We start from the raw sequence: 51,736 nt of genomic DNA on the forward strand, positions 1-51,736 counted from the left end.
ATCGGTCAATTCTGATCAGCAGATCAAACCGGGTTGCTGCCGCAATCGGGTTGTCACCACATTAGATTGCAAGAACATTGCATAAAACCCCATTTGTCCGATTGCCAACCGGAACTTTCGTCCCGTGGCGGCGTTGCCTTGGCGCTGCCCTCCAGCACGAGGGCCTGACCGGGATACCTGCTCTCCATGCTGGTTGCCCGGTCGGGCCTACCCTATCTGGGTCGCCGGATGCCTCAGCTCAAGGCCTTGGCAAGAAAAGGCAGGCTGACATCCATGCGATAATCGACAGCCGAATGATTATCGTCGAACTCGTCATAGCGGTGAACGACGCCAAGCCGGTCAAGCGTCCGATGCACCCGGCGCGACCCGTAGAGAATGTTGTACTGGTCCTTCGTCCCGCAATCGAAATAAACCGCTTTCAGTTTCGCCAGATTGTGCCCATGCGTTTCCGCCAGCCGCGCCGGATCCCAGGCCAGCCAGTTCGCCCAGCGCTCCTCGATCAGTTCGCAGGTTTCCAGATCGACGGGCAGCCGCAGCCCCAGGAAGGCCTGCGGGTCCGGATCGAATGTTGCCGCCTGGGCCAAAATCATGATGACCAGCGTATCGCTGTCGCTCTTTTTCGGTTTCGCCTCGAAAGCTTTCATCCATGCTTCAATCGAGAGGTCATGTTCGGCGAGCGCCCGCAGCACGCCGGGAAATTCCGGCAGATAAAGCTGTTCAAAGCCCGCATCGCCGGAATGGCTTGCCGCCGCAGACCAGATATCGGGCCGCCGCATGGCGTGCACATGCGTGCCATAGCCGCCGGAACTCTTGCCGAAAACCCCGCGCTTGCCGTTACCGCCGCAGCGGAACCGCCCTTCGACCGCCGGCAGCATCTCGTCGATGAGAAAATCCTCCCAATTGCCCATTGCCGCGCTGTTGATGTACTGGTTGCCGCCGAGCCGGGTAAAGCAATCCGGGAAGGCAACGACGACCGGAGGCATGGCGCCCGAACCGATCAGCCGGTCCAGCCGTTCCGGAACGTTCTCGCCAAAACCCTTCCAGTTGGTGTGAGCGGGACCGCCGGCGGTGAACCCCACGAGATCGACAAGCAGCGGCAGACCGGTGCCGTCATGCCCGGCGGGCACATAAACATCGACCACGCGAGCGGTCGGATCGCCCAGCAGGTTGTTGCGAAGGGAAACTCCGTTGATGATCAGTCGATGCACGGTTCCGGCGGGATGATGGGTGGCACGCATGGGGAAAACCTCTGGAATGGTGACCGGCGACCTCGATTGCACGAAACGGATTCGCCGGGCCAAACCTGATCCCGCTGCGGCGCGAAGGCAAGTCTCTTTCTCGCCGGGATACACCCTGGCGCCGGCTCGGCCCCGTGCCGTCCCTGTTCGCGCGGCGGCAGGCAGCGTTTAAGAAACAATAAATTGTCACATCAAATTTGATCGAATGTGATCGGCCCCCGAGGCCATTTGGTAAGATTCCATTAGGAATTGAGGACTAGTTGGTTGGGCAAGACAAAGGACTTGCCCATGCGCCGCATCATGATGATACCCTTGTTGTTGCTGGCAGGCTGCGCCTCGGCGCCCACCCAGACCAGCAATGTTTGCGCCGTATTCGATCAAAAGGACGGCTTCTTCAACAATTGGTATTCCTACGCCAAGGGCGCGGAAGCGCAGTATGGCGTGCCGGTTCCCATTCTCATGGCCACGATCAACACCGAATCCGGCTTTCAGGCCCGGGCAAGGCCGCCACGCACCAAATTGCTCGGCTTCATTCCCTGGACGCGCCCCTCCACCGCCTACGGCTACTCGCAGGCACTCGACGGCACCTGGGCGGAATTCCAGCGCAGCACCGGACGTTATGGCAGCGGCCGCACCAGTTTTGCCGATGCGGTGTATTTCGTCGGCTGGTATCACGCGCAAAGCAACAAGAAGAACGGCATCCCGCTCAACGACGCCTACAATCTCTACGCCGCCTATTACGCCGGTCCCAAGGAATATGCGCGCGGAACCTGGCGCAACAGGCCGGGCGTCGACCGGGCGGCGCGGCGCACGGCCGCCATGGCAAGCCGGTACGCCGCACAGATGCAGAGCTGCGGACTGTAGAACACGTCTTGTGAGCCAAGAAAAACGGGCGCCCGAGGCGCCCGTTTTCATTTCGGTCGGTACAGGTGGACAAAACGGCCGCCTGCCCCTTGCTGTCTTACGGCTTCATCGCCGAGTAAGCACCATTGTGCCAGATATTGATGTCATATTTGGCATCCTTGATATCGCCCTTCTCATCGAAAACCACAGGGCCAATGACTGTATTGACCGGCTTTCCATCCTTGAGCGCCGCGGCAACCTTGGCCGGATCATCGCTGCCGGCACGATCGATGCCCTGTGCGAAAGCTTCAACAACCGCGTAGGAGAACAGCGTGAAACCATCCGGCGTGAAGCCGCTGGCCTTGATCTTCTCAACAGCCGCCTTCGCCTCCGGCCGGGCCTGCGGATTAGCCGGGAATGTGAACATGACACCCTCGCCTGCCGGACCTGCCACCGCCCAGAATTCCGGCGAGGCAATCGCATCGCCCATCATCAGCTGGAACTTGAAGTTCTGGTCGGCCGCCTGACGCAGGATGAGGCCCGCTTCGGGATGATAACCGCCGAAATAGACGAAATCAGCCTTTGCTTCCTTCAGCTTGGTGATGAGCGCAGAATAGTCCTTGTCGCCGGCGTTGATGCCGTCATACAGCACTTCCTTCAGCCCGCTCTCGTTCATCTTGGCTTTCACCGCGTCGGCGAGGCCCTTACCATAGGCGCCCTTGTCATGCAGGATCACGACGCGTTTGCCCTTGTATGTCTTGGCGATCCACGGACCGACAAATTCACCCTGGCCATCGTCGCGCGTATAGAGGCGCATGATCGTCGACCAGCCCTTTTTCGCTGCGGCATCGGTCAGGTCGGGGTTGGACGACGCCGGTGTCATCATCAGCACGCCAGCTTCGGCATAAACCGCCGACGCAGGGATGCTGGAACCCGAGCATGCATGACCATCGACGAACTTGATCCCTTCGCCGACAATACGGTTGGCAATCGAAACGGCCTGCTTCGGATCGCAGACGTCATCTTCGAACACCAGTTTGATCTGCCGTCCCTTGATGCCGCCCTTTTCGTTGATCGCGGCGGCTGCGGCCTGTGCGCCCTGCTTGAACTGGTCACCGATATTGGCAAGCTGGCCGGTCATCGGGCCTGCGACCGCGATCTTCAGATCATCGGCCAAGGCGACTGGAGCGCCCAAAGCAACGCTCAGTAACGCTGCCTGCATTATTCTCTTCAAAGACATGGTTTTTCCCCTCATTTTTCTTCAATGGTCCGCAAGGACGAGCGAACCGTACTATAAGTAAAAATGAAATGCCACGTCCCGCCAATGCTCATTTAGTATGAAAAATCTGGCCCGGTTTATCGGAACAATATAGCGGCTTTCCCGGCGCATGCCGACTGCGGATTTCACGCGTTTTTCCGGAAATCCCCATCATCTGCAAGTACTTCTGCAGGAACCTGCTTTGCGTTCTCTTCTTCCCGCAGTCGGGAAGCCCGTCTACACGTTCCGCGCTTTCCAAATACGGACTTTGTCCGTCATGCCGTCGTGGTCGCCCAGCGGGCGCTCGGGCGGATTGTCCCACCAGTCCGAACGCAATGCCTTCCGCTCGGGATGGCGCGGATAATAGATCAGATTCTCCGGTTTCGGTGTTTCACCAACCACGAGAAGACGGACTTCCTCCTCGGTATTGTTGAGAAAACTATGGGCAATTCCGGTGCCCGCCGGAAAGCCGACCGCATCGCCCGCCTTCAACCGGCAGAGTTCGCCGTCCAGCCAGACATCGGGCGTGCCCTCGATAACGTAGACGAACTCCTCTTCCGCGCTCTCGGCATGCGGGAAAGATGTCCGCCGCCCCGGCAAGAGGCGCTGGTGATGAATGCCGATCCTGCCGAGCCCGAAATGCCGACCGAAAGCCGCGTTGATGGCGAGCAGTTCGTCATCACCCTTGTAGTGGTTTTCATCAGTCCCTTCGATCTCGGACCAATGCGCAATATAGGACGGCCGGTCTTTCGTTGTCATGTCAAACTCCCGATGGAACAAACGGCGCAAACGGTCGTGTGTTCACGAATCCAACCGGAATGGTATGGGACCGGTGATCCGGTTTCAAGCCGTCCGACGATGGGAGGACGCGCATGCACCTCGCCGGGAAACCACAGTCCGGAACCTTACGAATCGTTAAGAAAAAAACCGTTGCCGCCGCGCCGCGTTTCACGCCAATGTGCAAATATTAGAATGATTATAAAGTGGAGTGCCTTCCATGGCGGTCAATGGATATTCACCGATGCAGAAGACCCTGCACTGGTCGCTGTTCGTTCTGGTCCTGCTGATTTATGCGCTGACCTATGGCAACGATCTCTTTCCAAGAGGTGATCCAAACAGGGCCCTGGCGTGGTGGCTGCATATCTCATTCGGCTTGCTGCTCGCCGCACTCGTGTTCTGGCGGTTGGCTTTGCGCGTTGCGCGCGGCGCCCCGGACCTTCCGCCTTCGATGACCGGCCTTGAGCGTCCGTTGGCAAAGGTCGGGCATCTTTTGCTCTATGCCTTGCTGATCGCCATTCCCGTCCTTGGCATATTGCTCACCTGGTTCAGAGGCGACGCCTTGAGCTTCTTCGGCCTCTTCACCATTCCCGCGCCATTTGTCCCCAACAGGGAAACCGCGCGATCGATCAGGGAACTGCACAGCCTTTGCGCCAACGGAATACTCATCCTGGCCGGCATTCATGCCCTGGCCGCACTTTGGCACCACTTCATCCGCGGGGATGAGGTGATGCAGAGAATGCTGCCGTGATCCGCCAGGGCGGATCACGCGAACCTTGCTATTTCAGGGATCATAAAATACCTGTTGCCTATCAGAACGACGGGGTTTGACATGTCACTTTGGCCATTGTTCCTGAATAATCAGGGCCGCATCATTCATAAATGGAAACACTATTTCCCCAGCTATGAACGGCACTTTTCCAGATACATCAATCGTCCCGTAATATTTCTTGAAATCGGTTGCGGCGAAGGCGGGTCACTGCAGATGTGGAAGCAGTATCTGGGCCCTCTTGCGACGATTGTCGGCATCGATGTCAGGGCCGAATGTGCAAACTTCGAGGAAGACCAGATCCACATCAGGATCGGGGATCAGTCGGACACCGGTTTCCTGGCTTCCGTTCTGGCGGAGTTTGGCGCACCTGATGTGGTGCTCGATGACGGAAGCCATGTCATGGAGCACCTGTCGGCAACATTTCAATTCCTCTATCCGCGTATGGCGAGGGACGGCGTCTATTTCGTCGAGGATCTGCACACCGCCTATTGGGAAGAATATTCCGGCGGATACAAGCGGCCCGGATCGTTCATTGAGCATTGCAAGGACATGATCGACGAATTGAACGCCGAACATACACGCGGAGCGATTCCGGAAAGCGACTTTTCAAAGGGGACGCTTTCGATGCATTTTTATGATAGCTGCGCGGTCTTTGAGAAGGGTCATACCGGAGAAAAATTTGCTCCGCAGATCGGCACCCCGATCTAGCTCAACCGGAATCAACGGTGTTTGCCGGCACCCCGACCCAGAAAGATAAAAGCCCTCGCGTCTGGAGACACACGAGGGCCCTAGTTTATTCCAGCATGCGCTTTTCCAGCACTTTGCTTCATCGTCAGATCAATGCACCACATTCGCGACAGTGGACCGGGGCATGATCCCTTATTCTTCAGTTCTTGAGACAATCATGTCTGTCCACTCCAGGACTGACAAAAGCAAATCCGGCGTGACGCGCCAGTGACGAAAAGCTGCGGCAAATGCTGGGTATCGATCCGCTAGGCCCGTGCAACAACGATATGCGCCTGAATTTTTCCGGAAACCGGGCCATCGCCGTACTGCTTCGCAATCGCTTCGGCGGCACGGTCGGTAACGGTTTGCAGCGCCTTCGGGTCGCGGGCTTCGATTTCGTTGCACAATGGCGTGCCTTGGCAGTAGGCAATCGCCGCGCTGCGCGCGCTTGGCGCATCGCTTCGGTGTTGGAGCGTCATGATCTCGATGGCCGTGAAGCCCGCCATGCGTAGTTCTGCTTTGATCAGCTCCACATCGTGATAGCCGTGCGGCGTTCGGGCGAGGAACCGGGGCGGATCGCTGGGGAAAACGGCGGATGCAGCATCCGTGACGATGCGGGCAAAATCGTTTTTCTCGATGCGATCCCACACATTGAAGAGAAAGCGGCCGCCAGGTTTGAGGACGCGAAGCGCCTCCCGATAGCCGGAGACCCTGTCGGGGAAGAACATCGCACCAAACTGACAGACAACCGCATCGAAACTGTCCTGCTCGAAGGGCAGGCTAAGCGCGTCCGCCTGTCGCCAGGTGATGCGCCCGTCCGCTCCCTGCCGGATGGCAGCTCTGTCGAGCATAGGCTGGTTGAGATCGCTGACGACGTAACTGGCTCTCGGATCGAGCAGCGGGGCCAGCGCACGCGTGACAACGCCGGTTCCCGCCGCCGTTTCCAGAACGTGGGCAGGCGCCGCTCCTGCGGCCCGCCGCGCCAGGTCAGTTGCATAGGCCTGAAAGATCAGAGGCACCAGACAGGTGTCGTAAATCTCGGGGATGGATCCCGCGAACAGCTTGTCCATGGCAGGCATAGGTGATGATCCCGTCGCGCCTCAGGCTCCGATGGCCAACAATCAGAACTATACATCGGTTGAGCCGCTGATGCCATCAGCGGCCATGCGTCGTTCCCGTCAAGGAACCAATACCTGTTCTGCCCGTTGCTGTGTGCCGTTGAAGCGGCCATTTCGGGAGAATATCGCGTTGAAGAAAACCAGGGATCCGGCAAAGGATCCAGCCGTGGGAACATCGAAGTCAAAGCTTCTGAGCGTATTGGGACCGGGCCTTATTACCGGTGCGGCGGATGACGATCCCAGCGGTATCGCCACTTATTCTCAGGCCGGCGCGCAATTCGGATTTGCGATAACATGGACCATGCTGTTCAGCTATCCGCTGATGGCAGCCATTCAGGAAATCAGCGCCCGGATAGGACGCACGACGGGCCATGGCATCGCGACAAATCTGCGGACATATTATCCTCCCTGGATTTTGCCGGCGATCGTCGCCCTGCTCTTCATCGCCAATACGATCAACATCGGCGCCGATCTCGGGGCTATGGGCGACGCGGTCGGATTGCTCATCGGCGGCAAGGTCGCACTTTATGTGGTTCTGTTTGCGATTTTTAGCGCCTGCCTGCAGATATTCCTGCAGTACACCCGCTATGTCTCCGTGTTGAAATGGCTGACATTTTCGTTGTTCGCCTATTTCGGGACGGTCATGGTCGTGAAAATTCCCTACGCAGAGCTGGCGCGCGGGTTCTTTATTCCCACCTTTTCTGCAGATACGGCATTTTGGACGACGGTCGTGGCCATTCTGGGCACAACCATCAGCCCCTATCTTTTCTTCTGGCAGGCCTCGCAGGAGGTGGAAGACGAAAGGGAGAGCGCGTCCCGCCAGCCGCTCGTTGATGCACCGGAACAGTCGAAGGCTGCCATCCAACGCATTCGCTGGGATACCTATGTCGGCATGGGCTTCTCGAGCCTGGTCGCCCTGGCCATCATGGTGACGACCGCAGCAACGCTGCACGTGACCGGAAAAACAGACATACAGACATCGGCTGAGGCCGCAGAGGCACTCAAACCGATTGCCGGCCAGTTTGCCTTCATAATCTTTGCGCTGGGTATCATCGGAACCGGCCTGCTTGCCATTCCTGTCCTGGCGGGATCGGCGGCCTATGCCCTGGGTGAAGCCCGCAAATGGCCGATCGGCCTTGCGCGCAAGCCGAAGGAAGCAAAGGCGTTTTACGCAACCATTGCCGCGGCGACACTCATTGGCATTCTCGTTGATTTTTCACCCATCGACCCCATCAAGGCATTGTTCTGGAGTGCCGTCATCAATGGCATCGTATCCGTCCCGGTCATGGTGATGATGATGTTGATGACCGCCAGAACCGACATCATGAAGAAGAACACCGTAAAGGGTCCGCTGTGCTGGATCGGCTGGCTCGCCACGGCCGTTATGGCTGCTGCCGTGATTGGCATGATCGTGACATCATTGCGGTAAGCACGGATCAACGACCGCAGACGTGCTGTTCGATCCATCCCGGCGATCTATGCTGCGCCAGCACGCCGCGGCAGTCTTTCAGATATCCCCGGAAGGAACCAAGGACACAAGGGGCTCTTCAGACGTCATTTTCCACTTAGGCGCCAGACTGGATCCGGCATTGTCCGGCAGTGCCTGAACGATGTAGGTCTTCACCTCATCGGATAGGTTTGCTTTTGCCAGAGTTGTGTCAAAATCCGTCCAAAGACGGGAAGAACGAATGACGAGCGGGAAATGCCCAAAGTGCGCGCGCGAACTGACATCCATCACTGTTCAACAGGTTGATCTGGTGGATGGCACGAAGCATTTGCGCGGCGGGATGTTTGTCTGCCCGCATTGCGATACGGTGATCAACGTTTCACTTGATCCCAGTTTGGTCGCTGCCGCATTGCATCGCAGCGCGAAGCGTCGAACCACCATCCGATGATCTGCGCTTCGGCTCGAACCATGCCGCGAATGGCCCGAATGGACTAGCCATGGGCTGAAATTCGTTGCTAATTGCTCTGATGGCTTGGACAACAGATATCAAACAATGGGCGCGGCGGATAAAGCGCGATGTCGTGGCGCTTTGGATCGCGGCGCGCGATCCGCGAACACCAACGCTGGCAAAGGTCATTGCAGGGTTCGTGGCGGCCTATGCCCTATCGCCGATTGATCTCATACCCGACTTCATCCCCGTTGTGGGATATCTGGATGATCTCTTGATTGTCCCTGCCGGTATCCTGCTGGCGATAAAGCTCATACCGGCGCCGTTGATGCAGGAATTCCGCCACGCGGCCGACGAGCGATCCGATCGCCCCACGAGCAAGGCGGGTCTCGCATTCATTCTGCTGTTTTGGGCTCTGGCTGCGCTGGCTCTTGGAGCGTTCGCATACAGCCATTGGTGGGGATAAGGCTTATGGCGCGGATCGGAAGGTGGCTGGAATGCCGTCTTTGACCCGTGCTTCACATCCCGGCCCCGCACCTTGAAAAAGATGCTGGACAAACAACCACTTGAAAATGAAGGGAAAACAGGTGGTGCCCCCAGAGAGACTCGAACTCCCGACCCTCTGATTACAAATCAGATGCTCTACCAACTGAGCTATAAGGGCAGCGGCGTCCGATTAGCACAAACGATCCTGATGTAAAATGAAAAAACAGCACTTGGCGCATTTTTTCCGGTTTTTTTGCCTGCACCGCATTTTGCCAGATCAAGCGCGCCGTGCTAGGCGATACATCCTCGACATGCTCGGACACGCAGGCAGCCATGACCCGGAATATTGAAACCTTTGCTTTTCTTTCCTCCGGAACACCGGAATCCGACGAGGCCATGGCGTCTCTCGTCCAGGTCTACGGGCAGACGGCCCCCAAGGATGCCGACGTCATCATTGCGCTCGGCGGCGATGGCTTCATGCTCCAGACGCTGCAGAACCACATGAACCAGGGCAAGATGACCTATGGCATGAATCGCGGCTCCGTCGGGTTTCTCATGAACGAGTACAGCGAGACCGGCCTGAAGGAACGTGTGGAGGCGGCGCAGGCCGAAACCATCCGCCCGCTCAAGATGGTGGCGGAATCGCTGGAGGAAGGCACAGTCACCTCCTTTGCGCTCAACGATGTCTATCTGCTGCGCCAGTCCTATCAGGCCGCGAAGATCAGGATCACCGTCGACGACCAGGTTCGCCTGGAGGAACTGATCTGCGATGGCGTGATGGTGGCAACACCCGCTGGTTCAACCGCCTACAATCTCTCGGCGCAGGGGCCGATCCTGCCGCTCGATGCCCGTTTGCTGGCCCTCACCCCGGTCTCACCCTTCCGCCCGCGCCGCTGGCGCGGTGCGCTGCTGTCGAACAAGGTCACGGTGCGGCTTGATATCCTCGAGCCGGAGAAGCGGCCGGTCAATGCGGTCGCCGATCACACGGAAGTGAAGTCGGTTCTTTCGGTCACCATCGAAGAAGCCTCGCAACTGCGCGCAACCATCCTGTTCGACAAGAACCATTCGTGGAATGAACGAATTCTCAAAGAACAGTTCCTTTATTGACAACATTAGATTAAAGTGATGCACAATTGTAACAGACTCTTAAATCTCACGGGACGCGAGAGTTGACTTTTGCTGGCATGAGCCCTAACGCCATTCCTGCAAGACAATGTGCAATACAAAGCACCCATTCCATTGGCAAAAATGACGGACATGTGCGGCATCGACTGCAGATAGAAAGTTAAACCTCCATTGACCACGTTCGCTGATCTGGGCCTTTCGCCGAAAGTGCTCGACGCTGTCGAAGCAGCAGGATACACAATCCCCACTCCGATCCAGGCAGGCGCCATCCCGCATGCGCTGCAGCGCAAGGACGTGCTCGGCATTGCCCAGACCGGGACCGGCAAGACCGCCTCCTTCGTGCTGCCGATGCTGACGCTGCTGGAACAGGGCCGCGCCCGCGCCCGCATGCCGCGCACGCTCATTCTGGAGCCGACGCGCGAACTCGCGGCACAGGTCGAAGAAAACTTCGTCAAATACGGCAAGAACCATCGCCTCAACGTTGCGCTGCTGATCGGCGGCGTGTCGTTTGACGACCAGCTGCGCAAGCTCGAACGCGGTGCCGACGTTCTGATCGCCACGCCCGGCCGCCTGCTCGATCATTTCGAGCGCGGCAAACTGCTTTTGACCGGCGTCGACATTCTGGTCATCGACGAAGCCGACCGCATGCTCGACATGGGCTTCATCCCCGATATCGAGCGCATCTGCAAACTCATTCCGTTCACGCGCCAGACACTGTTCTTCTCGGCCACCATGCCGCCTGAGATCACCAAGCTGACTGAACAGTTCCTGCACGCGCCGGTGCGTGTCGAAGTCGCCAAGGCGGCGACGACCGCCAAGACAGTCGAGCAGCAGCTGGTCAAATCGGGCAAGAAGGATTGGGAAAAGCGCGCCAAGCTGCGCGATCTGATCCGCGCCGAAGAGGATGGCCTGAAGAACGCGATCATCTTCTGCAACCGCAAGAAGGATGTTTCGGAACTGTTCCGTTCGCTGGTCAAGCATGAATTCGACGCCGGTGCCCTGCACGGCGATATGGATCAGCGCGCCCGCACGACGATGCTGGCCAATTTCAAGGACGGCAAGCTCAAGATCCTCGTTGCCTCCGATGTGGCTGCCCGCGGTCTCGATATTCCCGACGTCAGCCATGTCTTCAATTTCGACGTGCCGATCCATTCGGAAGATTACGTCCACCGCATTGGCCGCACGGGCCGCGCCGGACGCTCGGGCAAGGCTTTCACGCTGGTTACGCCATCCGATGTCAAACATCTCGCCTCCATCGAAAAACTGATCGGCGAAGACATCAACTGGTATGACGGCGATCTCACCACCCTGCCCGTTTCGGAAGAAACCGACGAAGCGCCGCGCCGTGGCCGCAATGCCCGCGGCAAGAGCGAAAGCAAGCGCAAGCCGCGCAATGAGGGCCGCGAGCGCGAACGCCCGCAGTCGGAAATCGACATCATTGCCGCCGCCGAGCGCGCCAAGGAAACCGGCGAACAGCCGGTTGTAGCCGAAGCGCCCGTCAAGAAGACGGCCGAGAAGCCGCAAAAGGCAGCAATCAAGGCTGACAATGAACAGCGCCGCGCCCGCCCTGCCGCTCAGCAGGAACAACCACGGCGCGAACGTGAGCGCGAATACCGCCGCGACCGGGGCGACAATGAACCGTCGCCGGTCGGCTTTGGCGATGACATTCCTGCCTTCATGCTGATCGATACAAAGATTTAAGGGCTCCAACCGTGAATGCGCCGGGCGTCGGATGCGGAATCGTTTTCATAAGAGACGGCCACATCCTCTTGCTGCAGCGCAAGAAAAGCCCGGAGACCGGTGCCTGGGGCATTCCCGGCGGCAAGATCGATTTCCTGGAAACCGCTGAGCAGGCGATCCGGCGCGAGGCGCTTGAGGAAACCGGGCTGGAAGCCGGCGAAATCAAATTGCTGGGCCTCAGCGAACAGCTTTTTCATGATGAAAAGCAGCATTGGTTCGGCGTTCTGTTTCAAGCGGAAAGCTTTTCCGGCGAAATGCAGCTGCTTGAACCGGACAAGCACGGCGGTATCGACTGGTTTCCACTCGATAAGCTGCCGGACAGACTGACACTCCCCACCGTTCACGCCCTGGACCTGATCCGTCAGATGGCCTGACAGGCCCGTGGAGGCCCGCCAGCGCGGTTCTCGACGTCTATGCCTGCCGTGCCACGCGCAGCGAGGCCTCATAGGCCCTGCGCGCCCATTCGGTCATAACGTCGGGATCATCGAACGCATCGGCGGGAATGGACCAGTACGGCATGTTGACGATCTTAGACTTGCCTTCATAATTCCAGCGCCGGCAGCCCGCCGCTTCGAAGTCGGGCGCGGAAATCGCATCGGCCTTGAGCAGGATTTCGTCGGCCACCTCAAGCGCAATGATCAGGCCATTGTGATAGATGCCCTTGCCGCCAAACATGCGTTTGATGGTGACAGGCCCCAGCCCGGAAAACAGATCGTGAATCGCGTCATTGTCCATGCCCGATTATTGCAGGCGCACAGGAAGACGTCACGCCCAAAAAGCGTTCCGTCCGTCCCGGATAGCGAATTCTGAAAAATCAGGAAGCGGCAGGTGCCAGGGCTTCCGGCTTGGCCGGTGTCAGTTCAACCGACTCACCGCAGCCGCAGGCGGACGTCTGGTTGGGATTGTTGAAGACAAAGCCCGTGCGCAGGGTCGTGACTTCGAAGTCCATCTGCGTTCCCAGGAGATACAGCACCGCCTCCGGCGCAACGAAGACCTTGGAGCCGTCCTTTTCAACGATATCGTCGCCTGGCTTGGCCTCGGTGACGAGGTCGATGGTATATTCCATACCGGCGCAGCCGCCCTTCTTGATGCCGACGCGAATGCCGAGCGCATTCTCGCGCGCCGCCACGATCTCGCTTACGCGGGCAGCGGCAGTGTCAGTCAACGTCATGACAGAAAAACGACCCATTTCTCATCTCTCTTGGTTCGGATCGTGTAATGATCCGTCTGTACCATAGTTAGTGTTACACAACCGTCACCGCAAGTGTTCAAACTCGTCCCGTCCCAAAAACCCGCACGCAGAAGGCAGAAATCATGAATTACCGCCATCTCATTCTCACCAGCCTTGCCGGTATGGCGCTGAACCTGACGCCTGCACTTGCTCAGGAGACCAAGAAGCCCGAGCCGAAGCAGGAAACTGGTACGAAGCCCGCAGCGGCGGCGCCCGCCGAGGCCGCCCCGGAAGCACCTGCCCCCAAGGAATCGGCTGAAGCGCCCAATCAGTCCGTACCGGACTATCTCGACGACCGCAGCACACCGGAGCAACTGGTCAAATCCTATTACAACGCCATCAACCGCCAGGAATATGCGCGCGCCTACAGCTACTATGCCGAGGAAGGCCATAGCCAGCCGTTTCCGCAGTTCCAGGCCGGGTACGAGAACACCGTCTCGGTGGAATTGCGCCTTGGCAAATCCGAAAGCGAGGGCGCGGCTGGTTCCACCTATTGGAGCCTGCCTCTGGCGATCGAATCGACGCAGAAGGACGGGAAACACACCGTCTACAACGGTTGCTACCGCCTCCGGCTGGCAAATGCCGCCATCCAGGGCGTTCCCTTTGTTCCCTTGTCCATTCTCGACGGCACGTTGCAGAAATTCGAAAAGCCGCTGGATCAAAGCGTTCCGGAAGGCTGCGAAGCGCCCTGAGGGCGCTTCAAAACCAGCTGGCGATGCCGACAATGGCGGCCAGCACGCACGCCCAGGCGGCGGCCCTGGAACCCCGCGCGTTCTGCCGCGCCTGTTCCAGCGCAGACTCGGCAACGACACCCATGGCCGACCGGGCGTCAAGCAGCCCGGCAATATCCGCGCGCGTCAAAACGACAGTCGATGCCTGCCAATGCCACGCGGCTTTGAGCGCAAAGAAGATCACACCTGCCATACCGAGGCGCACGATCCAGAAAGCACTCATCGCGGACCTCCTGAGGGGCTGTTCCGTTAATCGGCGGCCCACGCACTACGGCATGGGACACCCCACAGTGACGAGCCGCGACGTACCTGACAATTAGACATTAGGAGAAGATATCAGCCGAAAGCGCAATGTAGCCGGAACGGATCAGTACCAGCCGACGGCGACCTGCGCTTCTTCCGACATGCGGTCGGGCGTCCAGGGCGGATCGAATGTCATCGTCACGTCGACAAAGCTGACGCCCTCGACCGAGCTGACCGCATCCTGCACCCAGCCCGGCATTTCACCGGCAACCGGGCAGCCGGGTGCCGTCAGGGTCATCTCGATCTTCACGGAGCGGTCGTCTTCGATGTCGATCTTGTAGACGAGGCCAAGCTCATAGATATCTGCCGGAATTTCCGGATCATAGACCGTCTTCAGCGCGCCGATGATATCATCGGTCATGCGGGCGAGTTCATCGGCTGGAATGGCAGAAGCGGAAACCGCGCCGCTCACGGCGGAAGCATCCGGCTTCAGCGTCTCGTCTTTTTCCAGCGTTTCGACTTTGTCGGTCATCGGCATCACCCAAAGAATTTCCGCGCCTTTTCCAGCGCATCGGCGAGAACATCGATCTCGTCTCTCGTATTATACATCGCAAACGATGCACGGCATGTGGACGTTACGCCGAACCGTTTCAAGAGCGGCTGGGCACAATGTGTGCCGGCGCGCACGGCAACACCGGCCCGGTCGATCACCATGGACACATCGTGGGCATGGATACCTTCGAGCTCGAAGGAGATGATGGCGCCCTTGCCCTTGGCATCGCCAAAAATGCGCAGCGAATTGATCTCACGCAGCCGTTCATGCGCGTAATCGCGCAAATCTTCCTCATGCGCGAGAATGGCGGCGCGGCCGATCTTCTCGACATATTCTATGGCAGCGCCAAGACCGATGGCCTGGGCGATCGGCGGCGTGCCCGCCTCGAAGCGGTGCGGCGGGTGATTATAGGTAACGATATCCTCCGTCACCTCTTCGATCATCTCGCCGCCGCCCTGGAATGGGCGCATGGCTTCCAGCTTTTCCTTGCGGCCGTAGAGAACACCGATACCGGATGGACCATAGATCTTGTGCCCGGTGAAAATGTACCAGTCACAGCCGAGATCCTGCACGTCAACCGGCAGATGCACGGCGCCCTGGCTGCCGTCGACAAGCACCGGGATGCCGCGCGCATGGGCAATGCGGACGATGTCCTTGATCGGCGTCACAGTGCCGAGCACATTCGACATATGCGTAATGGCCACCAGCTTGGTGCGTTCCGTCAGCCGTGCCTCGAATTCCTCGATATGGAACGCGCCCTGCTCGTCGACCGGGACCCAGACCAGCTTCGCGCCCTGCCGTTCCCGGATGAAATGCCAGGGAACGATGTTGGAATGGTGCTCCATGATCGACAGGACGATCTCGTCGCCCTCGCCGATATGCGGCATGCCATAGCCATAGGCAACCGTATTGATCGCCTCGGTCGCCGATTTGGTGAAGACGATCTCGTCGACCGAACCGGCGTTCAGAAAGCGGCGAACGTTTTCGCGGGCCTTTTCATAGGCATCGGTGGCCGCGTTCGACAGGAAATGCAGGCCGCGATGCACATTGGCATATTCGTTCGCATAGGTATGGGTGATCGCGTCGATCACCGCCTGCGGTTTCTGCGCGGAGGCACCGTTGTCGAGATAAACCAGCGGTTTGCCGTAGACTTCGCGCGACAGGATGGGGAAATCGCGGCGGATCGCCTCGACATCATAACCGCTTCGAATGATCTTCGTATCCATGTTGCCCGCGCTTTCCTGCGTTTCAGTCGGGTGTTTCACCTGAAATAGTGCCCGCCGGACCAGCCGGCAGGCAAACGATCAGACATGCACCGCCAGCCACTTGTCGAGAATGGCTTCCAGAGCCTCGACCAGTGGTTCGCTTTCCAGTTCTTCGACGATCTCAGCTACGAATGCCTTGATCAGCAGGCCGCGTGCATCGCTTTCCGGGATACCGCGCGCCTGCAGATAGAACAGGTGGTTTCCGTCGATCTCGGTCACCGTCGCCCCATGGCCGCAGGCCACGTCGTCGGCAAAGATTTCCAGCTCCGGCTTGGCATCGAATTCGCCGTCATCCGACAACAACAGCGTGTTGCAGGCCATGCGCGCATCGGTCTTCTGGGCGATCTTGTTGACCTTGATCTGTCCCTGGAAAACACCGCGCGCACGGTCCGTCACCACATTGCGGATGATCTGCACCGATGTGGTATTCTCGACGAGGTGGCCGAGCGTCATCGTCACGTCCGTGTGGCTGTCACCGCCGAGCAGGTTGACGCCGCGCAACTGGAAGTCGGAGCCCTCGCCCTTCGACAGCACATGCACTTCCTGGCGCACCAGCTTGCCACCCGCATTGACGATATAGAGCGTCAGCTTGGCATTGGTGCCTATGGTCGCGGTGAACTGGGCAAGCTGCGTTGCGTCGACACCCTGCTCGCGCAGGATGATCCAGACGATCTCCGCATCATCGGCAACGGTGACATTGCTGACGCTGGTCGAAAAACCCTCGCCCGCGCCGCCTGTCTGACGTTCGATCACGGTTGCCTTGCTGCCCTTGCCGAATTTGACGGCAAAGCGCACATGGCCCTGTCCGCGGGCCTGCGCATTCTGCAGTTCCAGCGGCGCGTCCAGTTCGAGGCCATCGGCAATGGAGACGGCCCAGCCGTCGGTCACGTAGGCTGCGTTGATCTGGCCGATCGCATCGTCACCGCCACGAATGGCGAGATCGCGGATCACCGATCCGTCAGCCAGTCTGTCGCTGTACTTGGCGAATTCGACACCGGCGACCCGCGGCGATGTCAGCGCCACACCATTGGAAACTGTTGCAACCGCCGATCCCGGAATGACTGCCGGCAAGGCATTGGTGCCCGCCGTGCCATCATAGGCGGCGACACTGCGCAAAAGGGTGCGCAGATCGGTATAGTGCCAGGCCTCGACGCGGCGTGACGGCAGGCCCTGCGTCTTCAATGCCTCGATGGCATTGTCACGCGCGCTGACGATTTCCGCATCGCCGGGCAGTTCGCCCATCCGGTCGATGAAGGAGTCGACCAGCGCCGCTTCTGCGGTTGTCGGCTGGCGTCCTGTATGAACATTCATGACGTCGCTCCTCAGGCTGCCTCGCCGATGATATCGGCGTAGCCGTTCTCTTCGAGATGGAGGGCAAGATTCTTGTCGCCTGACTTGATGACCTGTCCCTTGTAGAGAACGTGCACACTGTCCGGAACGATATAGTCGAGCAGACGCTGATAGTGGGTGATGACGATCACCGCACGATCAGGCGAGCGCAGTGCATTCACGCCATCGGAAACGATCTTCAGCGCATCGATGTCGAGGCCCGAATCTGTTTCATCCAGCACGCAGAGCTTCGGCTCCAGCAGCTTCATCTGCAGGATTTCCGCGCGCTTCTTCTCGCCGCCGGAGAAACCGACATTGAGCGGACGCTTCAGCATGGCGATATCCATGTCCAGCGAAGCGGCAGCCGTCTTCACCCGGGCGATGAACTCCGGGATTTTCAGCGGTTCTTCGCCGCGCGCCTTGCGCTGCGAGTTCATCGCCACTTTCAAAAATTCCATCGTGGCAACGCCGGGTATTTCCATCGGATACTGGAATGCCAGGAAGATGCCCTTGGCGGCGCGCTCGGACGGGTCGAGTTCCAGAATGGATTCGCCGTTGTAAAGGATGTCACCCGACGTGACTTCGTAATCTTCGCGGCCCGCAAGAATATAGGACAGTGTCGACTTGCCCGAACCGTTCGGTCCCATGATGGCTGCCACTTCGCCCGCCTTGACCGTGAGGTTCAGGCCGCGAATGATTTCGGTGTCCGTATCTGCGATCTTCGCATGAAGGTTTCTGATTTCCAGCATTCTATTACCCTTTGAATTCCTCGGGATCAGCCTCGGCGATCCCAACAATAATCTTGTTTGGCGAGTGACGGGCCGATGATGGCCGTCCCATGGCTATCCGACTGAGCCTTCGAGGCTGATGCCGATCAGTTTCTGCGCTTCGACCGCAAATTCCATCGGCAGTTCCTGAATGACTTCCTTGACGAAGCCGTTGACGATCAGCGCAATCGCCTCCTCTTCCGGAATGCCGCGCTGCATCACGTAGAACAGCGCATCTTCGGAAATCTTGGAGGTGGTGGCTTCGTGCTCGAACTGCGCCGTGGCGTTCTTCGCCTCGATGTAAGGCACCGTATGCGCACCACAATCATTGCCGATCAACAGCGAGTCGCACTGGGTGAAGTTGCGCGCATTCTCCGCCTTGCGGTGCGCCGAAACCTGGCCGCGATAGGTGTTGTTCGACTTGCCCGCCGAAATACCCTTGGAGATGATGCGGCTCGACGTGTTCTTGCCGAGGTGCAGCATCTTGGTGCCGCTGTCGATCTGCTGATGACCATTCGAAACGGCGATGGAATAGAATTCGCCGCGTGAATTGTCACCGCGCAGGATCACCGACGGGTACTTCCACGTGATCGCCGAACCGGTCTCGACCTGGGTCCAGGAGATCTTGGAATTGACACCGCGGCAATCGCCACGCTTGGTGACGAAATTGTAGATGCCGCCCTTGCCTTCCGCATCGCCGGGGAACCAGTTCTGCACGGTCGAGTACTTGATCTCGGCATCGTCGAGGGCAATCAGTTCCACGACAGCCGCGTGCAGCTGGTTTTCATCGCGCTGCGGCGCGGTGCAGCCTTCGAGGTACGACACATAGGCGCCCTCTTCGGCAATGATCAGCGTGCGTTCGAACTGGCCCGTATCCCGCTCGTTGATGCGGAAATAGGTCGACAGTTCCATCGGGCAGCGGACGCCCTTCGGCACGTAGACGAAGGAGCCGTCCGTGAAGACAGCCGAATTCAGCGTCGCATAGAAATTGTCGGAAACCGGCACCACGGATGCGAGGTACTTCTTGACCAGTTCCGGATGTTCGCGGATCGCTTCGGAGATCGAGCAGAAAATGACGCCGGCCTTGGCCAGTTCCGCTTTGAAGGTCGTAACCACGGACACGCTGTCGAACACCGCATCCACCGCCACGCGGCCGGACTTGTAGACATTGTCGCTGGCTTCTTCGTCTTCGTCCGAAGGGCTCGGTTCGCCCATCTTGCGCACGCCCGCAAGGATTTCCTGCTCTTTCAGCGGAATTCCCAGCTTCTCATAGGTGCGCAGCAACTCGGGATCGACCTCGGCAAGCGATGTCGGTCCGGTCTGATTCTTCGGCCCGGCATAATAGACCATGTCCTGGAAATCGATTTTCGGGTAGTTCACCCGCGCCCATGTGGGCTCTTCCATCGTCAGCCAGCGTTCATAGGCTTTCAGACGCCATTCCAGCATCCATTCCGGCTCGTTCTTCTTGGCCGAAATAAAGCGGATAATGTCTTCGCTGAGGCCCTTTGGCGCCTTATCCATTTCGATAAGGGTCTCAAAGCCATACTTGTACTGGTCCACGTCCAGGGTGCGGACCTGATCAATAGTTTCCTGCACGGCAGGCATTGGCGTTCTCCATCCTCGCGGGATTCAAGGTCCCGCAGTTGCAAACGTCAAGGCGTGTGTCGTCTTGAATATTTGCCTCAATGTAGTGTGCAATCGCACGATTTAACACCGGTATTCACCGGATTCTTTTGCATTTATCGACTATTTATTGTCGATATCTGCGATATTTTACGCCGCATCGGCAGAAACCGGCTTCGTCCGGTCCCGCCGCGCGACAATTTTTGTCAGCGCCTCAAGGAAAAGCGCAATTTCGTCCTGCGTGGTTTCCGGCGTTGTGGAGACCCGCAGGCCCCCGGTTCCATCGCCAAATCCCATGGCCGCAAGCACATGGCTTGGCCCGACTTTTCCCGAAGAACAGGCAGAGCCTGCCGATAGCGCAATTCCGGCCAGATCGAAAGCGATTTGCACGGTTTCCGCCTTCATATCTGTCAGGCTGAAGAAGGTCGTATTGGCGAGCCGCCCGGCTGCATCGCCATAAATCACCGCATCGGGTGCAATCGCCAGGATGCCGTCCTCGATCCGCTGCCGGTTGGCAAGCCCCCAGCCGCCGGCCACAAGCTGCTCGCGGGCAACCCGCGCCGCCGCGCCGAAACCCGCAATGACCGGCAAGGCTTCCGTCCCGGCGCGGTGGCCCTTTTCCTGTCCGCCGCCGCGCACCAGCGCCTTCGGCATGACCAGATCGGACACCGCAATGATGGCGCCTACGCCCTTCGGACCGCCGATCTTGTGCGACGAGAGAATGAGGTAATCAGCGCAAGATGTTGCAATATCAAGAGGAATTCGCCCAGCCGCCTGCACCGCATCGACGACAAAAAAGCCGCCGAACGCTTTGACAAGCCTACCGATTTCATCGATGGGCTGCAAGACGCCGGTCTCATTGTTGGCGGCCTGCACGGCGACCAGCGGCAGACCTTCGCCCTTGTCATGGGCCGCCAGCAGCGCACGCAACCGCTCAAGGTCGAGCAGTCCGTTGCGATCCACCGGGACCGTATCGATCTGGTCGGCGGCAAACTGCCCGCCCGCCAGCACGCAAGGGTGCTCGCTGGCGCTGACATAAAGCCGCGACAGGCGTACAGGCGCCCGTCCCATCATATAATGTGGCGTCAGCAGGGTTGACGCAGCCTCGGTGGCACCCGATGTAAAGAACACATGATCAGGTTTGGCATTCACAAGAGCAGCCACGTCGCGGCGGGCGCGTTCGAGAATGGCTTTTGCAGCACGGCCTTCCTGATGAACAGACGATGGATTGCCCGTTTGCGCCAAAGCATCGACGACAGCATCGCGCGCTGCCGCAAGAAGCGGCGCACTGGCGTTGTAGTCGAGATAGGCGCGTTTTTGGGCCATACCTGTCGTGATTCCTGTTCTTTTGAACTCAGCGCCAGCAAAAAGCGCAATTTTCTTGAAATTCAACCTCGGACCGGCCTATGAAGCCGCTTCGAGACAAAATCCTACACCAGTTTTGAACGGTTCTAAACTGGTTTTATGGGTGCTGTTGATCGCCGTCAAGTCCGGCTGATCGACAGACGCCCTGTGGCGAAGAGTGGAGTACACATGCCTGAAGTAATTTTCAATGGACCTGCGGGGCGTCTTGAGGGCCGTTATCAGCCTTCGATGGAAAAAAATGCACCGATAGCGATTGTCCTGCACCCGCATCCGCAGTTTGGCGGCACCATGAACAACAAGATCGTCTACGATCTGTTCTACATGTTCCAGCAGCGCGGCTTCACGACATTGCGGTTCAACTTCCGTGGCATTGGCCGCAGCCAGGGCGAATTCGACCATGGCTCGGGTGAATTGTCCGACGCGGCCGGCGCGCTTGACTGGGTGCAGTCGCTGCATCCGGATTCCAAGACCTGCTGGGTCGCCGGCTATTCCTTCGGCGCCTGGATCGGCATGCAGCTCCTGATGCGCCGTCCGGAAATCGAAGGGTTCATCTCGGTCGCGCCACAGCCGAATACCTATGATTTCTCGTTTCTCGCACCCTGCCCCTCGTCCGGCCTGATCATTCACGGCGATCAGGACAAGGTTGCACCGGCCAAGGATGTACAGGGACTGGTCGACAAGCTGAAGACCCAGAAGGGCATCACCATCACGCAGAAGACGATGGTCGGCGCCAATCACTTCTTCACCGGCATGACCGATGAAGTCATCGGCGAATGCTCCGAATATCTCGACCGCCGCCTGAACGGCGAACTGGTCGAAGCCAAGCCGAAGCGCCTGCGCTAAAAAACGCGCTGCACTGGAATTGTGCGTGGTTCGACAAGCTCACCATGAGGAGAGGCATGTTCTGCAATGATAGTCTCAGAGGTTGCAGAAATCGCTTTCTGCAACTCTCCATATCCCTCATGGTGAGCTTGTCGAACCACGCACAATGTTCCTGCCAGCCGCCTGCGGGTTAGGCTTCACCACCGCGCCGCCCGAAACAGCCGCATCGCAACCCGTTGTGGTTGGAAATGTCAGCGGCAGGCCATCGAGGGCCCGCACGGCGAGATAGGCCCAGGCCTCCGCCTCCATTGAATCGCCGTTCAAGCCCAATTCCTCGGCAGCAATCACAGCAGCACCCGATTTGGCCGCGCCCTCCGCAAGATCGGCCATGACGGTCGCATTCTTGCGCCCGCCGCCGCAGATCACCCAGAGTGCCGGTTGTTCCGGCGCATAGGCGCCGGCTTGGAGAATGGCATCGGCGGTCACCCTGGCGAGCGTCCGGGCGCCATCGGCCAGTTCCGGATTGCCAAGTTCCTCAAGCGTGAAATCATTGCGGTCGAGCGATTTCGGCGGCTTCAGCGCGAAAAACGGTTTGGCCATGTAGCGCGCCACGGCGCCGGCCAGCACCTGACCCTCGCTGGCAATCATACCGCCCGCATCATAGGCGATTCCCGCCTTGTCGGCGACCCACTGGTCGATCAGCGTGTTGCCGGGCCCGGTATCGAAGGCGACGGGATCCCCTGTTGCAGAAACGATCGTGACATTGGAAATACCGCCAATATTGACGAAGACGACCGGCTTACCCCTGCCAAGCTCGACCGGAACCCTTGCCGCGAGTGCCCGATGATAGACCGGCACCAACGGTGCCCCTTGCCCGCCATGAACCATGTCATTGGCGCGCATGTCATGGACAACGGGAATGCCCGTCATATCAGCCAGCAATTGCCCGCCACCCAGCTGGACGGTCAGCTGTTCCTGCGGGCGATGCAGAACGGTCTGACCATGAAAACCAATGATATCAATGGTATCGGCGCTTAACTTATAATCCGAGAGGAAGCCGAGCACCGCCTCGCCGTGCCGCCGCGTCAGTTCCTGTTCGATGGCGGCGAGACCGCCGGGGCGCTGATCGCGCTTGCGGATGGATTTGGCATCCTCGAGCCCTGCCTCGATCTGCCGCCGGAATGCCGGGTCATAGGCGACGAAGCCCGAAGGTCCCCGCTGCACCGCGTTTCTGCCGTCGGTTTCGATGAGCGCGATGTCGATTCCATCCATGGATGTTCCGCTCATCAGGCCAATTGCCCGCCTTGTCGCTATCACGTCACACCCTTTCTTGTGATTCGGCCCCGAATGATGTTAAACGGCCACGTCTTGTTCGGCACGTTCTTCATGCCGGACGCTTCCCTACGTAAAGTTTCAGGAAAAACTCATGTCTGCCTTCAAATCCGACTTTCTGCACACGCTTTCCACGCGCGGCTTCATCCATCAGGTCTCCGACGAGGCCGGTCTGGATGCGCTTTTCGCCAAGGAGACAGTGACAGCCTATGTCGGCTATGATGCGACAGCGACGAGCCTGCACATCGGCAACCTCATATCAGCGACCATGCTGTACTGGCTGCAGGAAACCGGCCACCGGCCGATTGCGCTGATGGGCGGCGGCACCTCGATGGTGGGCGACCCCTCTTTCCGCGACGAACAGCGCAAGCTGCTGACACCCGAAGCCATCAACACGAACATCGAAGGCATCAAGCGGATTTTCGCCCGCATCCTGCGCTTTGGTGACGGTCCGACCGATGCTTTCCTCGTCAACAATGCCGATTGGCTGATGGGACTGGGCTACGTCGAGTTCCTGCGCGAGGTCGGCCGCCACTTCTCCGTCAACCGCATGCTGTCATTTGACAGCGTCAAGCTGCGGCTGGACCGGGAGCAGTCCCTCTCCTTCCTCGAATTCAACTACATGATCATGCAGGGTTACGATTTCGTCGAGCTCAACCGCCGCCATGGCTGCGTTCTGCAGATGGGTGGTTCGGACCAGTGGGGCAACATCATCAACGGCGTCGATCTCGGTCACCGCATGGGAACGCCGCAGCTCTATGCCCTGACGACGCCGCTTTTGACCACCAGTTCCGGCGCCAAGATGGGCAAATCCGCCACCGGCGCGGTCTGGCTGAACGAAGATGTCTTCAGCCCCTATGATTTCTGGCAGTACTGGCGCAACACGGAAGATGCCGATGTCGGCCGCTTCCTGAAAATCTTCACGCGCCTGCCGCTCGATGAAATTGCCCGGCTGGAAGCACTTGGCGGTTCGGAAATCAACGAGGCGAAGAAAATCCTCGCGACCGAAGCCACCGCCATCGTTCATGGCCGTGAAGCCGCCACCATGGCCGCAGAAACCGCGCGCACGACCTTCGAGGAAGGCGGGCTGGCTACCAACCTGCCATCCATCGACATCGCCACAGGCGAGCTCGAGGGCGGCATCGGCATTCTGACGCTGCTGGTCAAGGCCGGCCTGGCCGCTTCGAATGGCGAGGCCCGCCGTCACATTCAGGGCGGCGCGGTCCGGGTGAACGACGCCAGCGTTTCCGATGAAAAGGCGCAGGTTTCGACCGCTGACGTGACAGGCGACGGCATCGTCAAGCTGTCGCTGGGCAAGAAGAAGCACATTCTCGTTCGCCCGATGTAAGCCTTTCGGCTTCAGCGTTGTGCGTGGTTCGACAAGCTCACCATGAGGGAGGTGGTTTGGTGCAAGATCACCACAAACGTTGCAGAACTTAGCTCCCTGCAGCCGACTCCATCCCTCATGGTGAGCTTGTCGAACCACGCACAATGGTATTGCTTAGCACTTCTCACTGAAACTCGAAGATCGAGCGGAAAATGCCCGGTGCGATCACCGAAATCGGATTGACGATGATCTGCGGTTGCTTGATCGGCCCCTGCAACTTGTAGGTGATGCCGATCAGGCCGCGATCCCGTCCATTGCCAAGCAGAAGGCCGAGGACGGGCAATTCGCCAAAGATGCGGTTGATGCCATAGGCAGGCATGAAGGTGCCCGTCAGCGCCATGTTGCCCTGGGGATCGCTGAGCACGCCCTGGAAGGTGGTGCCGATGGTCGAACCGCGGACCACGCCATTGGCAAGATTGATGTAGTTCTTGCCTTTCTCGATTTGCGAAAAACCGCGCTCGAAGGTCACCACCGACACATCGATGTCCTTTTTCACCGCATCGTTGAGGCTCGTGCCATTCGGCGAGGATGACACGAGACTGGCCAGCCTGGGCTCGTTGACAAGGGTGAAGTCGCGCGCATCGATCTGCCCGCGCAAGGGACCGTCCCCCTTCGAATCCAGTGCGACTAGAATGCTGCCGCCCTGCATCTTGTCATAAAAGCCGGTGAAACGCAGGACCGCACCCGCATCCTTCGACTGCAGGCTGACGGAACGGGCACCGCTTTCCGAACTGTCCGTGGCAATCACCTTCTGGCCGGATTTGGTCACGGCGTTGAAGGCAAGGCCCGAGACATGCGAACCGACGCCTTCATAGGACAGCGAGACATTGCCGAAACTTTCGGAATAGAAACCCTGGACATCATCGATATCGGCATTGACCAGAATACGCTTCTTGTCATTGCTGTCGCCCGCCTGCTTCTTGTCGGTCACCTGGTTCAGCAGCGAACGCGCATCGAAGGATTTCCCCTTCACGTCGGCCCGGTAGCCATAGCCGGTGCGCGATATTTTGACGGCGATGTCATCCGTCCGGTTGAGACTGACCTGGCTGAAATCCGCAGATACCAGATCGCCCTTGACCACGGAGATATCCCCGCGCAGCCGGAACGTGTCTCCGGCGATATCGAGATTGCGCACGCTGATATTGTCCGCATCCTGCTGCAGGCTGAACTTGGCGGTGGCTTTCACCCCTGCGCCCTTGGTCCAGCCGAGTTGCGCCAGTTTGACCTCGGCCTTGGACAAATCCGCGACAGCGACCTGCGAACCATCCGCCGACTTGTCGATGTTGATGCTGATCGGGCCGGATATGAACGGATCGAGACTTGGGAACAGCGTGTTGCGCGTCTTGTCGTCCAGCTGCAGGGAAACCGATTGTTTGCGCTTGGCCGGATTGCTGCCGAGCGGTTCGAACATGGTGATATCGGCCGGCACGCCATTCAGCTGCGCTTTGACATCGATATTCGCCTCGGTGTCGTTGACGTTCAGCGTCCCGTTGGCATTGGTTATGGTCTGGCCATCGACCTTTTTGGCAAGGTTCACGCCGTTCAGAGCGATCTCCGCCGACCATTGCAGGCTTCCCTCCGGCGCATGGCGAGTGACGGGGAACGTCACGAGGACATGGGTTTTCACATCGCCGCTGATATCAGCGGGTGCAAAGGGCACGCCTTTCACCGCATTGATCGGCTTGAAACCGGCGATTTCGGCGATGGCCGAAGCGTCGCCGGCAATATTCAGATCAAGCTCCGACAGCACCGGACGCTGCGGGCCCCACGGGATGATCAGCGTGCCGTCCACAATATGCGCTTCCCGGTTGCCGGGCGTAAACGCCGAGCCCTTCAGCAGCTTGATCGTGGTATAGGCGCCGCGCACGCTGATTGCACCATCGGCATCGCGAATGGGCGGCAGATCGCCGACAATATCGAAACGCGTGTTCTGCACGTTGAAATCGACCTGCACTTCGTCCGCCGTCAGCGGTGGTGGCTTGCCCGGACCGTCGAAACGGCCGGCGGCAAACATCACGTCCACCCGGCTGTCCTTGACATCGCCGCCGAACAGATTGTCGAGCACCCAGCGGCGCGCGCCGGTCGCCACCCAGATCGGCCAGAGCTGTTTGACCTGTGCGGTGGGCATTTTCGGTATGCGCAGCGCCAATGTCATGGCTGGCGACCCCTTGCCGAACACCACACTGCCCTGCCCGTAAAGTTCGCTTTCGCCATCGGCGCGCACGGCAATCTCGGAAATGTCCAGCTTGGCCTCATCAGGCGCAAACCGGCCGGCAATGCGGGCATTGAAGGCGAGCGGCGGCTCGCTCGAATCCGCCGGAGCGGAAACGGCTTCCTGCGTGATCAGTTCAAAACGATAGCCGGGATTGGCAACGGCAGCGACAGCCGTCGCGTCCTCCGGCAGCGGTTCGGGTCCGACCGCCCCCTCGACAACCCCTTTGAAACCGCCGAAATGGATGGCTGACGGCGTAATCTCGACCTTTTCAGTACCGAAAACATGCTCGAAATTGATCTGGGCACCGGCACCCATATCCTCCACATTGCCGATGCTCACCGGTCCTTCGCTGACATTGAGCGACCCCGAGATCCGCATGGGTATGGTGTCCGCCCCCGCAACGCCGTCCAGCCGGATTTCAGCTTCATTGTTATAGGCGAGATAGGACGTATCCGGCTTGATGCCATCGGCATCGGGAACAGGTGCTTCGCCCTGTTTGCCGATCAGCGGAATCCTGCTGATCGCCAACGAGAATGAATCGATCCTGGCGCCAAGGGCCGCGCGCTTGACCTGTGCCGCAACGTCGATGACCTTTCCGCGCCATTCCACCGTGCCCTTGATGGCAACGGGGCCGCCGGTTTCCGTCAGTTCCAGATGGATGATGCGCAGGTTTTCCGGCCGGCCCGCAACGGTGAAATCAAAGCGTGTATCGGCAACCGTGATGTCACGGGTTTCCCGCTGATCCAGCAGCGAAACGGCATTTTGCAATCCGGTGAAAATGAGTTGGGACACACCGTCGAGGTTGACCAGGCCGCGATCATCCTGCGGCACGATCGACATGAAGTCGAACGGCTCCTGGCTGGCACCAACCGTGATCTGCGCGCCGGTGAGTTCGAGGCTCTGCACTTTGACGTCGCCTTGCAGCAGCGGCAGGGTGGCGAGGCCAATACGCACGGAACGGATGTTCTTGATCTCCACCCCGCGCTTGACATCCGAAATATTGACGTTGCGCGCCTCAAGCGCGACGTGCTTGCGCTGGTCAAGGGAAATTTGCGCCGACTGGATCGTCGCATCGGTATCGGGGCCGACAACGGATTTGAGCGCGGTCTGGGCACGCTGCGTCAGGGCCTCGCCGCCGATACCCACCCGCAGGACGACAAAAGCTATTCCGGCCAGAACCACAAGGAGAATCAGGAATGACGCGAGAGCCCCGCAGGCGAAACGAAACCGCGAGCGGCGCGCGGGCATGGCCACGGGCACCTCGCCTTGCTCGACCGCAGAGGGGTAATGATGAAATTTTAGAAAGTCCCGCTTTGTAAAACGGACTCTTTTCGGTTTCTCTGTCAAATTCCCAAGCCAATTGAGGAATCATGTGGGAAACCGTAGACGATTCCCGTGCCTCTCTTATAGTTGCCTAACTGAGGCGCGCATTCAATGATGAAAGAAAGGCTTTCCTATGACAACGCTCGATATCGGCAGTTCTGCCCCGGATTTCACCCTTCCCCGCGATGGCGGCGGAACGCTCTCCCTGGCTGAATTGCGCGGGAAACCTGTCGTTCTCTATTTCTATCCCAAGGACGATACGAGCGGCTGCACCCAGGAAGCCATCGAGTTTTCCGGGCTGAAGCCGGAATTCGACAAGCTTGGAGCCAAGGTCATCGGCATGTCGCCCGATCCGACCAAGAAGCACGACAAGTTCAAGACGAAGTACGATCTCAAGGTGGATCTGGTCGCCGATGAAGAAAAAACGATTCTGGAAGCCTATGGCGTGTGGGCCGAAAAAAGCATGTATGGCCGCAAATATATGGGCGTTGAACGCACCACCTTCCTGATCGATTCGAACGGCAGGATCGCAAAAATATGGAACAAGGTGAAGGTTCCCAATCACGCGGCCGAAGTTCTCGAAGCAACCAGGGCTCTCTAGACCGAACTCAACCGCTTTCTACCTGAAATTGATGGAAAATCGGCGCTCCGTCAGGATTTGTTAACCATAACGGGGTGTAATGCCTTCTATAAATTGAAGCTGCAAAATGACGAGCGAAGCGGCCATGAAGAAGGCAAAACACTCACCCATCTTCAGCAACCAGCAGGAACCCCACACGATCATCATCGCGCGGGGCGAAACGATCCGTCATTTCACCCTGCGCCCCTGGGCCGCCATCCTTGGCGGCACACTGGCCTTTGCACTGGCGGGCACCTACCTGATCGCCACCTCCTATCTGGTTTTCCGCGATGACCTGATCAATGGCAGCGTCGCGCGTCAGGCGCGGCTGCAGCAGGCCTACGAAGACCGTATCGCCAGCCTGCGCACCCAGCTCGATCAGGTCACCAGCCGCCAGCTGCTCGACCAGCAGGCGATGGAAGGCAAGGTCGCCGAACTCATCCAGCGGCAGAAATCCCTGAGCGAGCGCCATGCCAAGCTTGCCCCCATGCTGCAGCGGGCTGAACATGCCGGCGCCGCCATTCCGCCCGAGGCGGACAGCAATGCGCCGATGGACAGCAACGGCCAGGATATCGTCAAATCGAACGATGATGACGCTTTCTATGGCATCGATCCGATCATCACCGGTCCGACCAGCGCGACACGCAAACCGGCACCGCGCGATGACAAGCCACGCAAGAGTGTCGACAAGGCCGAACTGCTGCTGAAATCGGTCAATACATCGCTGACGGATATCGAGACCAAACAGATCGCCCAGATGCAGGCGCTGTCCAATACAGCCTACGAGAATGCCGACAAGATCATGGAAGCGCTTGCCGCAACCGGAGTGAAACCCGTTCTGGATGAAAAGTCGGATACGGGCGGCCCGTTCATTCCCGCCGGCAGCATTGCCCCGTTTGACGCCAAGCTGAACGACCTTGATCAGGCGCTCGAACGGCTGGAAGGCGCCAAGGCTCTTGCCAAATCCATCCCGATCTCCAATCCCGTTCCCGGCATGCCGGTTTCCAGCACGTTCGGCGTGCGCAAGGACCCGATCATCGGCTCGATGGCGTTTCACTCCGGCATCGACTTTCGCGCCATGAGCGGCTCGTCGGTGCGCGCCACGGCCAACGGCACGGTCACCGAAGCGGGCTACAATGGCGGCTACGGCAATATGGTGGAGGTCGACCACGGCAACGGCCTCTCCACGCGCTACGGCCATATGAGCCAGATCCTCGTCACCCCCGGCCAAAAGATCAAGATCGGCGACGTCGTCGGCAAGGTCGGCAGCACCGGGCGCTCGACCGGCCCGCATCTCCACTACGAGGTGCGCCGGAACGGCAGCGCCGTCAATCCTGCAGGTTTCCTGACCATCGGCCGCGAGGTCGCCGCCGAACTTTAAAATCGCCTGCTTTGAGTTTTCAAAATTGACATGGAAAAGCATCGAACATATCGTGAACATATACGTCTACGATGAGGAAAATGATGCTTCGATCACTGGCAGCGCAATTTGAAAGAGCGTCCGCAAGATATGCGGAGTTAAATGGCATCAAGAGAGACCGCGACTGGTTCGTTCTCAAGATGCATGAGGAAATCGGCGAACTGACCCAGGTCTGGAACAAGCTCCACGGACGTGCGCGACACAAGGGCCGATCAGAAGCAGAACTCCGGCAGGACCTTGCCGATGAAGCCGCTGATCTGTTCGGCCATATCATCCTCTTTACCGATCAGAACGGGCTCGACCTGCACGCCGCAATCAAACGGAAATGGCAGTTTTATCCTTGGGACAAAGCAGACGGCAGGAATTGAGCCAAGCCGCCCGGATATTTGTCGTCGAGCTTCTTCCACAGCGTTTCGCGCTTGCTCATGTCCAGAAAGGTGGCATGGCGCGAAAGGATCGCGGCTAGTTCATCCCCAATCCGGTCGTCTGGCATGGGCATAAAACCAGCCTTGCGAAACCACGGGCCATTCCAGCGGGGCGATTTAAACGTTGTGAGCGCGATTCCGGAAAGGTTCAGTTCCATTGCTCGACTGTGAACCGCCGCCAAGAGCCCTGCTCCCACGCCTCTGCCAGATGCAGCAGGCTCGACCATGATGTTGGCAATGTACATCATTCCATCGAGCGGCTGCATCAACACATACCCGCAAGCTTTGCCAGTGGCTTCGGCAACCACGGTCTCCCCGCTTAGAAAGCGTTCCACCGCTATCGGCGGCGCCTGCACGACGGCTGCAAAACCATCGAGTTGTGCATAGCGCGAGCGGGCGACCCGTTCGATGGCCCGCAGCGTTTCAACCTCATCGTATCGGAAGGCGCGCAGTTGTACGTTGTCAAAAGTGATCACGAAGGCTGTCCCGGCTTGTTCACCCGGTTCCTACCAAAGGTCCGTGACAGTTTCATCGTTGCTATTCGGTAGCTATGAGCAACCTGACTGCCGCCACGTCTTGGATTCACGCTCAGAAAGTACAAAACCCGCAGATAGCGGGCTTTGTACTGCAAAGTTTGCCCTACAACTTACCTTGCTTCTTCAGAACATCATTGGCGTCAAACGCACCACGTGCACCTGCTTCTTTCGCTCGAAACATAACGACGGTAACCCCAACATTTGCCGTTGGCGCATAGACTGGTGTTGCAAATCCCTGTCTCGTGTAGGTGCCATAGGCGGTGTTGCCGTACAGATTTGCGTTGGCGGTGCCCGAACCCCAAGTCTGTATTCCGGCTAGTCTTTCACCTTGCGACGTTGAAGCTTGTTCCAAGCGGAAATGGGTATACCCCCGTCTTAAGGTCGCTTCAGCGGCCTTCTTCATGGTTATGGCGGGAGCACTGCCGACAAACAGCAGTCCGCTTGCCTGCGTGTCAAGCCGCACCATATTCTGTGCCAATGGCATTTCACTCGTTGTCGCACATGCGGTGACAAACAACGACATAAGACCGACAGCAATCCGTTTCATATTTCCCCCAAGTATTACAGTCCACCCCGGACGCGGCGAAGCTATATAGGAAGATACTCAACAGCAATATCCAAATTATTGTAATTAAAACCCAAATCGAAATTATACAAATATTTTCAAAACCTGAAGAAAGATTTCGAAACAAACTACCTGAACAAAATATCGGGAAAAATTGGTTGGCCCATAAAAAATCCCCGGCAGGATATCTCCAGCCAGGGATTTTTGTTCAGACAATGTGCCAGGACTTAAGCGATATCCTGCACTTCCACATCGCTGCCGTGCACGCGGTGCGCGAGAGCCGCTTCCATGAACATGTCGACGTCGCCGTCGAGCACATCCTGCGGGCTGGTGCTTTCGACGCCGGTGCGCAAATCCTTGACCAGCTGATAGGGCTGCAGGACGTAGGAGCGGATCTGGTGGCCCCAGCCGATATCGGTCTTGGAGGCGGAGATGGCATCGGCCGCCTGCTCGCGCTTTTCCAGTTCCGCTTCATAGAGCCGGGCGCGCAGCATCGACCATGCCGTGGCACGGTTCTTGTGCTGCGAGCGTTCCGCCTGGCACTGCACGACGATACCGGTTGCGATATGCGTGATGCGCACCGCCGAGTCCGTCGTGTTGACGTGCTGGCCGCCGGCACCCGATGCGCGATAGGTATCGATGCGTACGTCCGATTCCGTCACCGCGATCTCGATATTGTCATCGACGACGGGATAGACCCAGATGCTGGAGAAGGATGTATGCCGCCGCGCATTGGAATCATACGGCGAGATGCGCACCAGCCGGTGCACGCCCGATTCGGTCTTCATCAGGCCATAGGCATTGTGGCCCTTGATCAGGATGGTGGCCGACTTGATGCCCGCCTCTTCGCCGTCATGGATTTCGAGCAGTTCAACCTTCATGCCCTTGCGGTCGGCCCAGCGCGTGTACATGCGCAGCAGCATCGACGCCCAGTCCTGGCTCTCCGTGCCGCCTGCCCCCGAATGCACTTCGACATAGGTGTCATTGGCATCGGCTTCGCCTGACAGCAGCGTATCGATCTGGCGCTTGTCCACTTCCACCTTGATGGCGCGAATGGCGTCTTCCGCCTCGGTGACGATGGACTTGTCGCCCTCTTCGTCGCCCATGGCGATCAGCTCGATATTGTCTTCGAGCGACTGGCTGAGCGTGCGGATGGAGTTGATACCGTCTTCCAGCTGCTGGCGCTCGCGCATGAGCTTCTGGGCTTCCTGCGCGTCATTCCACAGCGCGGGATCTTCGGCAAGCTGGTTCAGATAGCCAAGGCGTTTGATTGACGTATCCCAGTCAAAGATGCCTCCTCAGCAGGCTTATGGCCTGCTTGATCTCGTCGACCAGCGTCTCGATTTCAGCGCGCATTGGCTGTCCGTTCCTTCTGCTTTTTCATTGTTTTCGAATTGCGGCGGACCATATTCACTGGTCCGCGCGATGTAAAGTCTTCAGACTTTACGAAAGTTCACCGGCTCGATCGGTCAGAAAAGTCCGCCGCCGCCGCCCTGAATGACCCTGTTGACGTTCGGAGACTGCACCTCCATGGGCGCGCCCTCGGAGAAGGAATTCGCGCCAATGACGGAATAGCTGTCCGCAGGGCCTGTGCCCGGCTTGAAGGCTTCCATGATCACATTCGGCTGGCCTTCGGTGGCGCGCATGCCGGTCTTGCGATCAATCGCCACAACGGTCATGCCTTCCGGCACACGGAAGTCAACCGAACGCTGGCCCTTCATGGCAGCATCCATGAAATCCTTGAAGACCGGGGTCGCAAGGCCGCCGCCGGTGCCGCCATGGCCCATGGGCGTCGGCGTGTCGTAGCCGAGATAGAGGCCGACAACGAGGTCCGGCGTGAAGCCGATGAACCAGGCGTCCTTCTCGTCGTTCGTCGTACCGGTCTTGCCGGCGATCGGACGGTTGAGGCTCTTCAGGATGGTTGCCGTACCGCGCTGGATCACGCCTTCCATCATCGACGTGATCTGATAGGCGGTCATCGGATCAAGCACCTGATCGCGGTCGTCGACCAGCTCCGGCTCCGGCTGGTTCTTCCAGTCCTCGGCAGAGCAGTTGTCGCATTTGCGTTCATCGTGCTTGAAGATGGTCTTGCCGTAACGGTCCTGCACGCGGTCGATGATCGATGGCGTGATCTTGCGTCCGCCATTGGCGATGATCGAATAGCCCGTCACCATGCGCATCACGGTGGTTTCGCCCGACCCGAGCGCCATGGCCAGAACCGGCAGCATCTTGTCATAGATGCCGAACCGTTCGGCATATTCGGCAACGAGCTTCATGCCCATGTCCTGCGCCAGACGCACCGTCATCAGGTTGCGCGACTGCTCGATGCCGTAGCGCAGGGTGGACGGGCCGGCAAACTTGCCGCCATAATTCTTCGGTGCCCAAATGCCAAGGCTGCCGCCCTGGTCGATCGAGATCGGGCCATCCAGCACCACCGATGCCGGGGTGTAGCCATTGTCCAGCGCTGCCGAATAGACGAACGGCTTGAAGGAGGAGCCCGGCTGGCGCATGGCCTGCGTGGCGCGGTTGAATTCCGATTCGGCGAAGGAGAAGCCGCCGACCATCGCGAGCACGCGGCCGGTATGCGGGTCCATGGCAACCATCGCGCCTTCGATTCCCGGCACCTGGTGCAGATCGAAGGCCGTGTCGCTGCCTTCCTTCTTCTGCACGAACACCACGTCACCAGGCTTGAACACACCCTCGAGTGATTTCACCGATGTGCGCCTGCCATCCTTGTAGAGGTTCATGGCCCATTTGATATCGGCAGCGGCAATCGTGCCCTTCTTGCGCGCGGTAACCAGGCTGTTGGCATCATTGCGCTCGGGCTGCAGGCCGATGACGGCCTGTGTCGGCGTCACCTCAAGAATGACCGCGAGCTGCCAGTCCGGAACATCGGAAAACGCCTTGATCTCGGCCAGAGGGATACCCCAGTCGCCGATCGTGGAAATCGTCTTGTACGGGCCGCGGTAGCCCTTGGCTTCGTCATACTTGAACAGCCCGTGCTGCAGGGCGGCGCGGGCCTGCACCTGCATCTTGGGGTCAAGGGTGGTGCGCACGGACAACCCGCCCTCATAGAGCGCGTTTTCACCGTACTTGCCGATGATCTGGCGACGGACTTCTTCCGTGAAATATTCCGACGCGAACAGGTAGTTGCCGGTATGGCGCGGCGTAACACCGAGCGGTTCGGCCTTGGCCGTCTTGGCTTCGTCCGTCGTGATGTAGCCGTTCTCGGCCATGCGGTCGATCACCCAGTTGCGGCGTTCGAGCGCCCGCTCCGTCTGGCGGAACGGATGATAGTTAGACGGTCCCTTGGGCAGCGCGGCCAGATAGGCCGCCTCGGCGATGGTAAGCTCATTGACCGACTTGTTGTAATAGGTCAGCGCTGCACCGGCGATACCGTAGGAATTGAGACCGAAGAAAATTTCGTTGAGGTAAAGTTCGAGAATGCGGTCCTTGGAATAGGCTTGCTCGATGCGGAAGGACAGGATGGCTTCCTTCACCTTGCGGCCCATCGTCTGGTCGGACGACAGGAGGAAGTTCTTTGCCACCTGCTGGGTGATGGTGGACGCACCAACCGGGCGGCGCGAGCCCCAATTCTGCACGTTGACGATAACGGCGCGGGCAAGACCGCTGATGTCGATACCCGGATGCTGATAGAAGTTCTTGTCTTCCGCCGATACGAAGGCGGCCTTCACCCGGTCCGGAATGGCCTGGATCGGCAGATAGAGGCGGCGCTGCCTGGCGAATTCAGCCATCAGCGCTCCATCGGACGCGTGAATGCGCGTCATGACAGGCGGCTCGTACTTGGCCAGAACTTCATAATCGGGCAGGTCTTTGGATACTTTGACCACATAGAGCGCTGCACCGCCCGCGGCCAGCAGCGCGACGACGGTACCGATTCCGAAAAAATATCCGATCAAGCGTATCATTTGTATCCGGAACCCGTTTCATCCATTTGGCATGTCGATAATCGATGCACGATCTTGGTCAATGCAAATCGCACTCCGGGAAGCAGTTTCCCGGTACTCCAACCGGAATACACAACGCCCGGCAAATTCAGTGACGCAATTGAGCGACAAATGTGACAAAGGCAAGGACAACCCGGTTCTGCGCACAATTTAAATACCAATTGTGGAGTTTCGGCAACGCACAGACAAGTATATTAGGCTCCGCGAACTGTCTGATGGTCAATCGTTGCATAAACGCTGTCGGAAACTGTCAATTCGATGCGCCTGCTGTCTTTTTTCCCGAAAATTCGCCAACGGCTGCAGCAAGCCGTTCCGCCACATGGGTCCGCCATGCCGGGTCGAGCATCAGTTTTGCGTCTTCATCATTGGACAAATAGCCGATTTCAACCAGCACGGAAGGCACATCGGGCGCTCGCAACACCTGGAACCCGGCGAAACGGTGCGGATTGTTGATCATGTTCACATCACCTTTGAGCGCCCGCACCACGCCCTTGGCGAAACTGAGCGAGAATGTATGCGTCTCGCGCCGGGTCAGATCCATGAGAATATCGGCAATTTCCGGCGTCTCATTGTCAAAGGCAACACCGGCAACCGCATCGGCCTTGTTTTCGCGGTCGGCCATGGCGCGCGATGCGGCATCGGACGCCTTGTCGGAAACCGTATAGACCGTCGCGCCGCGAATGTTGCGCTGGTTGATCGTATCGGCGTGCACCGAGATAAACAGATCAGCTTCATACTGCCGGGCAATGCGCACGCGTTCCGGCAGACGCAGGAATTCGTCGCTGTCACGCGTCATCTCGATCCGCAGGCCGGGAATCTTGCTCAGCTGATCGCGCAGCTCGCGTGCGAACATCAGGGTGACATCTTTTTCCATGATGCCGCCGGTGCTTTCCGCGCCGCTGTCTATGCCGCCATGCCCCGCATCCACGACAACGGTGAACGGCTTGGGCGCCTTGCTGACTTCCATCGGCGCCGCACTGGCGACACGGTCGCCCTTGGGGCCGACCTGCGTGGATGCGGTGGGTGCATTCTGGTTTTTGATGGCATCGGCAAACTGCCGGTCCGACGAAGCGACAAGATCGGCAACAAGGCGATAGCCGGGACTGTTGTCATTCTTGAGCACGTCGACGCGTTCGACACTGAACGGGCCCTTCATGGTAAAGATCAGCCGTGAACGGGCATCGCTGATCATCCCGTAGCGCACATTGTCGATCAGTCCGCGCGGCTCCAGCGATTTCTTGTCAAAGGCAAAGACGGCTTTCGGCAAATCGATCACCAGGCGATGCGGCTCGCCGAGCAGCAGCGTCGACACTTCCGGCTCATGGTCGAAATTGATCACGACGCGGGTGCGCAGTTCGTCGCCAGCCGCCTGATAGGTCAGTGCCGCCAGTTCATCGGCCGCAAACGCGCCCTGACCGGATTGCGCGACAGCAACCGAGACCAGAAAGACTGTTACCAAAAACCGGCAGATCACATTCATGTCATTGCAGATGGACGCCGGCGCGTGCCGGGCAATCATCCCCTCTGGTGCTATTTCGTATCAGACGGAGCCACATTATATGTGAATGATAGGTAACTCGTCGTGGTTAATTTAATCTTATTAACCGCCTATCCCCGTTATCCCGCTGTTATCGTGACCGCCACTTCTGTGCCATAGCGATGACACGATTATGAAGAAGGCCTTGTCATAACGCGACACACCTCCTAAAAGCAAAGGTGGGTTACTTTCCGCCATCCGGAATCATGCTCGCTATGTCACGGCAATTGGCCGGCTGACACTGAAGGCAAAGACACGGAGTGGCAGAAGCGAAGCATCGCTGTGGTAACCGGAAAAGAATTTGGCGTGAGCAGACAGGGAATGTCGGCTGCGCTTTGTGTGAACGGCAGATGGCGCAGACAAGGCGCGTCGAGCCAGCCCTTTCGAGGGTGTTACCGCATAACCCCAAAGATCATTTTCGATTTTTGGATAAGGATTATGCGCAATCTTAGTTGTTACTGCGCCTCTGTGCGTCCGAAAAGACGCACGGCGCAGTAACGGGTCGGCAATGCTTCAGAGCATGCCATTCGTAGAGGTCGTTTCGTCAGGAACAGAAATGTTTGACACAGGCGTGACTATTACCGGCTTGAAAGCCGCGGGTGCTGAAAAGCAACACCGCGTGATGCCGTGTCTGTCTGTTTCTGCGAACCTTAATATATCCGGCAAATGTGAAACCGCGGCTCCGGCACCCCTTTGGGCGTCCCGGTTGTCCCGCGTTTTGAGCGTTTCAGCCGGGGAGAAGAATCATAATGTCGGACAAAATGCTAATCGACGCCTCCCACCAGGAGGAAACGCGCGTTGTCGTGGTTCGCGGCAACCGGATTGAAGAATTTGACTTTGAGTCGGAACACAAGAAACAGATCAAAGGCAATATCTATCTCGCGCGTGTCACACGTGTAGAACCATCGCTTCAGGCAGCTTTCGTTGAATATGGCGGCAATCGCCATGGCTTTCTCGCGTTCAGCGAAATCCATCCTGACTACTATCAGATTCCGATGGCGGATCGTCAGGCCCTGATCGACGCGGAAGCCGAGGCAGCCAGCCAGGACGAAGACCACGAGGAAGCAGCCGGCGAGCAACGCACCCGTGATCGCAACGATCGCGGACAGCGCAATCGCCGCCGCAGCCGTCGCGGCACGCGCCAGGGCGACGAATCGGTCAAGCTCGATTCGGCGGATGACGAGAATGCCGCCACCGATGAAGCTGGCGACAGCCACGAATCATCAGAGCAGGCTGCATCGGATGAAAACCCCTCTTCCGAAAACAATGGCGGGCAGACACTTGCCGCCGCCATCGACGCCGATGTCATTTCGGAAGCCGTTGTCGTTGACACCAACGATGCGGCTGACGCTGCCACGGATGCCGCTGAAAGGGCTGACGACGGCGACCACCAGCCGCGCCGGTCGAAGCGCCGGTCGCAGGACGACAAGGAAGAGCCGCATGACGAGCTCGACGAAGTCGATTCCATCGGTGCCGAAGATGCCATGGAAGAAGTTCCCACGCATCAGCGCTTCCAGCGCCGCCAGTACAACATCCAGGACGTGATCAAGCGCCGGCAGATCCTGCTGGTTCAGGTTGTCAAGGAAGAACGCGGCAACAAGGGCGCGGCCCTGACCACGTATCTCTCGCTCGCCGGCCGTTATTCCGTCCTGATGCCGAACACCGCCCGTGGCGGCGGCATTTCGCGCAAGATCACCAGCATCCAGGACCGCAAGCGCCTGAAGGATATCGTCAAGGACCTCGAAGTGCCCAAGGGCATGGGTGTGATTCTGCGCACGGCCGGTGCGATGCGCACCAAGCCGGAAGTGAAGCGCGACTACGAATATCTGATGCGCCTGTGGGAAAATGTCCGCAGCCTCACCCTCGCCTCCAGCGCGCCGACCCTCGTCTATGAGGAAGGCAGCCTGATCAAGCGCTCCATCCGCGATCTCTACAACAAGGACATCACGGAAGTGCTCGTCGCCGGTGAAAACGGTTACCGCGAGGCCAAGGACTTCATGCGCATGCTCATGCCGAGCCATGCCAAGGTGGTGCAGCCCTATCGCGAACTGACGCCGATCTTTGCGCGCAACGGCATCGAAGCGCAGCTCGACCGCATGCTGCAGCCGCAGGTGACGTTGAAATCCGGTGGCTACATCATCATCAACCAGACGGAAGCTCTGGTGGCGATCGACGTCAACTCCGGACGGTCGACACGCGAACATTCGATTGAAGATACGGCCTTGCAGACGAATCTTGAAGCGGCAGATGAAGTCGCGCGCCAGCTGCGGTTGCGCGATCTTGCCGGTCTGATCGTCATCGACTTCATCGACATGGAAGAAAACCGCAACAACCGTGCGGTGGAAAAGCGCCTGAAGGATTGCCTGAAGGACGATCGCGCCCGCATCCAGGTCGGTCGCATTTCCCACTTCGGCCTGCTTGAAATGTCGCGCCAGCGTATCCGCGCCAGCGTGCTGGAAAGCACCACGCAGATCTGCTCGCATTGCGGCGGCACCGGCCATGTGCGCTCCGCCTCTTCCATCGCACTGCATGTCATGCGCTCGATCGAGGAATATCTGCTGCGTCATTCGCAAAACAACATCATCGTTCGCACCACGGTTGCAACGGCGCTCTATGTGCTCAACCACAAGCGTCAGAACCTTGCCGATCTGGAAGCCCGTTTTGGCCTGACGATCAGCATCGAGGCCGATGAGAGCGTGGGTGCGCAGCATTTCGCCATCGACAAGGGTTCCATTGCGCTTGGCCCGATTGTTCCGCTGACGGAAACGCCGGCCCTTGGCATTGTCGACGACTTCGACGAGACCGATCCGGTGATCGAGGAGATCGACGAAGACGCCGACAGCGAAGCACAGCCCGGTGAAACCGCCCGCACGGGCGATCAGGACGAATCATCGCGCAAACGCCGGCGCAAGCGGCGGCGGCGCGGCGGTCGTGACCGCCAGGACGCGGCAGCCGGCGAGCCCGGCCAGGCCGTGCGCGGTGACACCGATGGTGATGATGCGGATGTTCCGGCCGTCGAAGGCGAGGATGCAGCCGCAACCAAAGCCCGCGAGGAAGAGAACGAACGCCGCAAGAAGCGCCGGCGCGGCCGTCGCGGCGGACGCAAGAACCGTCGTCCGGAAGATGGCGATGATCAGGATATCGCTGCCAAATCCGTGCCCGATGCGGAACCGGTGTTCGTGACCATCCCTCTACCGGATTTCAGCAAGCCAGCGGCCGTTGAAACCAAGGCGACTGCGGTTGAAGAGACGGTTGTCGTTGCAGACATCGTGGTTGAAGCGGAACCGGCGGTTGCCGACGAGGCACCGGCCAAGAAGCCTTCCCGCCGCAAGCCGCGCGCCAAGGCGGGAGCCGAGCCGGTCGCAGAAGCCACAGCAGAGGCTGCGCCAGTGGAAGCCGAAGCCGAGGCTCCAGCCAAGCCGAAACGCGCACCGCGCAAGACCGCCAAGAAGGCGGTTGCCGAGGAAACGGTTGCCGAGCCTGCACCAGCAGTCGAGGCGGAGGCGCCAGCTGCCGCTTCGGCGGAAATCCAGCCGGAGCCCGCTGCCCCCGCAAAGGCAGAACCGGCAAAGGTGGAAAACAGCACGCCAGTCGTCACGTCCACCTCTCCCAAGGACAAGAAGGACGGCGAAGCATCGCCGAAGCGCGGCTGGTGGCAGAAGAAGGGTTTCTTCTGAGAGCCAGAAACGCGTGGATAACTGAACTGGAGAACCGGCATCTTTGCCGGTTCTTCTTTATCAAGGCCCGCGCTATCCTTAAGCCGGGCCTCAGATTTGCCGGAATAATCCGCCATCTCACAAAAAAGAGAACACGGTTTGCTTCTCTTTCCTTCAAAGACCGACTTCGATACGAATAAGCCATGATGACAGTTCGACAGATCATTTCCCGTCAATCGTTGACTGCCATGGCACGCAGCACGGTCGCGGCTCTCGTTGCGGGCGCTGTCAGCCTGGTCCAGACGAGCATCGCTGCGGCACAGTCCAACGTTCCCATCGTCCGCGATGCCGAAATCGAAGCGCTTGTAACCGACTACGCCACGCCGATCATCAACACGGCGGGTCTGGGCAAACGCGCCATCCGCATCGTTCTCGTCAACAACAGCAGTTTCAACGCGTTTGTGGATGGCCGGCGTATTTTCATCAACACCGGGGCGCTGCTGCAGGCCGAAACACCCAATGAGATCATCGGGGTGCTGGCCCATGAAACCGGGCATCTGGCGGGCGGGCACCAGTTCCAGTTGCGCGAGCAGATGGCGCACGCCAAGACCATGGCGGTTGTTGCCGGGCTGGTTGGGCTTGGTGCCGCCGTTGCAGGGGCCGCGACCAAGCAAGGCGGCATGGCGCAGGCAGGGACAGGCGTGGCCATGGGCGGTACGGAGATGGCCATGCGCAGCCTGCTCAGCTATCAGCGCACGGAAGAAATGGCAGCGGATCGCTCGGCGATCACCTATCTCGCCAATACCGGGCAATCGGCGAAGGGCATGCTGACGACATTCGAGCGTTTCTCCAATGCCCTGTCGCTCAGCGGCACACGCACCGATCCCTACCGCATCAGCCATCCCATGCCGCGCGAGCGCATTGCCAATCTGGAAACGCTCGCCCGCGCCAGCCCCTATTTCGACAAGACGGACAGTCCTGCGCTGCAGCAGCGCCACGATCTGATGCGCGGCAAGATCGCCGCCTATACCGGCGGCGGCGCCAGCGTGCTGCAGAACTTCCGCAAGGATCCGAACAATATCGGCGCCCGCTACGGCAATGCCATCGCCACCTACCTCAACGGCTCGTCGCAGGAAGCACTCGGAAAGATCGATGCGCTCATCCGCGAGCAGCCGAAGAATCCCTATTTTCACGAAATGCGCGGCGAAATCCTCCTGAAGCAGAACAAGGTGATGGAGGCAGCGGCGGCCTACCAGAAGGCTAGCACGCTTGATCCGCGCAAATCGGGCCTGATCCGCATGGCCTATGGCCGCGCGCTGATGCTGAGCGGCACGCCCGCCAACCTGAAGGCCTCGATCAAGGAAATTCAGGCCGGCATCGACCGGGACCGCGAATTCCCCGACGGCTACGGCTATCTGGCGCAGGCCTATGGCCAGCTTGGCGATGGACCGCGTTCGGACCTCGCCGCAGCTGAGGAAAAGTACTATTCCGGCAAGATCCAGGACGCACAGATCTTCGCCATCCGGGCCCAGCGCGCCCTTGCAAAGGGATCGCCAGACTGGGTTCGCGCCCAGGACATCATCAATTCCAAGCGCAATTGAGCATGATCATCCTGCTTTTTGCCAACACCGATACAAACAAGGACATGACGTTATGAAAAAAGTCGCTCTGGTAAGTGCATCCGCAGGCCTCGCGGTCCTGGCAGCACTCGGTTTCAGCCAACAGGCTGTCATGGCACAGACCAGCACGGCTGCAACGCCGCAGCCTGCCATGTCCTCCACCGTCAACCGCGCCGAAGTTGAAGCCATTATCAAGGATTACCTGATCAAGAACCCGGAAGTGCTGCTTGAAGCCCAGGCGGCACTCAGCGCCAAGCAGGAAGCCTCGCAGCAGCAGGCGCAGGGTCAGGTCATCAGCCAGAACCACGACAAGCTGTTCAACTCATCGCTCGATGCCGTCTTCGGCAATCCCAAGGGCGATGTCACCGTCGTTGAGTTCTTCGACTACAATTGCGGCTACTGCAAGCGCGCCCTGCCCGACATGGACGCCCTGCTCAAGAGCGACCCGAAGCTGCGCTTCGTGATGAAGGAATTCCCGATTCTGGGACCTGACTCCACCAAGGCCCACATTGTCGCCAAGGCGTTCAAGGCCTTGATGCCGGAAAAATATCTGGAATTCCACCGCGACCTCCTCGGCCGTGACGGCCGCGCCACGGAAGACGCGGCGATGCAGATTGCGGTCAAGCTCGGCGGAAACGAGAAAGCGATCCGCGAAAAGATGAAGTCACCTGATATCGCCCAGGCCTTCCAGCAGAACTACGACCTCGCCAACGCCCTGAACATCAATGGCACACCGTCCTACATCATCGGCAACGAGGTGGTTCCGGGTGCCCTTGGTGCCGATGCGCTGGCGGAAAAAATCAGCCATATTCGCAACAAATAGCGCTGCATTCATGCCAATGACTGCAGAAACCATTTGCGGACAGGCAATCGCGTGATTTTTCGGCTGGCGAACACCCGCTTTGTCAGGCAGTTTCGTCCGGTGGAGAAACATCGGACCTGCTACCTTCCTTGTGGATTGCTTCGCCATCCGGAAAAGAGAACTAGTTCCATTTGGCTATCCATTGCTCTATATGGGACCCGTCATCGGGTTCCGAAACCCGTCACTATGTCCGGTATGGTATGAAACAGCTGATCTTTGTCCTCAATGGCCCGAACCTGAACATGCTGGGAAAGCGTGAGCCGGGAATCTATGGCGCTTCCACGTTGAGCGATATCGAGGCTCTCTGCCGTGCCGAGGCGGAAAAGCTGGGCGCCGGGATCGAATTCCGCCAGTCCAATCATGAGGGTGATCTGGTCTCGTGGATTCAGGAGGCAGGCGAGAAAAACGCCGCTGTCCTGATCAATCCGGCTGCCTATACGCATACATCCATCGCATTGCATGATGCCATCCGCGCGGCTGCCGTCACGCTGGTGGAAGTTCATCTGTCCAATATTCACGCGCGCGAGTCATTCCGCCATCACTCCTACGTTTCCCCTTTGGCCAAAGGGGTGATATGTGGCTTCGGAGTGGATGGCTATGTGATGGGCTTGCGCGCACTCGTCAAAGCAGCGGCACCGCAATAACAAGGGCTGCCGAACAGAAATAAGGGGCTTGAAAAAGCATGGCTAGCAGAAACAACGGGATCGACAAGGTCATGATCCGCGATCTCGCAGAAATTCTGAACGAGACGGATCTTACCGATATCGAGATCGAACAGGGCGACCTGCGTATCCGCGTATCGCGGCAGATCACGATGCAGGCTGCGGCACCGCAGGCCGTCTATGCGCAGGCTCCCGCCGCCATCGCTGCCCCAGCCGCATCCGCGGCGCCAGCCGACGCCGCCAAGCCTGCCGGTGATCCATCGAAGAATGCGGTTCCCTCGCCGATGGTCGGCACGGCCTACCTGTCCCCGGCGCCGGGCGCCCGCGCTTTCATCGAGGTCGGTTCGAAGGTCAAGGAAGGCCAGACGCTGATGATCATCGAGGCCATGAAGACGATGAACCAGATTCCATCGCCGCGCGCCGGAACCGTCACGGCCATTCTCATCGAGGACAGCCAGCCGGTCGAATACGGCGAATTGCTAGTTGTGATCGAATAAATCGAGAGCGTGATGTTTCAGAAAATTCTCATAGCCAACCGCGGCGAAATTGCCCTGCGCGTCCTGCGCGCCTGCAAGGAGCTCGGCATTCAGACTGTCGCGGTCCATTCGACCGCCGACGCCGACGCCATGCATGTCCGCCTGGCGGATGAAAGCGTCTGCATTGGACCGCCCCCTTCGCGCGAAAGCTATCTGAATATTCACCAGATCGTTGCCGCCTGCGAAATCACTGGCGCCGATGCCATCCATCCCGGCTACGGCTTCCTGTCCGAGAACGCCAAGTTTGCGGAAATCCTCGAAGCGCACGGCATCACCTTCATTGGCCCCACCGCGGCGCATATCCGCATCATGGGTGACAAGATCGAAGCCAAGCGCACCGCAAAGCGCCTGGGCATCCCCGTGGTGCCCGGCTCCGATGGCGGCGTGACCGATGACAAGGAAGCCGCGCGCATCGCCGCCGAAATCGGCTATCCCGTGATCATCAAGGCGTCGGCCGGTGGTGGCGGACGCGGCATGAAGGTGGCGCTGAGCGAAGACGAATTGTCCATCGCCCTGTCGACCGCCCGCTCCGAAGCCGGCGCAGCCTTTGGCGACGATGCCGTCTACATCGAAAAATACCTGCAGAAGCCGCGTCACATCGAAGTTCAGGTGATGGGCGATGGCATGGGCAAGGCCGTGCATCTGGGCGAACGCGACTGCTCGTTGCAGCGCCGGCACCAGAAGGTCTGGGAAGAGGCCAATTCCCCCGCTCTGAATGCGGATGCGCGCGACCGCATCGGCATGATCTGCGCCAACGCCATGGCCGATATGGGTTATCGCGGCGCCGGTACGATCGAGTTCCTCTACGAAAACGGCGAGTTCTATTTCATCGAGATGAACACCCGCCTGCAGGTGGAGCATCCGGTCACCGAAGCCATCACCGGCATCGATCTCGTGCATGAACAGATCCGTGTTGCATCCGGCGGCGGTCTCTCCGTCACCCAGGACGACATCCGCTTCCATGGCCATGCCATCGAGTGCCGCATCAATGCGGAAGATCCCCGCACCTTTGCACCCTCGCCCGGCAAGATCACCCATTACCACACACCGGGCGGCCTCGGCATCCGTGTCGATTCCGGCGTCTACACCGGCTACAAGATTCCGCCCTATTACGACAGCCTCATCGGCAAGCTGATCGTGCATGGCCGCAACCGCGTGGAATGCCTCATGCGTCTGCGCCGGGCGCTGGATGAATTCGTGGTGGATGGCATCAAGACGACCCTGCCGCTGTTTCAGGACCTGATCAACAATCCTGATATCGCCAACGGCGACTACGATATCCATTGGCTCGAAAAATATCTGGCCGGCGATACCGCTATTGCCGAAGAAGAGGCATGACGGGCAAGGACCCGGCAGAGAACTTCAAAATAGACCCCGAGTTGTTGCTGCGCGCCTATGCAACCGGGGTCTTTCCCATGGCCGAAGAGGCTGACAACCCGGAAATCTTCTGGGTCCGTCCGGAACGGCGCGGCATCATCCCTTTCGAGAATTTTCACGTTTCGCACAGCCTGCGCAAAACCATCCGCCAGGGGCGCTTCGATATCCGTTTCGATACGGACTTTACCGGTGTGATCGACGGCTGCGCCAGCGGCAGCGGCGAACGTGCCCGTACCTGGATCAACCAGCCCATCCGCGAAGCCTATGGCAAGCTGTTTGCCCTCGGCCACTGCCATACGGTCGAAGCGTGGCAGGAGGATGGGCTTGTCGGCGGTCTCTACGGCATCTCGCTGGGATCGGCATTTTTCGGCGAAAGCATGTTCTCGCGCCAGCGCGATGCATCGAAAGTCTGCCTCGTCCATCTGGTCAGCCATTTGATCGAAAAGGGCTTTACCCTGCTCGACACCCAGTTCACCACAACCCATCTGGAAAGCTTCGGGGCTGTTGAAGTTCCCCGCCGGCAATATCAGAAGATGCTCGACAATGCCCTGGCGCAGTCAGCAGAGTTTTGAAACGTCATAGTCCTCGTGTGAATCTGTAGTATTGTGCCCTTGGCCGCAACTGTCGATGGGAGCAGACCGGCCGAATATTTTTCTGATGAACAGTGTCGGGTTGTGATCTCTCCATACGTCCTTGGACGGGAAGACCCAATCCATGCGAGGAGAACTGTTATGAAAATCAATGCCTATCTGAATTTTGACGGACAATGCGAAGAAGCATTCAAATTCTACGAGAAGGTCCTGAACGGCAAGATCCAGTTCATGGGCCGCTTCGGCGATATGCCGGAAGGTGCCCAGATGCCCGGGTCGGAACATCTGATCATGCACGTCCATATGACTGTCGGCGACAATGCGCTGATGGGTTCAGATTCACCGCCACCCTACTTCCAGAAAATGCAGGGTATGCAGGTTGCCCTTCATCTCGACTCCCCGGAAGAAGCCGACAGGATCTACGGCGCATTGAGCGAGGGCGGCAACGTCACCATGCCTATCGGCGAAACCTCCTGGGCGATACGCTTCGGCATGCTGGTGGACCGTTTCGGCACACCCTGGATCATCAACCACGCCAAACCGATGTAATCTGGTTTGGGCAGTTGATCCCGGTGCTCAAGTGCCGGGATCGATGTCTGCTCGCAGCTGCCTCTGTGGTGGTGCGTGGTTCGACAAGCTCACCATGAGAAAGGTGGTTTGGTGCAAGATTATGCACAAACGTCGCAGAATATGGCTCCCTGCAATCCTCAGAATCCCTCATGGTGAGCTTGTCGAACCACGCAGGACGTTTACGCAACAGGAAACAATCAGCTTTTGGCTGGCGCGGGAACGTCCGAGGACTGCTTGCAGCCTTTGAGCCAGACGTCATACACGGGATGCTCGACGGCATTGAGACCGGGGCTGTCGGCAAACATCCAGCCCGAGAAAATCTTGCGGATCTTGCGGTCGAGGGTGATTTCATCCACTTCGACAAAGGTATCGGTTTTCGGTGTTTCCGTATCCGGACGCGTGTAGCAAACGCGCGGCGTCAGCTGCAGCGCGCCGAACTGAACCGTCTCGTCGATATAGACGTCAAACGAAGTGATTCGTCCGGTGATCTTGTCGAGCCCGGAAAAAACAGCGATCGGATTGGAAATCTTGTCGTCGGCGGCATGCGCCGATGCGCAAAGGCCGACAGCCATCAAACCGGCCGCGAGAAGACGGGCTTTGTTCTGGAACAGAAAGGACAAGTTGGGACGGATCATTTCAATTCCGGCTGTGTTCAGGCTGACGGGACAGTTTCATACCAGCCCGTCGATAATCGCCAATTGTGGCAGAAGAAAATCCGCTCAGGATCCCGGTGTCCACGCATCATAATCGCCCGTCACCGCAGGACGATTGTCGCCATGGGCAATGGAGCCCTTCGGACGGTAAGCCGCGGCAGAACCGGTCAGGTTCGGCTGGTGGGTCTTTTCCCAGGCATGCGCCTTGTAGGTTTCACGCGATGGCGGCGTTTCGGCGCGATGATGGATCCAGCCGTGCCAGCCTGCAGGAATGGCCGACGCTTCCGCATAGCCCTTGTAGATCACCCAGCGGCGCGTGCGGCCTTCGGAGTCCTGCGTGCCTTCATAATAGACATTGCCGAACTCATCCTCACCGACTTTCGTACCCTTGCGCCAGGTAAAGACGCGCGTACCGATCGTCTGACTGTTCCACCAGGTGAAAAACTGTAAAAGGAAGGTCTTCATTGCAATCCTGCTTCGAACTATGTCGTTCAACTCTTCGGGTTATGGCCGTATCGCCGGGGGATAGCAAGGGTCAAGTTGCCGCTGGCACAGCTTCCACGAGCATTTTGAAACCGGCGTGGCTCTTCTTGAACCCCAGCCTTTCATAGAACCGGTGCGCATCCACGCGCTTGGCGTTCGACATCAGCTGGATCAGCCCCACGCCGCGCGCCTTGCCCAGCGCAACGCAATGCTGGATCAGCTTGGCGCCGATCCCCTTGCCGCGCAGGTCGCTGCGCGTCTGCACCGCGCCGATGGTCATGTTGGTGGTGCCGCGGCTGGGCAATGTCGTGGTGAACGTCACCTGCGCCGTGGCAACCACGTCCCCCTCCAGCACGCCGACAATCAGCTCGTCGCAATTGCTGGCTTCGATCGCATCGAAGGCGCGCGCATAGCGCGGGAAAAATTCGGGATCCGTCGTGTCGCCATGGCCGCCGAGCACATCCTCGGCGAAAATGGCAATCAGCGCCGGCAAGTCCGCGCGCTCGGCGCGGCGAAAAACGGGCTCAGCGGCAGAGGTCACGGTGCAAGCTCGTAGCCTGACAGGGATTTTTCCATGACCAGCACGGAAATGCCGGAATTGGCTTCCCCCCAATTGTCCGTCCGCGCGCCGGTCAGATCAAAGCCCCGGCTTTCATAGAAGCGGCGGGCCTTTTGGTTCGATTCGATCACTTCAAGCTGCAGCATGAACACGCCAGGGAAAGCGCTTTCCACTTCCGCCAAAAGCAGCGAACCCACGCCGTTGGCCTGCTTTTCCGGGTGCACATAGAGCTGATTGAGCAGCGCCAGCTTGTGATCCTTTTGCGAGGCATAGGCCATGCCGTAGAGGTCGGCGCCATCATCGGCAAGAATGAACTCGGAATAGGGTTTTGCCAGCTGCTTTTTCAAGGCATCCAGCGAGTGGTAACGATTGGTGACCGCATTGACCTTTTCGACGCCGTAGACATCGTCATAGGTGGCGTGCCAAGTCTCTACGAGCAATTCACGGACAGTTGCCAGATCGTCCTTCGTCGCGCTTCGAATCCACATGCTTTAATCGACAATCCCGAGTTTTGCCTTGACCAGATCGCTGACAGCCTGCGGATTTGCCTTGCCACCAGTGGACTTCATCACCTGCCCGACAAACCAGCCGGCCATGGTGGGCTTTGCCTTCGCCTGCTCGACCTTATCAGGATTCGCGGCAATAACATCATCGACAGCTTTCTCGATGGCGCCAGTATCGGTCACCTGCTTCATGCCGCGTTCTTCGACCAGCGCGCGCGGATCGCCGCCCTCGTTCCAGACAAGCTCGAACAGGTCCTTGGCGATCTTGCCGGAAATCGTGCCTTCCCTGATCAGGTCGATGATGCCGCCGAGCTGATCCGGCGACACGGGCGACTCTTCGATGCCCTTGCCGGCCTTGTTCAGCGCGCCGAGCAGATCGTTGATCACCCAGTTGGCGGCAAGCTTGCCGTCGCGGCCTTCAGCCACCGCTTCGAAATAATCGGCAATCGCCTTTTCCGTCACCAGAATGGAGGCGTCGTAGACGGAAAGGCCGAGCACTGAAACAAGCCGCGCCTTCTTGTCGTCCGGCAGCTCCGGAAGGTCAGCCCGCAGCTCATCGACATAGGACTGCGCGAATTCGAGGGGCAGAAGGTCAGGATCCGGGAAATAGCGATAGTCATGCGCTTCTTCCTTGGAGCGCATGGAGCGCGTCTCACCCTTCACCGGGTCGAACAGGCGTGTTTCCTGATCGATCGATCCGCCATCCTCCAGAATGGCGATCTGACGGCGGGCTTCATAGTCGATCGCCTGGCCGACAAAGCGGATGGAATTGACGTTCTTAATCTCGCACCGCGTTCCGAACTCGCCGCCCGGCCTGCGCACGGAGACGTTGACGTCGGCGCGCATGGAGCCTTCGTCCATGTTGCCGTCGCAGGTGCCGAGATAGCGCACGATGGTGCGCATCTTGGTGAGGTACGCCTTGGCTTCGTCGGCCGAGCGCATGTCCGGCTTGGAGACGATTTCCATCAGCGCCACGCCAGACCGGTTGAGGTCCACGTAGGACATGGTCGGGTTCTGGTCATGCAGGGATTTTCCGGCATCCTGTTCCAGATGCAGACGCTCGATGCCGATCTCGATATCCTCGAACTGGCCCTTATTGTCGGGGCCGACCGAAATGAGCATCGTGCCTTCGCCGACGATGGGCTGCTTGAACTGCGAAATCTGGTAACCCTGCGGCAGATCCGGATAAAAATAGTTCTTCCGGTCGAAAACCGATTTCAGGTTGATCTGGGCCTTCAGGCCAAGACCGGTCCGAATCGCCTGGCGCACGCACCATTCGTTGATGACCGGCAGCATGCCGGGCATGGCGGCATCGACCAGCGATACATTTTCGTTGGGTTCGGCACCGAATGTCGTGGAAGCACCGGAGAACAGCTTCGAATTGGATGTGACCTGCGCATGCACTTCCATGCCAACGACAATTTCCCAGTCGCCTGTGGCACCGGAAATGAAACGCTTGGGTTCGGGCGTACGGGTATCAACGAGAGTCATGCTGGGCTGTCATTCCTGGCTAAATTTGTCTGTCTACTGGCTAGTCGAAACAGCCCCTTGAGGCAAGTGTTTCTCCATCCCGAAGCCGCGCGATTGCGGAAATGCGCCGCTTCGGCCTGTTTTTCCGGCGCAGCAATGCTAGGCTCGATTCCAGGCAGCGGTGATCGGGAGAGGATCGCCCGACACATTCGGAGGACACCGATGCAGAACATTTATGGCCTTGCCATCCCCGAAACCCTTGCCGAAACGGTCAGGCCCGAGACAACGGCGCTGGTCGTCTATGACATGCAGGTCGGCATATTGCGGCAGATGCAGGACGGCGGCGCCATTCTGGAAAAGGTGCTGCAAACCCTCGAGATCGCGCGTTCCGCCGGTATCCGCATCTTCTTCATGCGCCATATGTCCCTGCCGAAGAAAATGGCCGGTGTATTTCAATTCAAGCAGATGATGGCCTGGCAGCGCAAGACATCCGCCCAAAATGTCGAGCCATGGTTCCTGCGCGACAGCCCCGGCTTTGCACTTGCCCCGGAACTCGACGTTCGCGACGACGAAGCCATTCTCGACAAGATCACTTTCTCGGCGTTCGAAGGCACGCCGCTGGCCATCGCCATGCGCGACTGCGGTCTCAAGAGTTTCATCATCTGCGGCATCGCCACGGAAATCGGCATTGATCCGACGGTTCGTCACGGCGCCGATCTTGGCTTCATCCCCGTCGTCCTGACCAATGCCTGCGGCGGCGGCCACGCGGATGCGGCCGAGCGGTCAATGGCCAACCTGGCCTATATGGGCGACGCGATGCTGTGCACGGTCGAGGAACTCTCAGCAGCGGTTCGATAGACCAAGGGGTACAAGTGCGTGATGCGTGGTTCGACAAGCTCACCATGAGGGGGGGGGGGTTTTTGAAAGCCCAGGGGTACGAAAACGTGTGGTTGTGGGACCAC

At 58.9% G+C, this 51,736-nt stretch carries 48 protein-coding genes, 1 tRNA gene and 2 pseudogenes; 25 read left to right on the forward strand and 26 right to left on the reverse strand.

Features of this window, described 5'->3' with window-relative positions:
- Positions 1 to 233 precede the first annotated feature (233 nt).
- Positions 234 to 1,238 (reverse strand): alpha/beta hydrolase, encoded by a 1,005-nt coding sequence (locus ACIQWS_RS08860; RefSeq protein ID WP_403174960.1) that lies wholly within the window; start codon positions 1,236 to 1,238, stop codon positions 234 to 236.
- Between the two features lie 288 nt (positions 1,239 to 1,526).
- On the opposite strand from ACIQWS_RS08860, the gene ACIQWS_RS08865 reads away from it, so the two are divergent.
- Positions 1,527 to 2,102, forward strand: a complete 576-nt coding sequence (locus ACIQWS_RS08865) for a transglycosylase SLT domain-containing protein (protein ID WP_403174967.1) — start codon at positions 1,527 to 1,529, stop codon at positions 2,100 to 2,102.
- Positions 2,103 to 2,199: 97 nt separating this feature from the next.
- Here the strand turns inward: ACIQWS_RS08865 and ACIQWS_RS08870 are convergent, their stop codons facing one another.
- Together ACIQWS_RS08870 and ACIQWS_RS08875 are read right to left on the reverse strand one after the other, a co-directional pair.
- Positions 2,200 to 3,303 (reverse strand): ABC transporter substrate-binding protein, encoded by a 1,104-nt coding sequence (locus ACIQWS_RS08870; protein WP_403174972.1) that lies wholly within the window; start codon positions 3,301 to 3,303, stop codon positions 2,200 to 2,202.
- A gap of 273 nt (positions 3,304 to 3,576) precedes the next feature.
- Positions 3,577 to 4,098 carry a cupin domain-containing protein gene (locus ACIQWS_RS08875; protein ID WP_346306735.1) on the reverse strand — a complete coding sequence of 174 codons (522 nt, stop codon included), beginning with the start codon at positions 4,096 to 4,098 and terminating at the stop codon, positions 3,577 to 3,579.
- A 238-nt stretch (positions 4,099 to 4,336) separates the two neighbouring features.
- Here ACIQWS_RS08875 and ACIQWS_RS08880 point away from each other — a divergent pair, with 238 nt between their 5' ends.
- Both ACIQWS_RS08880 and ACIQWS_RS08885 read left to right on the forward strand, forming a co-directional pair.
- Positions 4,337 to 4,867: a cytochrome b gene (locus tag ACIQWS_RS08880; protein ID WP_403174981.1), complete on the forward strand. Its 531-nt coding sequence runs from the start codon at positions 4,337 to 4,339 to the stop codon at positions 4,865 to 4,867.
- 81 nt (positions 4,868 to 4,948) lie between these two features.
- Positions 4,949 to 5,596 carry a class I SAM-dependent methyltransferase gene (locus tag ACIQWS_RS08885; protein ID WP_403174987.1) on the forward strand — a complete coding sequence of 216 codons (648 nt, stop codon included), beginning with the start codon at positions 4,949 to 4,951 and terminating at the stop codon, positions 5,594 to 5,596.
- A 284-nt stretch (positions 5,597 to 5,880) separates the two neighbouring features.
- Here ACIQWS_RS08885 and ACIQWS_RS08890 read toward each other — a convergent pair whose 3' ends face one another.
- Positions 5,881 to 6,693 (reverse strand): class I SAM-dependent methyltransferase, encoded by an 813-nt coding sequence (locus ACIQWS_RS08890; protein ID WP_403174991.1) that lies wholly within the window; start codon positions 6,691 to 6,693, stop codon positions 5,881 to 5,883.
- Between the two features lie 169 nt (positions 6,694 to 6,862).
- Here ACIQWS_RS08890 and ACIQWS_RS08895 point away from each other — a divergent pair, with 169 nt between their 5' ends.
- From ACIQWS_RS08895 to ACIQWS_RS08905, 3 genes are all read left to right on the forward strand, one after another.
- Positions 6,863 to 8,161, forward strand: coding sequence for an Nramp family divalent metal transporter (locus ACIQWS_RS08895; protein WP_403174998.1), 1,299 nt, complete (start codon positions 6,863 to 6,865; stop codon positions 8,159 to 8,161).
- A 259-nt stretch (positions 8,162 to 8,420) separates the two neighbouring features.
- On the forward strand, positions 8,421 to 8,627 hold the full coding sequence (locus tag ACIQWS_RS08900; RefSeq protein WP_346305016.1) for a hypothetical protein: 207 nt from the start codon (positions 8,421 to 8,423) through the stop codon (positions 8,625 to 8,627).
- Positions 8,628 to 8,706: 79 nt separating this feature from the next.
- Entirely contained in the window at positions 8,707 to 9,093 is a 387-nt protein-coding gene (locus ACIQWS_RS08905; protein ID WP_403175004.1) for a YkvA family protein, read from the forward strand.
- 122 nt (positions 9,094 to 9,215) lie between these two features.
- Here ACIQWS_RS08905 and ACIQWS_RS08910 read toward each other — a convergent pair.
- Positions 9,216 to 9,291: transfer RNA gene (locus ACIQWS_RS08910), tRNA-Thr, on the reverse strand.
- Positions 9,292 to 9,446: 155 nt separating this feature from the next.
- On the opposite strand from ACIQWS_RS08910, the gene ACIQWS_RS08915 reads away from it, so the two are divergent.
- From ACIQWS_RS08915 to ACIQWS_RS08930, 4 genes and pseudogenes are all read left to right on the forward strand, one after another.
- Positions 9,447 to 10,220: an NAD kinase gene (locus ACIQWS_RS08915; RefSeq protein WP_403175010.1), complete on the forward strand. Its 774-nt coding sequence runs from the start codon at positions 9,447 to 9,449 to the stop codon at positions 10,218 to 10,220.
- A 189-nt stretch (positions 10,221 to 10,409) separates the two neighbouring features.
- Positions 10,410 to 11,609, forward strand: a pseudogene (locus ACIQWS_RS08920) (DEAD/DEAH box helicase); the annotation flags it as partial.
- Positions 11,610 to 11,768: 159 nt separating this feature from the next.
- Positions 11,769 to 11,939, forward strand: a pseudogene (locus ACIQWS_RS08925) (ATP-dependent helicase); the annotation flags it as partial.
- An 11-nt stretch (positions 11,940 to 11,950) separates the two neighbouring features.
- On the forward strand, positions 11,951 to 12,352 hold the full coding sequence (locus ACIQWS_RS08930; RefSeq protein WP_403175015.1) for an NUDIX domain-containing protein: 402 nt from the start codon (positions 11,951 to 11,953) through the stop codon (positions 12,350 to 12,352).
- A gap of 37 nt (positions 12,353 to 12,389) precedes the next feature.
- Here the strand turns inward: ACIQWS_RS08930 and ACIQWS_RS08935 are convergent, their stop codons facing one another.
- Positions 12,390 to 12,713, reverse strand: a complete 324-nt coding sequence (locus ACIQWS_RS08935; RefSeq protein ID WP_403175020.1) for a TfoX/Sxy family protein — start codon at positions 12,711 to 12,713, stop codon at positions 12,390 to 12,392.
- 79 nt (positions 12,714 to 12,792) lie between these two features.
- Complete coding sequence (gene sufA, locus ACIQWS_RS08940) at positions 12,793 to 13,167, reverse strand: Fe-S cluster assembly scaffold SufA (protein ID WP_403175026.1); 375 nt, start codon at positions 13,165 to 13,167, stop codon at positions 12,793 to 12,795.
- Positions 13,168 to 13,292: 125 nt separating this feature from the next.
- Here sufA and ACIQWS_RS08945 point away from each other — a divergent pair, with 125 nt between their 5' ends.
- Positions 13,293 to 13,901 carry a hypothetical protein gene (locus ACIQWS_RS08945; RefSeq protein ID WP_403175029.1) on the forward strand — a complete coding sequence of 203 codons (609 nt, stop codon included), beginning with the start codon at positions 13,293 to 13,295 and terminating at the stop codon, positions 13,899 to 13,901.
- A 7-nt stretch (positions 13,902 to 13,908) separates the two neighbouring features.
- Here the strand turns inward: ACIQWS_RS08945 and ACIQWS_RS08950 are convergent, their stop codons facing one another.
- The 7 genes from ACIQWS_RS08950 to ACIQWS_RS08980 form a co-directional block, all read right to left on the reverse strand.
- Positions 13,909 to 14,163, reverse strand: coding sequence for a hypothetical protein (locus ACIQWS_RS08950; protein WP_403175034.1), 255 nt, complete (start codon positions 14,161 to 14,163; stop codon positions 13,909 to 13,911).
- A gap of 144 nt (positions 14,164 to 14,307) precedes the next feature.
- Positions 14,308 to 14,721 (reverse strand): SUF system Fe-S cluster assembly protein, encoded by a 414-nt coding sequence (locus ACIQWS_RS08955; RefSeq protein ID WP_403175039.1) that lies wholly within the window; start codon positions 14,719 to 14,721, stop codon positions 14,308 to 14,310.
- Positions 14,721 to 15,962 carry a cysteine desulfurase gene (locus ACIQWS_RS08960; protein WP_403175044.1) on the reverse strand — a complete coding sequence of 414 codons (1,242 nt, stop codon included), beginning with the start codon at positions 15,960 to 15,962 and terminating at the stop codon, positions 14,721 to 14,723. Before ACIQWS_RS08960 ends, ACIQWS_RS08955 begins: the two co-directional genes overlap by 1 nt.
- A gap of 78 nt (positions 15,963 to 16,040) precedes the next feature.
- Positions 16,041 to 17,312, reverse strand: a complete 1,272-nt coding sequence (gene sufD, locus ACIQWS_RS08965; protein WP_403175049.1) for a Fe-S cluster assembly protein SufD — start codon at positions 17,310 to 17,312, stop codon at positions 16,041 to 16,043.
- Positions 17,313 to 17,323: 11 nt separating this feature from the next.
- A complete protein-coding gene (sufC, locus tag ACIQWS_RS08970; RefSeq protein ID WP_105732651.1) occupies positions 17,324 to 18,079 on the reverse strand; it encodes a Fe-S cluster assembly ATPase SufC in 756 nt (251 codons plus the stop codon).
- A gap of 93 nt (positions 18,080 to 18,172) precedes the next feature.
- A complete protein-coding gene (gene sufB / locus ACIQWS_RS08975; protein WP_223613223.1) occupies positions 18,173 to 19,702 on the reverse strand; it encodes a Fe-S cluster assembly protein SufB in 1,530 nt (509 codons plus the stop codon).
- 168 nt (positions 19,703 to 19,870) lie between these two features.
- A complete protein-coding gene (locus ACIQWS_RS08980; RefSeq protein WP_403175058.1) occupies positions 19,871 to 21,046 on the reverse strand; it encodes a cysteine desulfurase family protein in 1,176 nt (391 codons plus the stop codon).
- Between the two features lie 138 nt (positions 21,047 to 21,184).
- Here ACIQWS_RS08980 and ACIQWS_RS08985 point away from each other — a divergent pair, with 138 nt between their 5' ends.
- On the forward strand, positions 21,185 to 21,928 hold the full coding sequence (locus ACIQWS_RS08985; RefSeq protein WP_342588452.1) for an alpha/beta hydrolase: 744 nt from the start codon (positions 21,185 to 21,187) through the stop codon (positions 21,926 to 21,928).
- A 117-nt stretch (positions 21,929 to 22,045) separates the two neighbouring features.
- Here ACIQWS_RS08985 and ACIQWS_RS08990 read toward each other — a convergent pair whose 3' ends face one another.
- Positions 22,046 to 23,221 (reverse strand): anhydro-N-acetylmuramic acid kinase, encoded by a 1,176-nt coding sequence (locus tag ACIQWS_RS08990; RefSeq protein WP_403177628.1) that lies wholly within the window; start codon positions 23,219 to 23,221, stop codon positions 22,046 to 22,048.
- Between the two features lie 112 nt (positions 23,222 to 23,333).
- Here ACIQWS_RS08990 and tyrS point away from each other — a divergent pair, with 112 nt between their 5' ends.
- Complete coding sequence (gene tyrS / locus ACIQWS_RS08995) at positions 23,334 to 24,587, forward strand: tyrosine--tRNA ligase (RefSeq protein WP_403175066.1); 1,254 nt, start codon at positions 23,334 to 23,336, stop codon at positions 24,585 to 24,587.
- Positions 24,588 to 24,750: 163 nt separating this feature from the next.
- On the opposite strand, the gene ACIQWS_RS09000 is transcribed toward tyrS, so the two are convergent.
- A complete protein-coding gene (locus ACIQWS_RS09000) occupies positions 24,751 to 28,089 on the reverse strand; it encodes a DUF3971 domain-containing protein (RefSeq protein ID WP_403177634.1) in 3,339 nt (1,112 codons plus the stop codon).
- Positions 28,090 to 28,297: 208 nt separating this feature from the next.
- Between ACIQWS_RS09000 and bcp the strand changes: the two genes are divergently transcribed.
- The 3 genes from bcp to ACIQWS_RS09015 all read left to right on the forward strand — a co-directional run bounded on the left by bcp (position 28,298) and on the right by ACIQWS_RS09015 (position 30,571).
- Positions 28,298 to 28,765 (forward strand): thioredoxin-dependent thiol peroxidase, encoded by a 468-nt coding sequence (gene bcp, locus ACIQWS_RS09005; RefSeq protein ID WP_346308022.1) that lies wholly within the window; start codon positions 28,298 to 28,300, stop codon positions 28,763 to 28,765.
- Between the two features lie 106 nt (positions 28,766 to 28,871).
- Entirely contained in the window at positions 28,872 to 30,164 is a 1,293-nt protein-coding gene (locus tag ACIQWS_RS09010; protein ID WP_346308021.1) for a M23 family metallopeptidase, read from the forward strand.
- An 83-nt stretch (positions 30,165 to 30,247) separates the two neighbouring features.
- Positions 30,248 to 30,571, forward strand: coding sequence for a pyrophosphatase (locus ACIQWS_RS09015; protein WP_403177636.1), 324 nt, complete (start codon positions 30,248 to 30,250; stop codon positions 30,569 to 30,571).
- Here ACIQWS_RS09015 and ACIQWS_RS09020 read toward each other — a convergent pair.
- The 5 genes from ACIQWS_RS09020 to ACIQWS_RS09040 form a co-directional block, all read right to left on the reverse strand.
- A complete protein-coding gene (locus ACIQWS_RS09020) occupies positions 30,538 to 31,104 on the reverse strand; it encodes a GNAT family N-acetyltransferase (protein WP_403175077.1) in 567 nt (188 codons plus the stop codon). The two genes, ACIQWS_RS09015 and ACIQWS_RS09020, sit on opposite strands and share 34 nt — an antisense overlap.
- Positions 31,105 to 31,267: 163 nt before the next feature.
- Positions 31,268 to 31,711 (reverse strand): hypothetical protein, encoded by a 444-nt coding sequence (locus tag ACIQWS_RS09025; protein ID WP_223613214.1) that lies wholly within the window; start codon positions 31,709 to 31,711, stop codon positions 31,268 to 31,270.
- 245 nt (positions 31,712 to 31,956) lie between these two features.
- Positions 31,957 to 33,085 (reverse strand): peptide chain release factor 2 gene (gene prfB / locus ACIQWS_RS09030; RefSeq protein WP_403175085.1). Its coding sequence is split into 2 segments (ribosomal slippage): positions 31,957 to 33,015 and positions 33,017 to 33,085, totalling 1,128 coding nucleotides; the frame shifts between segments, so codons are not numbered across the junction.
- Positions 33,086 to 33,198: 113 nt separating this feature from the next.
- Positions 33,199 to 35,658: a penicillin-binding protein 1A gene (locus ACIQWS_RS09035; protein WP_403175088.1), complete on the reverse strand. Its 2,460-nt coding sequence runs from the start codon at positions 35,656 to 35,658 to the stop codon at positions 33,199 to 33,201.
- 289 nt (positions 35,659 to 35,947) lie between these two features.
- Positions 35,948 to 37,216 carry an N-acetylmuramoyl-L-alanine amidase gene (locus ACIQWS_RS09040; protein WP_403175092.1) on the reverse strand — a complete coding sequence of 423 codons (1,269 nt, stop codon included), beginning with the start codon at positions 37,214 to 37,216 and terminating at the stop codon, positions 35,948 to 35,950.
- 767 nt (positions 37,217 to 37,983) lie between these two features.
- Here ACIQWS_RS09040 and ACIQWS_RS09045 point away from each other — a divergent pair.
- The 8 genes from ACIQWS_RS09045 to ACIQWS_RS09080 all read left to right on the forward strand — a co-directional run bounded on the left by ACIQWS_RS09045 (position 37,984) and on the right by ACIQWS_RS09080 (position 47,085).
- Entirely contained in the window at positions 37,984 to 40,911 is a 2,928-nt protein-coding gene (locus tag ACIQWS_RS09045) for an Rne/Rng family ribonuclease (RefSeq protein WP_403175097.1), read from the forward strand.
- A gap of 185 nt (positions 40,912 to 41,096) precedes the next feature.
- Positions 41,097 to 42,491: a M48 family metalloprotease gene (locus ACIQWS_RS09050; RefSeq protein WP_403177643.1), complete on the forward strand. Its 1,395-nt coding sequence runs from the start codon at positions 41,097 to 41,099 to the stop codon at positions 42,489 to 42,491.
- A gap of 52 nt (positions 42,492 to 42,543) precedes the next feature.
- Positions 42,544 to 43,332, forward strand: a complete 789-nt coding sequence (locus ACIQWS_RS09055) for a DsbA family protein (protein WP_223613208.1) — start codon at positions 42,544 to 42,546, stop codon at positions 43,330 to 43,332.
- Positions 43,333 to 43,571: 239 nt separating this feature from the next.
- A complete protein-coding gene (gene aroQ, locus ACIQWS_RS09060; protein WP_105732638.1) occupies positions 43,572 to 44,015 on the forward strand; it encodes a type II 3-dehydroquinate dehydratase in 444 nt (147 codons plus the stop codon).
- A 38-nt stretch (positions 44,016 to 44,053) separates the two neighbouring features.
- Positions 44,054 to 44,530: an acetyl-CoA carboxylase biotin carboxyl carrier protein gene (gene accB / locus ACIQWS_RS09065; protein WP_346306235.1), complete on the forward strand. Its 477-nt coding sequence runs from the start codon at positions 44,054 to 44,056 to the stop codon at positions 44,528 to 44,530.
- A gap of 12 nt (positions 44,531 to 44,542) precedes the next feature.
- The gene (gene accC, locus ACIQWS_RS09070) at positions 44,543 to 45,907 is read left to right on the forward strand and encodes an acetyl-CoA carboxylase biotin carboxylase subunit (protein ID WP_403175109.1); all 1,365 of its coding nucleotides are present in this window, start codon (positions 44,543 to 44,545) and stop codon (positions 45,905 to 45,907) included.
- Entirely contained in the window at positions 45,904 to 46,518 is a 615-nt protein-coding gene (gene aat, locus ACIQWS_RS09075) for a leucyl/phenylalanyl-tRNA--protein transferase (RefSeq protein WP_403175114.1), read from the forward strand. The genes accC and aat overlap by 4 nt, the downstream gene beginning before the upstream one ends.
- Before the next feature lie 159 nt (positions 46,519 to 46,677).
- Positions 46,678 to 47,085 carry a VOC family protein gene (locus ACIQWS_RS09080; RefSeq protein WP_403175118.1) on the forward strand — a complete coding sequence of 136 codons (408 nt, stop codon included), beginning with the start codon at positions 46,678 to 46,680 and terminating at the stop codon, positions 47,083 to 47,085.
- A 218-nt stretch (positions 47,086 to 47,303) separates the two neighbouring features.
- Here the strand turns inward: ACIQWS_RS09080 and ACIQWS_RS09085 are convergent, their stop codons facing one another.
- From ACIQWS_RS09085 to gatB, 5 genes are all read right to left on the reverse strand, one after another.
- A complete protein-coding gene (locus ACIQWS_RS09085; protein WP_403177646.1) occupies positions 47,304 to 47,678 on the reverse strand; it encodes a DUF2155 domain-containing protein in 375 nt (124 codons plus the stop codon).
- A 147-nt stretch (positions 47,679 to 47,825) separates the two neighbouring features.
- On the reverse strand, positions 47,826 to 48,224 hold the full coding sequence (locus ACIQWS_RS09090) for an NADH:ubiquinone oxidoreductase subunit NDUFA12 (RefSeq protein ID WP_223613204.1): 399 nt from the start codon (positions 48,222 to 48,224) through the stop codon (positions 47,826 to 47,828).
- A gap of 70 nt (positions 48,225 to 48,294) precedes the next feature.
- Entirely contained in the window at positions 48,295 to 48,783 is a 489-nt protein-coding gene (locus ACIQWS_RS09095; RefSeq protein ID WP_403175128.1) for a GNAT family N-acetyltransferase, read from the reverse strand.
- Entirely contained in the window at positions 48,780 to 49,289 is a 510-nt protein-coding gene (locus ACIQWS_RS09100; protein WP_403175134.1) for a GNAT family N-acetyltransferase, read from the reverse strand. Before ACIQWS_RS09100 ends, ACIQWS_RS09095 begins: the two co-directional genes overlap by 4 nt.
- A gap of 3 nt (positions 49,290 to 49,292) precedes the next feature.
- Positions 49,293 to 50,795, reverse strand: a complete 1,503-nt coding sequence (gene gatB / locus ACIQWS_RS09105) for an Asp-tRNA(Asn)/Glu-tRNA(Gln) amidotransferase subunit GatB (protein WP_346306273.1) — start codon at positions 50,793 to 50,795, stop codon at positions 49,293 to 49,295.
- Between the two features lie 201 nt (positions 50,796 to 50,996).
- On the opposite strand from gatB, the gene ACIQWS_RS09110 reads away from it, so the two are divergent.
- On the forward strand, positions 50,997 to 51,632 hold the full coding sequence (locus ACIQWS_RS09110; RefSeq protein ID WP_403175139.1) for a cysteine hydrolase family protein: 636 nt from the start codon (positions 50,997 to 50,999) through the stop codon (positions 51,630 to 51,632).
- The last annotated feature ends 104 nt before the right edge of the window (positions 51,633 to 51,736 follow it).

The sequence above is a fragment of the Phyllobacterium sp. NPDC097923 genome (assembly GCF_044760925.1).
Lineage (GTDB): Bacteria > Pseudomonadota > Alphaproteobacteria > Rhizobiales > Rhizobiaceae > Phyllobacterium > Phyllobacterium calauticae.

Bases quoted from the DNA above. Each gene is read 5' to 3' on its own strand.
- ACIQWS_RS08860 (WP_403174960.1), bottom strand. From the start codon at position 1,238: ATGCGTGCCACCCATCATCCCGCCGGAACCGTGCATCGACTGATCATC.
- ACIQWS_RS08865 (WP_403174967.1), top strand. From the start codon at position 1,527: ATGCGCCGCATCATGATGATACCCTTGTTGTTGCTGGCAGGCTGCGCC.
- ACIQWS_RS08870 (WP_403174972.1), bottom strand. From the start codon at position 3,303: ATGCAGGCAGCGTTACTGAGCGTTGCTTTGGGCGCTCCAGTCGCCTTG.
- ACIQWS_RS08875 (WP_346306735.1), bottom strand. From the start codon at position 4,098: ATGACAACGAAAGACCGGCCGTCCTATATTGCGCATTGGTCCGAGATC.
- ACIQWS_RS08880 (WP_403174981.1), top strand. From the start codon at position 4,337: ATGGCGGTCAATGGATATTCACCGATGCAGAAGACCCTGCACTGGTCG.
- ACIQWS_RS08885 (WP_403174987.1), top strand. From the start codon at position 4,949: ATGTCACTTTGGCCATTGTTCCTGAATAATCAGGGCCGCATCATTCAT.
- ACIQWS_RS08890 (WP_403174991.1), bottom strand. From the start codon at position 6,693: ATGCCTGCCATGGACAAGCTGTTCGCGGGATCCATCCCCGAGATTTAC.
- ACIQWS_RS08900 (WP_346305016.1), top strand. From the start codon at position 8,421: ATGACGAGCGGGAAATGCCCAAAGTGCGCGCGCGAACTGACATCCATC.
- ACIQWS_RS08905 (WP_403175004.1), top strand. From the start codon at position 8,707: ATGGCTTGGACAACAGATATCAAACAATGGGCGCGGCGGATAAAGCGC.
- ACIQWS_RS08915 (WP_403175010.1), top strand. From the start codon at position 9,447: ATGACCCGGAATATTGAAACCTTTGCTTTTCTTTCCTCCGGAACACCG.
- ACIQWS_RS08935 (WP_403175020.1), bottom strand. From the start codon at position 12,713: ATGGACAATGACGCGATTCACGATCTGTTTTCCGGGCTGGGGCCTGTC.
- sufA (WP_403175026.1), bottom strand. From the start codon at position 13,167: ATGGGTCGTTTTTCTGTCATGACGTTGACTGACACTGCCGCTGCCCGC.
- ACIQWS_RS08945 (WP_403175029.1), top strand. From the start codon at position 13,293: ATGAATTACCGCCATCTCATTCTCACCAGCCTTGCCGGTATGGCGCTG.
- ACIQWS_RS08950 (WP_403175034.1), bottom strand. From the start codon at position 14,163: ATGAGTGCTTTCTGGATCGTGCGCCTCGGTATGGCAGGTGTGATCTTC.
- ACIQWS_RS08955 (WP_403175039.1), bottom strand. From the start codon at position 14,721: ATGCCGATGACCGACAAAGTCGAAACGCTGGAAAAAGACGAGACGCTG.
- ACIQWS_RS08960 (WP_403175044.1), bottom strand. From the start codon at position 15,962: ATGGATACGAAGATCATTCGAAGCGGTTATGATGTCGAGGCGATCCGC.
- sufD (WP_403175049.1), bottom strand. From the start codon at position 17,312: ATGAATGTTCATACAGGACGCCAGCCGACAACCGCAGAAGCGGCGCTG.
- sufC (WP_105732651.1), bottom strand. From the start codon at position 18,079: ATGCTGGAAATCAGAAACCTTCATGCGAAGATCGCAGATACGGACACC.
- sufB (WP_223613223.1), bottom strand. From the start codon at position 19,702: ATGCCTGCCGTGCAGGAAACTATTGATCAGGTCCGCACCCTGGACGTG.
- ACIQWS_RS08980 (WP_403175058.1), bottom strand. From the start codon at position 21,046: ATGGCCCAAAAACGCGCCTATCTCGACTACAACGCCAGTGCGCCGCTT.
- ACIQWS_RS08985 (WP_342588452.1), top strand. From the start codon at position 21,185: ATGGGTGCTGTTGATCGCCGTCAAGTCCGGCTGATCGACAGACGCCCT.
- tyrS (WP_403175066.1), top strand. From the start codon at position 23,334: ATGTCTGCCTTCAAATCCGACTTTCTGCACACGCTTTCCACGCGCGGC.
- ACIQWS_RS09000 (WP_403177634.1), bottom strand. From the start codon at position 28,089: ATGCCCGCGCGCCGCTCGCGGTTTCGTTTCGCCTGCGGGGCTCTCGCG.
- bcp (WP_346308022.1), top strand. From the start codon at position 28,298: ATGACAACGCTCGATATCGGCAGTTCTGCCCCGGATTTCACCCTTCCC.
- ACIQWS_RS09010 (WP_346308021.1), top strand. From the start codon at position 28,872: ATGACGAGCGAAGCGGCCATGAAGAAGGCAAAACACTCACCCATCTTC.
- ACIQWS_RS09015 (WP_403177636.1), top strand. From the start codon at position 30,248: ATGCTTCGATCACTGGCAGCGCAATTTGAAAGAGCGTCCGCAAGATAT.
- ACIQWS_RS09025 (WP_223613214.1), bottom strand. From the start codon at position 31,711: ATGAAACGGATTGCTGTCGGTCTTATGTCGTTGTTTGTCACCGCATGT.
- ACIQWS_RS09035 (WP_403175088.1), bottom strand. From the start codon at position 35,658: ATGATACGCTTGATCGGATATTTTTTCGGAATCGGTACCGTCGTCGCG.
- ACIQWS_RS09040 (WP_403175092.1), bottom strand. From the start codon at position 37,216: ATGATTGCCCGGCACGCGCCGGCGTCCATCTGCAATGACATGAATGTG.
- ACIQWS_RS09045 (WP_403175097.1), top strand. From the start codon at position 37,984: ATGTCGGACAAAATGCTAATCGACGCCTCCCACCAGGAGGAAACGCGC.
- ACIQWS_RS09050 (WP_403177643.1), top strand. From the start codon at position 41,097: ATGACAGTTCGACAGATCATTTCCCGTCAATCGTTGACTGCCATGGCA.
- ACIQWS_RS09055 (WP_223613208.1), top strand. From the start codon at position 42,544: ATGAAAAAAGTCGCTCTGGTAAGTGCATCCGCAGGCCTCGCGGTCCTG.
- aroQ (WP_105732638.1), top strand. From the start codon at position 43,572: ATGAAACAGCTGATCTTTGTCCTCAATGGCCCGAACCTGAACATGCTG.
- accB (WP_346306235.1), top strand. From the start codon at position 44,054: ATGGCTAGCAGAAACAACGGGATCGACAAGGTCATGATCCGCGATCTC.
- accC (WP_403175109.1), top strand. From the start codon at position 44,543: ATGTTTCAGAAAATTCTCATAGCCAACCGCGGCGAAATTGCCCTGCGC.
- aat (WP_403175114.1), top strand. From the start codon at position 45,904: ATGACGGGCAAGGACCCGGCAGAGAACTTCAAAATAGACCCCGAGTTG.
- ACIQWS_RS09080 (WP_403175118.1), top strand. From the start codon at position 46,678: ATGAAAATCAATGCCTATCTGAATTTTGACGGACAATGCGAAGAAGCA.
- ACIQWS_RS09085 (WP_403177646.1), bottom strand. From the start codon at position 47,678: ATGGCTGTCGGCCTTTGCGCATCGGCGCATGCCGCCGACGACAAGATT.
- ACIQWS_RS09090 (WP_223613204.1), bottom strand. From the start codon at position 48,224: ATGAAGACCTTCCTTTTACAGTTTTTCACCTGGTGGAACAGTCAGACG.
- ACIQWS_RS09100 (WP_403175134.1), bottom strand. From the start codon at position 49,289: ATGTGGATTCGAAGCGCGACGAAGGACGATCTGGCAACTGTCCGTGAA.
- gatB (WP_346306273.1), bottom strand. From the start codon at position 50,795: ATGACTCTCGTTGATACCCGTACGCCCGAACCCAAGCGTTTCATTTCC.
- ACIQWS_RS09110 (WP_403175139.1), top strand. From the start codon at position 50,997: ATGCAGAACATTTATGGCCTTGCCATCCCCGAAACCCTTGCCGAAACG.